This window comes from Sphingorhabdus rigui, from assembly GCF_014196595.1.
In the GTDB taxonomy this organism is placed as follows: Bacteria; Pseudomonadota; Alphaproteobacteria; order Sphingomonadales; family Sphingomonadaceae; genus Sphingorhabdus_B; species Sphingorhabdus_B rigui.
In genome coordinates, this window is the sequence record NZ_JACIEA010000004.1 from 1 (window position 1) to 57,671 (window position 57,671).

Annotated in this window: 42 protein-coding genes and 1 pseudogene (1 of these 43 running past the window's edge); 25 read left to right on the forward strand and 18 right to left on the reverse strand. The window is 54.3% G+C overall.

What is annotated here, in order from left to right:
- The 3 genes from GGR91_RS11080 to GGR91_RS11090 form a co-directional block, all read right to left on the reverse strand.
- Nucleotides 1-12,239 (reverse strand): filamentous hemagglutinin N-terminal domain-containing protein (locus GGR91_RS11080; RefSeq protein ID WP_183942288.1); only part of this gene is annotated, 12,239 nt, incomplete at its 3' end.
- Nucleotides 12,240-12,253: 14 nt separating this feature from the next.
- Nucleotides 12,254-13,852: a ShlB/FhaC/HecB family hemolysin secretion/activation protein gene (locus GGR91_RS11085; RefSeq protein WP_183942289.1), complete on the reverse strand. Its 1,599-nt coding sequence runs from the start codon at nucleotides 13,850-13,852 to the stop codon at nucleotides 12,254-12,256.
- Between the two features lie 50 nt (nucleotides 13,853-13,902).
- Entirely contained in the window at nucleotides 13,903-14,649 is a 747-nt protein-coding gene (locus GGR91_RS11090; RefSeq protein ID WP_183942290.1) for a SapC family protein, read from the reverse strand.
- Between the two features lie 640 nt (nucleotides 14,650-15,289).
- Between GGR91_RS11090 and GGR91_RS11095 the strand changes: the two genes are divergently transcribed.
- Both GGR91_RS11095 and GGR91_RS11100 read left to right on the forward strand, forming a co-directional pair.
- Nucleotides 15,290-16,084 carry a DUF5681 domain-containing protein gene (locus GGR91_RS11095; RefSeq protein ID WP_183942291.1) on the forward strand — a complete coding sequence of 265 codons (795 nt, stop codon included), beginning with the start codon at nucleotides 15,290-15,292 and terminating at the stop codon, nucleotides 16,082-16,084.
- 300 nt (nucleotides 16,085-16,384) lie between these two features.
- Nucleotides 16,385-17,278, forward strand: coding sequence for a tyrosine-type recombinase/integrase (locus GGR91_RS11100; protein ID WP_183942292.1), 894 nt, complete (start codon nucleotides 16,385-16,387; stop codon nucleotides 17,276-17,278).
- Between the two features lie 731 nt (nucleotides 17,279-18,009).
- Here GGR91_RS11100 and GGR91_RS11105 read toward each other — a convergent pair.
- Nucleotides 18,010-18,246 (reverse strand): transposase, encoded by a 237-nt coding sequence (locus tag GGR91_RS11105; RefSeq protein WP_183942293.1) that lies wholly within the window; start codon nucleotides 18,244-18,246, stop codon nucleotides 18,010-18,012.
- Between the two features lie 356 nt (nucleotides 18,247-18,602).
- Between GGR91_RS11105 and GGR91_RS11110 the strand changes: the two genes are divergently transcribed.
- The 12 genes from GGR91_RS11110 to GGR91_RS11165 all read left to right on the forward strand — a co-directional run bounded on the left by GGR91_RS11110 (nucleotide 18,603) and on the right by GGR91_RS11165 (nucleotide 31,399).
- On the forward strand, nucleotides 18,603-19,580 hold the full coding sequence (locus tag GGR91_RS11110; RefSeq protein ID WP_183942294.1) for a GDP-L-fucose synthase family protein: 978 nt from the start codon (nucleotides 18,603-18,605) through the stop codon (nucleotides 19,578-19,580).
- 3 nt (nucleotides 19,581-19,583) lie between these two features.
- Complete coding sequence (gene gmd / locus GGR91_RS11115) at nucleotides 19,584-20,714, forward strand: GDP-mannose 4,6-dehydratase (RefSeq protein ID WP_183942295.1); 1,131 nt, start codon at nucleotides 19,584-19,586, stop codon at nucleotides 20,712-20,714.
- Nucleotides 20,715-20,765: 51 nt separating this feature from the next.
- Nucleotides 20,766-21,746: a UDP-glucuronic acid decarboxylase family protein gene (locus tag GGR91_RS11120; RefSeq protein WP_183942296.1), complete on the forward strand. Its 981-nt coding sequence runs from the start codon at nucleotides 20,766-20,768 to the stop codon at nucleotides 21,744-21,746.
- Between the two features lie 54 nt (nucleotides 21,747-21,800).
- The gene (locus GGR91_RS11125; RefSeq protein WP_183942297.1) at nucleotides 21,801-23,099 is read left to right on the forward strand and encodes a lipopolysaccharide biosynthesis protein; all 1,299 of its coding nucleotides are present in this window, start codon (nucleotides 21,801-21,803) and stop codon (nucleotides 23,097-23,099) included.
- Nucleotides 23,100-23,126: 27 nt separating this feature from the next.
- On the forward strand, nucleotides 23,127-23,801 hold the full coding sequence (locus tag GGR91_RS11130) for a class I SAM-dependent methyltransferase (protein WP_183942298.1): 675 nt from the start codon (nucleotides 23,127-23,129) through the stop codon (nucleotides 23,799-23,801).
- A gap of 124 nt (nucleotides 23,802-23,925) precedes the next feature.
- Nucleotides 23,926-24,789 (forward strand): alpha-1,2-fucosyltransferase, encoded by an 864-nt coding sequence (locus tag GGR91_RS11135; RefSeq protein WP_183942299.1) that lies wholly within the window; start codon nucleotides 23,926-23,928, stop codon nucleotides 24,787-24,789.
- A 1-nt stretch (nucleotide 24,790) separates the two neighbouring features.
- Complete coding sequence (locus GGR91_RS11140; protein ID WP_183942300.1) at nucleotides 24,791-25,726, forward strand: glycosyltransferase family 2 protein; 936 nt, start codon at nucleotides 24,791-24,793, stop codon at nucleotides 25,724-25,726.
- The gene (locus GGR91_RS11145) at nucleotides 25,708-26,958 is read left to right on the forward strand and encodes a glycosyltransferase family 4 protein (RefSeq protein WP_183942301.1); all 1,251 of its coding nucleotides are present in this window, start codon (nucleotides 25,708-25,710) and stop codon (nucleotides 26,956-26,958) included. The genes GGR91_RS11140 and GGR91_RS11145 overlap by 19 nt, the downstream gene beginning before the upstream one ends.
- Nucleotides 26,951-28,216, forward strand: a complete 1,266-nt coding sequence (locus GGR91_RS11150) for a hypothetical protein (RefSeq protein WP_183942302.1) — start codon at nucleotides 26,951-26,953, stop codon at nucleotides 28,214-28,216. The genes GGR91_RS11145 and GGR91_RS11150 overlap by 8 nt, the downstream gene beginning before the upstream one ends.
- Nucleotides 28,217-28,242: 26 nt before the next feature.
- On the forward strand, nucleotides 28,243-29,025 hold the full coding sequence (locus GGR91_RS11155; RefSeq protein ID WP_183942303.1) for a glycosyltransferase: 783 nt from the start codon (nucleotides 28,243-28,245) through the stop codon (nucleotides 29,023-29,025).
- 74 nt (nucleotides 29,026-29,099) lie between these two features.
- Nucleotides 29,100-30,065 carry a glycosyltransferase gene (locus GGR91_RS11160; protein ID WP_183942304.1) on the forward strand — a complete coding sequence of 322 codons (966 nt, stop codon included), beginning with the start codon at nucleotides 29,100-29,102 and terminating at the stop codon, nucleotides 30,063-30,065.
- Complete coding sequence (locus GGR91_RS11165; RefSeq protein WP_183942305.1) at nucleotides 30,062-31,399, forward strand: hypothetical protein; 1,338 nt, start codon at nucleotides 30,062-30,064, stop codon at nucleotides 31,397-31,399. Before GGR91_RS11160 ends, GGR91_RS11165 begins: the two co-directional genes overlap by 4 nt.
- Before the next feature lie 132 nt (nucleotides 31,400-31,531).
- Here the strand turns inward: GGR91_RS11165 and GGR91_RS11675 are convergent.
- The 8 genes and pseudogenes from GGR91_RS11675 to GGR91_RS11205 all read right to left on the reverse strand — a co-directional run.
- Nucleotides 31,532-32,406: pseudogene (locus GGR91_RS11675) on the reverse strand (IS3 family transposase); the annotation flags it as partial.
- Nucleotides 32,407-32,491: 85 nt separating this feature from the next.
- Complete coding sequence (locus tag GGR91_RS11175; protein WP_183942306.1) at nucleotides 32,492-33,811, reverse strand: UDP-glucose dehydrogenase family protein; 1,320 nt, start codon at nucleotides 33,809-33,811, stop codon at nucleotides 32,492-32,494.
- Complete coding sequence (locus GGR91_RS11180) at nucleotides 33,811-34,848, reverse strand: glycosyltransferase family 4 protein (RefSeq protein ID WP_183942307.1); 1,038 nt, start codon at nucleotides 34,846-34,848, stop codon at nucleotides 33,811-33,813. Before GGR91_RS11180 ends, GGR91_RS11175 begins: the two co-directional genes overlap by 1 nt.
- Nucleotides 34,849-34,987: 139 nt before the next feature.
- Entirely contained in the window at nucleotides 34,988-36,202 is a 1,215-nt protein-coding gene (locus GGR91_RS11185) for a hypothetical protein (protein WP_183942308.1), read from the reverse strand.
- Nucleotides 36,203-38,407, reverse strand: a complete 2,205-nt coding sequence (locus GGR91_RS11190) for a GumC family protein (RefSeq protein WP_246337193.1) — start codon at nucleotides 38,405-38,407, stop codon at nucleotides 36,203-36,205. It lies immediately after the preceding gene.
- A gap of 20 nt (nucleotides 38,408-38,427) precedes the next feature.
- Nucleotides 38,428-39,150 (reverse strand): polysaccharide biosynthesis/export family protein, encoded by a 723-nt coding sequence (locus GGR91_RS11195; protein ID WP_183942309.1) that lies wholly within the window; start codon nucleotides 39,148-39,150, stop codon nucleotides 38,428-38,430.
- Nucleotides 39,151-39,158: 8 nt separating this feature from the next.
- Nucleotides 39,159-40,514, reverse strand: a complete 1,356-nt coding sequence (locus GGR91_RS11200; RefSeq protein WP_183942310.1) for an O-antigen ligase family protein — start codon at nucleotides 40,512-40,514, stop codon at nucleotides 39,159-39,161.
- A 105-nt stretch (nucleotides 40,515-40,619) separates the two neighbouring features.
- A complete protein-coding gene (locus GGR91_RS11205) occupies nucleotides 40,620-40,850 on the reverse strand; it encodes a hypothetical protein (RefSeq protein ID WP_183942311.1) in 231 nt (76 codons plus the stop codon).
- A gap of 242 nt (nucleotides 40,851-41,092) precedes the next feature.
- On the opposite strand from GGR91_RS11205, the gene GGR91_RS11210 reads away from it, so the two are divergent.
- The 6 genes from GGR91_RS11210 to GGR91_RS11235 all read left to right on the forward strand — a co-directional run bounded on the left by GGR91_RS11210 (nucleotide 41,093) and on the right by GGR91_RS11235 (nucleotide 46,667).
- Nucleotides 41,093-41,302 (forward strand): hypothetical protein, encoded by a 210-nt coding sequence (locus GGR91_RS11210; protein ID WP_183942312.1) that lies wholly within the window; start codon nucleotides 41,093-41,095, stop codon nucleotides 41,300-41,302.
- Nucleotides 41,303-41,305: 3 nt separating this feature from the next.
- Nucleotides 41,306-42,271, forward strand: coding sequence for a M48 family metallopeptidase (locus tag GGR91_RS11215; protein ID WP_183942313.1), 966 nt, complete (start codon nucleotides 41,306-41,308; stop codon nucleotides 42,269-42,271).
- Between the two features lie 129 nt (nucleotides 42,272-42,400).
- Nucleotides 42,401-43,282, forward strand: a complete 882-nt coding sequence (galU, locus tag GGR91_RS11220) for a UTP--glucose-1-phosphate uridylyltransferase GalU (RefSeq protein ID WP_183942314.1) — start codon at nucleotides 42,401-42,403, stop codon at nucleotides 43,280-43,282.
- A 4-nt stretch (nucleotides 43,283-43,286) separates the two neighbouring features.
- Nucleotides 43,287-44,309 carry a UDP-glucose 4-epimerase GalE gene (gene galE, locus GGR91_RS11225; RefSeq protein WP_183942315.1) on the forward strand — a complete coding sequence of 341 codons (1,023 nt, stop codon included), beginning with the start codon at nucleotides 43,287-43,289 and terminating at the stop codon, nucleotides 44,307-44,309.
- A gap of 117 nt (nucleotides 44,310-44,426) precedes the next feature.
- The gene (locus GGR91_RS11230; protein ID WP_183942316.1) at nucleotides 44,427-45,794 is read left to right on the forward strand and encodes a cytochrome P450; all 1,368 of its coding nucleotides are present in this window, start codon (nucleotides 44,427-44,429) and stop codon (nucleotides 45,792-45,794) included.
- 75 nt (nucleotides 45,795-45,869) lie between these two features.
- Entirely contained in the window at nucleotides 45,870-46,667 is a 798-nt protein-coding gene (locus GGR91_RS11235) for a hypothetical protein (RefSeq protein ID WP_183942317.1), read from the forward strand.
- A gap of 19 nt (nucleotides 46,668-46,686) precedes the next feature.
- On the opposite strand, the gene GGR91_RS11240 is transcribed toward GGR91_RS11235, so the two are convergent.
- From GGR91_RS11240 to GGR91_RS11250, 3 genes are all read right to left on the reverse strand, one after another.
- Nucleotides 46,687-48,519 (reverse strand): DUF885 domain-containing protein, encoded by a 1,833-nt coding sequence (locus GGR91_RS11240; RefSeq protein WP_183942318.1) that lies wholly within the window; start codon nucleotides 48,517-48,519, stop codon nucleotides 46,687-46,689.
- A 119-nt stretch (nucleotides 48,520-48,638) separates the two neighbouring features.
- Entirely contained in the window at nucleotides 48,639-51,344 is a 2,706-nt protein-coding gene (gene ppc, locus GGR91_RS11245; RefSeq protein ID WP_246337194.1) for a phosphoenolpyruvate carboxylase, read from the reverse strand.
- A gap of 47 nt (nucleotides 51,345-51,391) precedes the next feature.
- Nucleotides 51,392-51,898: a hypothetical protein gene (locus GGR91_RS11250; RefSeq protein WP_183942319.1), complete on the reverse strand. Its 507-nt coding sequence runs from the start codon at nucleotides 51,896-51,898 to the stop codon at nucleotides 51,392-51,394.
- A 206-nt stretch (nucleotides 51,899-52,104) separates the two neighbouring features.
- Here GGR91_RS11250 and rplU point away from each other — a divergent pair, with 206 nt between their 5' ends.
- The 5 genes from rplU (at nucleotide 52,105) to GGR91_RS11275 (ending at nucleotide 55,814) form a co-directional block, all read left to right on the forward strand.
- A complete protein-coding gene (rplU, locus tag GGR91_RS11255; protein ID WP_183942320.1) occupies nucleotides 52,105-52,500 on the forward strand; it encodes a 50S ribosomal protein L21 in 396 nt (131 codons plus the stop codon).
- Nucleotides 52,501-52,531: 31 nt separating this feature from the next.
- Nucleotides 52,532-52,801: a 50S ribosomal protein L27 gene (gene rpmA / locus GGR91_RS11260; protein ID WP_183942321.1), complete on the forward strand. Its 270-nt coding sequence runs from the start codon at nucleotides 52,532-52,534 to the stop codon at nucleotides 52,799-52,801.
- Between the two features lie 197 nt (nucleotides 52,802-52,998).
- A complete protein-coding gene (locus tag GGR91_RS11265; protein ID WP_246337195.1) occupies nucleotides 52,999-53,592 on the forward strand; it encodes a GNAT family N-acetyltransferase in 594 nt (197 codons plus the stop codon).
- Between the two features lie 268 nt (nucleotides 53,593-53,860).
- Nucleotides 53,861-54,895 (forward strand): mannose-1-phosphate guanylyltransferase/mannose-6-phosphate isomerase, encoded by a 1,035-nt coding sequence (locus GGR91_RS11270; protein WP_183942322.1) that lies wholly within the window; start codon nucleotides 53,861-53,863, stop codon nucleotides 54,893-54,895.
- A gap of 286 nt (nucleotides 54,896-55,181) precedes the next feature.
- Nucleotides 55,182-55,814: a TetR/AcrR family transcriptional regulator gene (locus tag GGR91_RS11275; protein ID WP_246337196.1), complete on the forward strand. Its 633-nt coding sequence runs from the start codon at nucleotides 55,182-55,184 to the stop codon at nucleotides 55,812-55,814.
- Between the two features lie 7 nt (nucleotides 55,815-55,821).
- Here the strand turns inward: GGR91_RS11275 and GGR91_RS11280 are convergent, their stop codons facing one another.
- The 3 genes from GGR91_RS11280 to panC all read right to left on the reverse strand — a co-directional run.
- Nucleotides 55,822-56,805: an SDR family NAD(P)-dependent oxidoreductase gene (locus GGR91_RS11280; protein ID WP_183942323.1), complete on the reverse strand. Its 984-nt coding sequence runs from the start codon at nucleotides 56,803-56,805 to the stop codon at nucleotides 55,822-55,824.
- Between the two features lie 172 nt (nucleotides 56,806-56,977).
- The gene (locus tag GGR91_RS11285; protein ID WP_183942324.1) at nucleotides 56,978-57,277 is read right to left on the reverse strand and encodes an SEL1-like repeat protein; all 300 of its coding nucleotides are present in this window, start codon (nucleotides 57,275-57,277) and stop codon (nucleotides 56,978-56,980) included.
- 111 nt (nucleotides 57,278-57,388) lie between these two features.
- On the reverse strand, nucleotides 57,389-57,671 hold the 3' portion of the coding sequence (gene panC, locus GGR91_RS11290; protein WP_183942325.1) for a pantoate--beta-alanine ligase. It continues 557 nt past the right edge of the window; the window shows 283 of its 840 coding nt (coding positions 558-840); its start codon lies beyond the right edge, outside the window — the gene reads right to left on this strand; its stop codon occupies nucleotides 57,389-57,391.

Below are 57,671 nucleotides of genomic sequence, written 5' to 3' on the forward strand. Positions count from 1 at the left end.
GTTACCGCATCTGCATAGCTCTGCGCGCCACTGGTGGTTACAGCGCCGCCGTTCAAAAGCGCCGTTCCGCCGCCATTGACCGTCAACGAAGCAAGGGGCGTTGTACTGCCGATTGCACCCGTAAATGTCGTCACGCCACTGCCCGTCACCGTCAACGCGCCAGCCGTCACGCCGCCGTCGATTGTCTGACCAAAGGAAATGTCCGTACCGGTGAGTGTGCTGGAGGCACCCACGGTCACGACATCTGCATAGCTCTGCGCGCCACTGGTGGTTACAGCGCTGCCGTTCAAAAGCGCCGTTCCGCCGCCATTGACTGTCAGCGAAGCAAGCGCAACCGTCCCGCCCACAATGCCGCTAAAGGTGGTCACACCGCTGCCCGTTACGGTCAGCGCACGCTTCGTCAATTCCGCATCGCTGTCGATCTTCTGACCGAAGGAAATATTCGTACCGATGAGAGTTGCATCGGCATTCAGGACCAGCGAGCCGTTGTAGCCTTGCACACCAGTGGTATCGATATCACCGCCGACGAAGACAGTGCCGCTGTTGCTCGCCGATAGAGAGCTAGCCTTAACGCTCGAGCCGAAGGTCGTAGCGCCGGTGCTGACAAGGGTCAGCGCCGCGAGGCGCGTAGTTCCGCCAACCGCGCCCGTCAGCGTCACGTTGCCGCTGCCGGTGCTAATCGTTAGGTTTTTAGTGCCATTCATCGTGCCCGAGAACAGCACTGTGCCGTTGTCGGTAGTGGAGAGAGCTGTGGCGTTGCCGAGCGTCGCATTGCCGGTATATGTCTGCCCGCCGCGGGTAGTGATCACGCCAGTATTGATGAGCGTGTCGCCAGTCACGGTCAGCGCCTGCAGACCCGTGATATTGTCGAGTGTATCGCTTGCGTTACCCAACACAGCATTGCCCGTGATCGTCAGGGCGAAATTGCCGCCGCCGCTGACGGTGCCGCCTGTGCTAATCTGTGTGCCTGTGAGATTGATATTCGCTCCGACGTTCAGCGCAGTGTTATACACTTGCGTTGTCGCGGTAGTGACATTTGCTAATAGCGTGGCCGAACCGGCAGGCAGGGTCAATGCGGCGTTGATTGCAAACGAGCCTACCTGGATGGTGTCGGTAGCGCTCGCTAAACCAGTCGTGTTAATGCCGAGCGCACTGAGCGTGGCCAGCGAACCAACCTTGGTACTGAAGGTGACGTTTCCGGTTCCAGAACCAAGCGTCAGGTTGGCTGGTGTGGCGCTTCCATCGCCATCAAGCAGACCGGAAAAATTGATATTGCCGTTGGCCGAACCCATTGCAACATTGCCAGTAACAACCACAGCTGTAGCAAAGTTGATGTTGCTGGCCGTAGTCGTAATGTCCCCAGCGATACGGCTGGATCCAGTCCCGGTCTGGCTTAAACCACCAGCCGCAGTCACATCGCCGGCGGCAGCAGTCGTAAACGTACCGGCATTGGCCACCGCCATCGCACCGGCACTTGAAAGCGCACCATTAATCGTCAGCGCGTTGCCGGTAAACGAAAATGCTCCGCCAAGGGTGGTCGTCCCCGAGAACAGCGACGTTCCGGTGCCCGCCGATTGCGTAAAGCCTGCCGCAGCCATGTTTCCGGAGAAGGTGACATTGTTGGCCGAAGACACGACCACGCTATTCAGCGCGGCCGTCGTGCCCACGTTGCCGACAAAGCTGATGCTGCCAGTACCGGCCGTCAAGCTGAGGTTCCGCGCGGCACTATCGCTGTTCACTGTGCCGCTGAACGAGATTGAGCCGTTGCCAACACCGGTCGTAATCGTCCGGTCTGAATTTGTCAGCACGACGGGTCCGGTGAAGCTTACATCACCGCCCGAAATCGCACTCGTGCCCTGATCAACGCCAGCGTTAATGTTGCCTGCCATGCGGATGAGCGCGCCTTGAAGCGAGACATTCCCAGCCGCAGCGCCTGCTCCCTTGCTGGTCAGCGCACCCGAAGTAAGGGTGCCGCCAGCGACCAAAGAGATTGAATTGCCCGTGGCGCTGCTCGCTGTTGTATCGCCAGCAGAGGTTACGGCACCCGTCGTCAAGGCGCCCGTCGTCTGGATAGAGATCGCACCGCCTGCCTTATAGGCACCAGACGCGTAAGTGACATCGCCCGCCGTCGAAATATCAGCTAATGAAGAATCAAGGCTGGCGAGATTGACCGCGGTCAGGCCGCCACCGCGCGTCGTAATGTTTTCCAGGACAGTTGCTGCCCCAGTTGCCAAAAGCGTGATGTTACCACCGCTCGTCGCAAGCCCAGTCCAACCCAGACTTGCTGCCGTACCGCCATTTATGGCGAAGGCGTTTGAACTTGCAAACTTAAACTCCTCGCCAGTACCCGAAACGCGGCCTGACAAGCGGCTAATGTTATTGCCTGTATCAAGCAAAGTTACAGCGAGCCCTGCATCAACTAGTAGGCCACCTGCATTAATGGCGTTAGTTCCAGAGCCATTGGCTTGGAGCACTTGGCCCGCCGCAGCGATCAGCTTGACCGTCCCGTCAATGCCCGCAGCTCCCGAGCCGTCTGCCGCACCCGCACGCGCACCGATCGCGCCGGAAACTGTCAGCGAGCTGCCGGATGCCGTGAGCGTAATGTTGCCGGCATTGCCACCTTGCCCGTCGCTGCTCGCAGCGGCGCTAGCGCCTGTCGTGATGATATTGCCCACGACGAGGTTACCAGCGCTTCCAGTGCCAGTGGTGGTGAGCGTTACAACGCCGGATGTCACTACGTTGGACGCACTTCGAGTATCAATGGTCGTGCTACTAGCATCAATGCTTGGCGAGGTGATCGTAATGGCCGCACCACCCGTGGTGATGCCGGTCGGGTTTACCGACCCGATTGTGAGGGCCGTGTTGGTCGTCAGTACGACCGCCCCCGTTGCCGACGAGGCGAAGGTAGAGATTTGGTTCAGCGGGGCACTCTGCGCGTTGGCCAGGTTCAGCGTGAACCTGCCTGCGCCGGTGAGGCCAAGCTTTGAGACTATGATGGCGCCGGTCTGCGTGACGGCATCGCCAGCCGACAGGATGGCGGACGCACCCGTCTGCAAGGAGCCAACAACAAAGCCGTTTGTGTCACTAACCCGAACAGACCCGCCCGCACCGGTTGTGGTGTTTTCAGTAGCTGTGCTGCCCGCCGACGCGGTATCGGTTGCGTTACGCACCGACACATTGAGCGTGCCTATATCATTGCTACCGTTCGTCAGGATAACGCCGGCACCGGCATTGGAAAGCGTCTTGATCGTCAGATTGGTTGCTTCGACCAAACCACTGCCCAAGACATTTGTGGCGTCGGTATCAATCACGCCACCTGACGTCAGCATCACAGTGCCTGTCGACTGGATCTGGCTGACAGACATCCCGTTGGTGTCATAATAGCTGATCGCACCGCTGCCGGCCGCTGTATCAGCCGCGTTGCGCGACGCGAGCTTCACATAGGCCACATTGTTCGACACGTTCGCGAGCGAAATGGCGCCGTTGTTGCGCGTCTTAACGCTGAGGGCGTCGACGGCTATAGAGGATCCGAGTCCAACCTGTTGGACCTGACCAACCGCGCTGACCGTCAGAACGCCGGAGCTCGTCATGTTGGAAAGGTCAACCGTGCCGCCAGATGTGACGTTGATCGCACCGGTGCCAGCCTGATAATAGAAGTACTGCCCCATCACCAGACCGCCGGCCCCACTTGCTGTGACATTGATGCTGCCAGCAGAGCCAGTCCGCAGGTTGAGGATGTCATTGAGTGAACCGGTGGAGTGCGTAACCGTCGCGCCAGAAATAGTCATGTTGCCGCTTGTGGAAAGCACGCTCTTCGACAGGATTACTTCTTTGTCGGCAGAAACAGTGACCGCACCAGAGCCGGTGGTGATCGTCTGGTTGACCTGAACCGTCCCGTTAGAGCCAGTGACAAAATTGCCGATCAGCGTGACGTTGCCCGTTGTCGTCGTCAGCAGTCCCGGCGTCGTCAGGTTGCCGTCCCTGGATTGGAAGTAAATATTACCAGAGGTCGTGGTCAAGTTTTCCGGCGTCAGCACAAGTTGCGTGCCTGCAATCGCTGTGATTGACGTGGTGACCGCGAGCTTCCCGGTCAACGAGTTCAGGCTCAGGCCGTTGATGTCACCGATCGATGCGGCTGCGCCAGACGCCGTGAGCGTCACCTGCCCTGTAAAATCATTGAGCATGCTCGATAGGTCGATGCTGCCCGCTCCGGCTGTGATTTGCGCGGTAGTGGCATAGACTTTGGAGGCAGAAGTCTGGCTTACGCCGACGCCCTTCAGAACGAGGTCGACCCCTGCGGCGTTCAACGTGGTTGCTACCAGACGCAGTGCGCCATCGGTCGTTTCGATCTGCGAACCGGCACCGGCCGTTACATTACCTGTAAAGGTAAGGCCGGCAGCCGCACCGCCCGCGCCACCACTGTCCGTAATGGTCAGCGCGCCTGTGGTGATGAACGCACCCAGATTGTCAATGCGGGTGTTGTTGGCCGTGACACTGCCTGCGTTGCCATAAATCGTGGCCGCAGAGATAATGCCTGTGGTCGCGCTCTGCGTTACCGCGCCAGAAAGCGCGCCGCCGCTAACGCCCAACGACACACCGCCAGCGGTAGCGCTGACAATGTTGAGCGTTGCGTTGGCCGCGCTACGCACGACAATTGCAGACGCTGAATCGCTGTCCGTCGTAATCGTGCCGCCAAGCGTGATGGCATTGGTTCCGCCGCCGCCGCTGACAGTGATTGTTCCGCCCATGGAAGCAACGCCGCTGCCATCGGCATTGATGCTTGATCCGGAGGATTGGCTAATCGTTTCCCCGGCGAGAGAGATGTCGCCGCTTGCCGTTATGTTGTTCGCGCCGATGACAAGGGTGCCCACAGCGCCCGTGCTCTTTGCGGTTGCGATGCGAATACCGCCCGAGCTCGTCTGCGCACCCGCAATGGTGAGGCCCCCCGTCGTGTCATTGATGTCGAGGTCATATTGCGTGCCCTCTACATTGGTGACGTTGGACAGGTTCAGGGTGTCTATCTTGTTCAAGTTCGCCAGCACCACCGACCCGCCGATAGCATTGGTCGCCGTCCCGATATTGAGCGATGCCGCCTGAATGACCGAATTCTGTGCCTGAGTGACATTGCCTGTGATCGCAAAGCTGTTATCGCCGAGGATCAAGCCACCCGCCGTCGTCACATTCGGCAGCATCAGCGAGGTCGTCCCGCGCACCGTGATCGCGGTCGATGTTGTGTTGGCCGTTGCCAACGTACCAGATAGGGTGATCGCGCTAGCCGCTATGCCGTCATTACCCGTCAGCAAGATGGTGCCGCCATTGGTACCATTGCTAGGCGTGGTCCCGTTGAGGGAGCCAGTTGCACTAATGGTGCCGCCATTCTGCGTGATGCCACGACCGGACAGGACAATGTTGCTGCCCGCCGTCGCAAGCTCACCCGCCGAAACCCCGAAACCAGCAAGGTTAAGCGCACCATTGACCGCCGTCAGCGTGATGGCGCCGTCAGACGTCTTTATGTCACCCGACAGCAGAAGGCCGGCCACATTGCGGAAGGTAAAGGTTGCAGGCGTGGCTGCGATGCCGGCCGCGACGTAAAATGGGCCAATTGAGGCGACGTTATTGTTATTGTTGAAAGTAACCGACGCACGCGCCGCTGGGGCCGTTGCAGAACCACCCGCGGAACCGCCGGCGCTTTGTCCTGAAACAGCGCCCGTTGACGTCAGTACCGATGCGCCGGACTGGGTTATGGCCTTACTTGAATGGAACTGAATGCCGCCCGTGCCGGACGTAACATTGCCGCTCAGCGTAATGTCATATGTGCTGCTTGCAGCGACAAGGTTTACGCCTTTACCAGCGGTGATCACCACACCACCTTGCGCGCCGGAAGCAGTGATAACACCGGCCGCGTTATTGGAGAAGGCGCCCCCCGCATTCAACGTGATCGTTCCAGCCGTCGCGGTCGACGTGATCGCCCCATTGATGTTCATCGCCTGGCCAGCTTGGTTTGTCGTATTGACGTAATACAGGCCGCTGGTCAGCGAGATATTACCGGCCGAAGTCATCGCGCCTGTCAGCGTCAGCGTGCCATATGCCGTCCCAGTAATGGTACTGCCTGCGGTGATGGCTGCACCCAGGTTCATGGTGCGATAGTTTTGCGCCGTCGTCGACTGGTTCTTGCCACTTTCCAGCGTCACAGTCCCGGCTGCAGTGACCGTGCCGAGGCCTGAGTTATCAAGATAGCCCCAGCTCTGAAGGAGGGCATTGCCTCCCGCGGAAATGGATCCCTGAATGCTAAGCGTGCGGCCAGTGTCCCCTTCCGCCGCCTGTAAAGTGATGTCTTTGGAGGCCGCGGAGGTCGTCACACTGCCGGTGTTAGCGACTGTGAGGCTCGAGTTACCCTTTATGAAGACAGAACCGGTTGTTGAGGTCACAGCGCCGGAAACGGTTACGAGGCTAGAGCGACCCTGCGTGTATAACTGCAAATCACCAACGGACTTCAAATCGTTAATGACGCTGAAATTGTTGCTGGTGTTACTCAGCGTCATCGCGCCGCCAACCTCACCGGTCAACTTATAGGCATCGATATAGTTGGTCTGCGTAAGATTTCCGCTGATCGTCTCTTTAGCCCAACCAGCAACGACGGTGGTCGCACCGCCTGCCGTATATGCAACGCCAGTTACAGTTGCAAAATATTTGCTCCCGCTTGCGCTGCCGGCATTTGTTCCGGTGACGGTTTCGGTCTGCGTGCGTCCAAGCACGTCTGTACCCGTTATTGTAAAGGTTCGGCCGCTGTCATCCCCGGTGCTAGAGATCGCAACGCGGCCTGTATTCGTTGACGCAGCAGAGCCACCGACAATCGTCAATGCACCAGGCGCAGCAGCGGCTGTGGTCTGACTGGCCGCAACGGCACCCGATACCTCTAAAGTGCCGAATTGCAGGCCGCTATTTCCAGAAGAGGACGCGCGCGACACACCCAGCTGCACGTTGCTGGCACTCTGATAAACAATCTGCGCACCACCGGCAGCACTCGTATCCGCCTGCATCCAACCACCAGAAGCAAGCGTGATGGCGCCGCCATTGGCTTGCAGCACGACATCGCTAACCTGCGAGCGCGTTTCACCGCCACCGGTGTTCGTGATGCTCGAGCCAATTAGTGTAACTTTCGCACCCGTCGTCGATTGGCCATTGAGGTTCAGCGCCCCATTGGTCCAATAAACCACCTGCTTCGAGTTATTCGACCAGGCGTTATTACTGCTAGTCAACGTCAACCCATTGGCCGCGCTGTCTTTATCAAAAACGTAAAACGAGTTATAGGCAAGGAAATTACCAATTTCCTTTATTTCATTTCCGGCATTAGAAAGATTAAAAGCTGGAGCGATACCCGAATTATTGTTTAAAACACCTTGAATGTAGGAAACATCAATTGCAGTATTAGCGGCCTGTGTAACCGTTCCTGCAATACGGCGACTTGAATAACTTTGGTTGTCTCCAAATAGTATCCCGCCACGCGTGGCGGCTGATGTTCCGGTAACTACATTACCCAATATCAAGTTGTTAACGCCGCGGAAGTACAACGCATCCGAAGTCCGGCGTGCGACGATATTACCTAGCAACGTAACGTCATAGACCGCCGGGTTAGTGTTTATGCCGTTAACATAGTCAAAGCCGGAGATAATCACTTGGTCTGCGGACGAAATTGTCGAGTTGGCGCCCTGTGTAAGACCTGAACCCTGCAACTCTATCGATCCGGTGGTAGACGTTATGTTGTAGTCGCCAAGGATAAGCGCGCCACCGCCTGTTTTCAGTGACACAGACGTCGCTGTTACGTTACCCGAGAGGGCCATGCCAGCGGTGCGTCCCTTTGCACCAATAGTGAGTGAACTGCCGACAGCAAAGTTACTCAACAGGTCGATGGTGTTCGCCGTGGAGCTAATTGTGATAGCATTGGTAGATGCCGCGCTGAGCGTGACGATGTTGAAGGCACCTGCGGTGCCACTGTTGCTGGTAACTTGGGCCAAAGAATCGCCAATTGCGTCATTCACGGATAAGCCTACGGAGACATTGCCCGACGTGGTGCCTGTCGCGACGACGCTGTCGATCGTCTTGAACAAATTGGTCGTTTCAACAGTGCCCGGCAAACCCCCGGATATCGTTTCCTGAACGGTCGTACCATTCGCCAAAGTCCCGCTGACAACGAAACTGTTACCTGTTTCATCTGCCGCGCTAGTGAAAGTCAACTTCTGAGCCGTGCGCAAGCGCATGCCGGATTGCATCAACCGCAGCGCACTATTTGCCAAGGCGCCCTGGCTTGGCGCAACAACTCCAACCCCAGCCACAGCACCCACCTGGAATGTACCTCCTGAGGTGACGCTCCTGATATTGACTGTATTGGCGTCGTTGATCCAGATTGCTGGCGTGCCACCGCTGTCGGTATCCGTCGAAGTCGTGACACCGCGCATGTCTATATTATTGCCGCCGCCATAAAAGCGTATCTTGCCTGAACCAGCATCTATGAATGAATCGTTATAGCTAGTTTGGTTAATCCCACCGAGGCCAGTTAGTGTGATCGCTCCGCCTGTGGACGAAATTGAGTTACCTCTATCTATTACTAATTGCCCGCCCGAATAGATGGTAACCGCACCTGCAGAAGTTGTTATGTCTGCAGCCCCATTTAAGGTCATCGCCGCATTCGTCGATCTTAGAAGAACCGGGGCACCCGAAAGGCTAAGTGTGACGGCTCCTCCTATTGATAATGCTCCGCCGCTCGCAGACGACGTCGCCAATTGGAGCCCGCCAGCGCCATAGTAAAATTGGGTGCCGGCCAGATTTATCGTACCCGTGCCGCCCAGCGAGACCACGCTCTTGGCTGAAATGTTGCCTGCGAAACTCAGGTTGCTGAGGCTGGAGAGAGAAATGTCACCAAGTGCAGTCGTACTACCCGACGTGCCGCCGCCAATTGTGCTAACAACCGTGACAGCGCCACCCGTTCCGCTTACTGTGTTAAACGTGAGGTTGTTATACTCGCCCGCCGTGCTGAAGAGCGTCGAGTTCAGGTAAATCTGTCCGGTGCCGCGCGTAAATGTAACGGGTGCACGCATTTCCGTGGCAATCGTTGTGAAAACGCCGTTATTCAGCGTGAATTCGCCGTTGCCGCCGCTGGTGTCGATAACGACTGCGGTATTATCCGCCTGCGTCGTTACATTCCCGATGTTAAGCTTGGATGACGTGGCAATGCGCACGCCCGTTGTCCGGCCGCTGATATTAGTGCTGCCATCTGTCTTGAGGCTAGCAAAAATATCAGTCGTGACCGCAGAAGTCACATCCAGCGAATAGAGCGCGGCAGTCTGGCCAACCGCGCCGCCAAGGCGCACGCTACCCGCACCCGCGCGAAGCGTCAGCGCCTTCAGCGCCGCGCTGGATTCGGAATCCACCGTCCCAAGCAAGAAAATATAACCAGTGGTGGCGCCGGTATCGATTGTGACGTGTTCACTCAAGGTGACCTTGCCGCTTGCCGTGATGTTGCCACCCAGGCCCTGCGCCGCGACGCTGGTACCATTAAACTCACCACCAATAGCCGTCAGGTTGCCGCGTAAAATCGTCCGGTTAACGCCAGTCGTGGTCAAGGTAATCGAGGCAGAGTTACCGCCGTTGTCGAGCCCGGTGCCGCCAGCGCCAGGCGTGTCATCGCGCTGCGGTTGCCCGCCCGATGTCGTAATGGCACCGACCGAGACGTTGCCACCCGAGGAGCTAATGGAAACAGTAGCCGCGTTACTACCATCGGCCACGTCGTTCGCAGCGCCAGTCGTCGTAACGTTGTTCAGCGTAACGCCGAGGGCACCGGCGACAGTGACCGACCCCGAAGTCGTACCTGTGTTCGCAATGGCCGTGGTCGTAATATTCGCGCCAGCGGCCGCAGTAACGGCTCCGGTGGTTGATGTAATGCTGACATTACCGCCCTGTGTGGCAATCGACGTGGCAATAGTCACGGAAGTTGCCGAAATCGACACCAGTCCGCTGGCCTGGCCGGCGTCGCCACCCTGACCCGTGATTGCCTGCGCACTCACACCCAAAGTGATGGCGTTCGCCGCGCTGGTCAGCGTGATGGAGCCGCCGCCCGTAACCGTATTGAATACGGTGTCGCGGGTGATGTTATTGATCCGGATAAAGCCGGGTTTGTCGGCTGAAAGCGTTACGTTTCCGGCGACCGAAAAGGCGCCCGTCAAATCAATGTTGCCGTCAGAGCCGAGGGGGGTGGTAATCGACACCGCACCTAGCGACGTAAATGCCGACGTGCTGGTGACGCTGCCCGCCACTTCGATAGTGGCGCCACCCGTACCGGCGCTAATCGCCTTTAATTCGGTATTGCCAGTGCCCTTTAGGTTGATCGATCCGGTGCCCCCAGAAGTCGCGGTGACCCCTGCAGAAAATATATTGGATGCATTTGATGCCACGACGTTGCTGGCTGTGGCGGATGTAGTCAGCGTCGCGAGTGTCTTGGATTCAACATAGCCACTGAGCGCAATACCACTCACTGCACTAACCGTAAGTCCCTTGGAAAGTAGACGAATGTTGTTGGCTGCGTTGAGTGATACCGTACCCGAAGCAGTCGCGCTGGAGCCGTCTGCCGTTCGGCCGGCTTCAAGCGTTAGGCCACCGGACAGGGCGAGGATATTGGCATTGATGGTAACGTTGTTTGCGGCCCGCAGCGTCAGGTCATTGGAGGTAACCCAACTGATATCGCTGGCAACGGTGATATTGCCAGCTTCTGCATCGGCGGATGACCCCGTGGTCACCACAACATTGCTAGCGTCAAGAAGGTTACGGATGGTCGATACGGTGAGGATGGATCCCGACGCCGAGGCGTTTGTACCGGTTACGCCCGTGTCCGAACCAGCCGCCTGGATCGTAAGATTATTTGGATCAAGCAGCAGCGTACCTGTCTTGCCAGCGGCTGCACGCAGATCAACGGACCCTGTGAAATCAAGCAATTGCTTGCCCGACACTTCGACGGAACCGCCGTCGCCGCTGTTCGCGCCGCCGCGCGCAGAAATGTTGCCCGCAAACTGGGTATTTTTATCCGACCATATAACGACATTACCGCCGTTCCCGGCGGTCAGAGCGTCAGCCTTGATCGAGGCGCCCGCATCCACCGTGGTGGTGCGGGCATTTAGAAGATCGGGCGACGCCCCTTGGAAGCCACCGCCAATGTCCACCACACCGCCGCCGGTGCTGCCCGACGCATCGACCAATGCGTCGCTGCCCACGAACACATCGCCGCCAGTTATCGCGATTTGGCCGCCAGCGCCCGAGAGATTTTGAGATGAAATTGCGCCAGTTGCTTCAACACGGCCGGTTGCACCGCCCGCAATCGCAATCGATCCGCTTTCAATCTTTCCACCGGCAACAATCCGGCTCGTTACGCCGTCACCGGCGTCAACAATAGCCTGCGCCTGCTGCACATTGGACGCGATGGCGCCATCCATAAGCCGCCGCTCGGACGACAGCGTCATGATGACACGTCCATCCGGCGCCGCAATCAAGCCGCGGTTTTCGATCAGTTGATCGACAAGGGCCGGATTAACTTGAACCGAGATAAGGTTGTTGCCCGCAACGTCCAGCGTAACGCCTTGCCCGCCAGCGAAAGCGACCGTGCCCATCTGGGCAAAAATAATGCCTTCATTGCGTACAGTAGGCGCGAGCAAAGCCGCATAACCGTTTACAACAATTTCGCCCTGATTGACGACCGCGCCCTTAATGCCGTTGCTCTTGAAGTCGTAGCGGCCAGCCTGAAAATCTTCGTCTGAGAGCGTTAATGTGCTTGCAACAAGACCGGCGGCATTGATCCGGCTACCGACGCCAAAAACAATCCCGCGCGGGTTCAGGAGGAAAATTTGGCCGTTCGACGTCAGCGAACCAAAAATCTTACTGGCGTCATCGCTCGCCACGCGGTTGAGCGTGACGGATCCGCTGTCTGGTAACACAAAATTGACGCTCGAACCCGAGCCGATGTCAAATGTATTCCAGTTAATGACCGCCTTATTGGTCGACTGGTTGATAACCATCTTCGAGGCCGACTGCGAAATGGTGGCATCACCCGCGGTGACGGATCCACCTGTTGGCAGGTCTTCAGCATTGGCTGGACAGCCCAAAACCAGAGTGATCGCGCTGCCCGCGAGGAACAGTTTCCTCAGTCTTGTTGGCACAGCCTGACCTGGGTTAAGCGTGATGGATCGTTGCAACATATTCATTCCAGACATCAAAAGCTCAGCCGCGCGCTGATCCATGTTTTCATATTATTATCAAATGCATCCGGCGCGCGGATTGGCCGCCCGACGGATGCGTCAATCGTTAGCCCTGGCAGGGGGCGCCAAGACGCGCCCACACCCACACCAAGCAGTCGAGTGGGGCGGTTGGCCGCCGCGCCATAGACTTTACCGAAATCATAAAAGGTGGACGCAGTCAGCGTCGGCGCGAAACTGTGCTCAAATGCAATGCGGCCGTTTACACCAGACCGACCGGACACATCCTCATCGTTGCTAAACGCTGCAACGCCACTTGTTCCGTTAATCATCAGCAACTGCGACGGATCTAGCTTTGCCGTGGCCACCTGCCCACTGACGCGCCATATAATCGCGTCTTTTTTGGTTAAGTTTTGACGACGGTTTAAGTAACCCGATACTCGGAGATGGCCCCCTTGCCCGGCTGTACGCCCTGACAGAACGTTAATGCCCAACGCCGACGTGCCCCCAGCCAAAACCTTATCTGCAGACGTGACGTCGATGGCCGCTGAAACAAAAACCAAGGACCTCTTGGTCGTCAAAGTCACCACACGATCCGAAAAGGACCGATAGCCACCCTCGATGCTGAACATCACGGCAGCATCAAACTGGAGCACTACGGGGTAACGCAAACCGAAGATCGCAGCCGCGCTGCTGCCCTTGATGTCGATGGGTGTATTCAAAAGATTATACCGCAGCCCGGACAGCGCGAGGTTCGCCGAAAGCCCATCACTTCCGATTGGCAAGCTATATCCCGCGCGGCCATAGAGAACGCCGCGCGAAGCCAAGGCCGTCATCGAGAGCTCGTCGCCGAACATTGCGATTGGGTGGGCGCTCGCACTTAGCATTATGCGTTCCTGGCCGGAACGCGCGGAGCCGGACCCGTCAACCACCACGCCAAATGACTGCGCAGGATCAAGTACGGGCACAACCACAACCGACGACGTACCGTCGGACGCGCCAGCACGAAGTACCGCTTGGTAATCAGTACCGGGAAGCTGATTGAGTAAAAGCGTCCCACGTTCGATACGGCGCAGATTGAGATTATCGCCAGACTTTAAGCCTGCGCCGACAAACTGCTGTATCCGCCCCTGCTCTTGGCCGCTAACTGATCCGTCAATTTCAATTTTATCGAGACGACTTTCCACGATTTGAATGCGGACAATGCCGCCAACGACATCTTGCTCTGGAACAACGGCCCGCGCGACATAACTCTGATCTTGGTAAAATTTGGCTATTAAATCAGCGGCATATTGGAGCTCTGCTAAAGTCAGCCCCTGCCCAACAAAACTTTGCAAAACGGGCGCGAGAGTATCTGCCGGAAACACCTTATTACCATCGAATGAAAATCCGGACACAACGATTGTCGGACCCTCTGCCTTAGCAGGCTCTACCACCGTGACTTCTGGGCGCACCTTCACCGACTGCTGAGGAATTGCCTGTGGCTCTGTCTGCCTCAGTATCTGCGCACCAACATTATCGGGCTGCAACTGTGCATGGGCCTCGGAAACACCAGCCAAGACAATCCAAAGACCGACCGCTGCCACAGTGAACTTTTTCAAATCTCTGAGCATCATGGGTCCCTTGGCACAAATGTCTTGTAGAGCTGGTGGATACGGCACGCGGGTCAAACCGGCTTAGTTTGCAACGTGAAAATGTCGGACACGACGCCCAGTGAGACTTGGTGCATGTGGATGAGACGCAGCGCGCCGCTCTGATTAAGTGCCGCAAGCGTTTTGGCGGGAAGCGCGTTTAGCTTTTCATCTGTCACCATCTTAAAGCCACGATAAACAGACGGCTGCTGGTCACCTTCGCGCTGGATTGTGAACTCACCTTCAGTCAGCAGGTCATGCTTTACCAGCAGGTCCACAAATGCGGTGGTCTGCAACGCGGCAACTTCGAACTGCTCGCAGAAGTTCAAAATGGACTTGCAGCGCTCGGAAGGCTCGGCACCGTCGAACAACGGTTCGCCATCATCGAACGCGCCTACGAGGTCGGACGTGGGGTCCACGCACAGGGATAGCGTGTCTTCACCTGGCTCAAGGCGTGCTAACAGGAACGGGTACCGCCGCGCATATGCGGGGATGTACATTTCCGCGTTAAACGCGCCATCGTCGGCCACATATACGTTCGCGCCCTCGTTCAGTCCCATGAGCGCCAACGGCACAGGCACGTCTGCAGATGAAAAAATGATCGGAAAGGAACGCTGCGCCTTTGCGAACTCTTCTGTCGTCAGCGGCACCGCGTGCTGGTTCGCCATCCATGACGCCTTGTCCGTTGTCCGGGTACGCCACGTTTGGTGCACACCAGAATTCAGGGGCGTCAACTCCCTGTAAAACAAAGGAAGTGTCTGGTTATCTTGCGTGGCAGTCATGTGAAAAATCCCGAGAATGTTACTTGGATAAAAATTTGATCAGCGAGCAGAAGTTTAATGCATTAAAAAACATGCATAAAAATACTGGCATATAACATGCCAAAACAGCCAGAGCGCCGCTTTGTCAAACATTTTTGGGGATAAGACACAATTGATAACAAACGGCATTTGCCGCCAAAATTCCAGCTGCGCCGCCTTTCGAATATCTTCTGAGGAAATGGCAGAATTGATGATATTTGATCGATTGGCCGCAGGAAAAATGCATTTGCGAGTGGCAAATACATTGCGTGTGGATGTCCGGCGTTATCGGGAGTTTAGGGCCCCTGCATTTCCCTGTTTTTGGGCCAATAACAGGGAATTTTTTATAAAGTGGGGTGTTTGACGCCGTTGGCGCGCCCGTAAGCTACTGCTTTATCATATATTTTATCCGCAATTCCCTGTTCCGCGACTTCAGGGAATTTAGTCGTGCGTTTCAGGGAATGCTTATCGCGCCATACAATTCTTGCGGCGAACTGTTGTGGGGGTGATCACATTCTGCTATAACATCTGCAGTCTGCGAGACTTGCGCGGCCGCCTTCGGGCGGGATTGTTCGAAAGCCCCTGACCCTCCAATCAAACCAGTGTTTAGGAAGGCCTCGCCATGTCCAAATCGTCACGCCAGAAATCTATCAATCCCAATTATGAGGTCGGCTACGGTCGGCCGCCAGTCGCTACCCAATTTCCACCCAAGACGTCAGGCAACCCACGCGGCCGTCCGCCAAAGGCGAAGGCGAAGGGGCAGCCAAAACCCGACACCACCAGCGGGCTCAGTGCCGTCCAGAGGGCCGTGCTCCATGTCGGAGACGCTCTGGTTGAGGTCCGGCGTGGCGGGCGCACAGTCAAGATGACACAGCATGAGGCTGTCGTGGAGGGGCTCGCGGTAGCGGCGCGACAGGGCCATGTCCGCGCGGCGCAAATCTTCATCCAAATGTACAGTGAAGCGGAGGCGGAGGATCGGCGGCAGAGCATTAATGTGAACGAAAGCTGGGAACTAGCGCTTCAGATCGCGGCAAGTCTTCGCGCGGCAAAGCGTGATGGGCCGGACCGTAAAGAGTTAACGCCGCCCATGGCGAACATCGAAGGCGCTGCAGCGGAGTGGGCGGATGCGATGCGCCCGAGTGAGGCGCCTCAGACACCTAGTATTCAACCGAATGGGCATCGCAACACTCCTCCCGATAGCGAGTGCGTGGGCGCGGCCTTGCTAAAACCTCTGCCCACGCCGCCTTCAGATGCGCCGGCCTACGCCGAGGCATCCAGTCTCCCGACACCGGCGGCGCGGGTTCAGCCCATTGTGCGCGAAGCGCCCGCGACCAAAGCTGTTGCGCGCCGCTATGGTGACCCACTCATCCCCGATCGCCGGCCAATTAAGGCGGGCGGGTGGGCGCTCAGTGGCTAGCGGGGGGGGGGGGGCGCACCCTAATGCCTGGACCGTCATCGGGGGTGCCGATAAACTCGATGCCGGCGGCCTCGAGGGCGGACTGAATTTTTGTTAATGTCGAGGCGTTAGCCGAAGGCACCCCATTCTCTTGCTCGATGGATACAATGGTCCTGCGCGCGACACCTGATTGAATGGCCAAGTTCTCCGCCGACCAACCCACGGCATGCCTTGCGGCTCGAATTTGACTACTGACAAGCACTTGACACTGCTCCAATATTGCGCATAATGAGCACTTATATGCACATTGAGCGAACATATATGCCTGACTGGCGCAGAGAATTCAAGCGCCTTGAAGGTGCCTACGCGCCGGCAACATTGCGCGCCTACTACACGGACGTGCAAAAATTTACCGACTACTGCGATGTGGAGGGGCTTCAACCATTCCCCGCCAATGCACATACGGTGTGCAATTTTATTGCCGCGCAGGGCGAGGGCCTGCGCCCCGGCTCTGTCCGACGGTGCCTGTGCGCGATACGTAAGATCCACCTTCTCCTTCGCCTGCCCGACCCGACAGCCGACGAAGATGTCAACTTGGCCATGCGCAGGCTGCGGCGGACAAAGCTTGGGCGCCCGCGTCAGGCCAAGGGGATGACGCGCGCGCATCTCGAGCAATGCCTCGCCGTCCAGCCCGACAGTCCGTGGGGATTACGAAATCGCGCGCTGCTGTCGCTCGGCTACGACCTACTCACCCGCCGGTCGGAGCTCGTTGCACTGATGACGGATGACATTGAATTTAGAAATGATGGCACGCTGCGAGCCATGATCCGCCGCGGCAAGACTGACCCCTTCGGCATGGGGCGCATTGGCTTCACATCACGCCGCTCGGCGCAAATGGTGCGTGAGTGGCTTGCCTGGCGCGGCGGCGACATCGCGCCGCTGTTCTGCGGAATTTACCGGGGCAAAGCAATCAACCGGTCGCTGGAGACGACAAAGGTGAAGCTCATTGTCAAGGAAGCGGTAACGGCAGCCGGCCTGCCCCCAGAGGAAGTGGCAGAGTTCTCCAGCCACTCACTCAGGGTCGGCGCGGCGCAGGAGTTACTGCGCGCAGGGTTCGACACGGCCGCCATCATGCGCGCCGGCGGCTGGAGGTCGACTAACGTGCTGGCGCGGTATCTGGAGTTTGCTGAACACAATGTGTGGGAGACGCGATAGCCGCGACCGCAGCGGCTAATGTTGGACATCTATCAAACTGTGCCGGGATTAGCGTATCGCTTGGGCGGTGCGCCAATGAACCAGAGGCAGACCAAGACGGTGAAGCCAATTATTGCAGGCGTACGTACGGGATAGTCCGAAAAGCTAGGTACCGTTAAAATCGCGATGACGACACTTGCCGTGCAGCCAAACGCAACCGCCGTGCGGGCGCCGTCCAACCAAAACGAAAAATGAAAGCTGCGTTATAGGTAATAGCATACGCCGCTCAGTATCAGAAGGATGCCGGGAGCGCCATATATCAGTCCAGTCTCCAACCAGTCATTTCGCAGTTAGCTCAAGTGTTGACAGTCAATTAGAGTAATCGGCGCGAGGAAAATCCATCGTCCCAAAAACAAGGCAGGCGTCGACGACAGCCTAGACTGGGATAAGAGGCATTCCTGTTTTCAATCAGCACGGGGTTGATCGCTCGATACATACCGCAGTACGCAACCAATCCGGCCTTTTACCGCACCAAGCAAGCCAGAGCGCGAGCCAGTAACCAGAATGAGCGGAACCAGTGGTCGGCCCTTGCCCTCACACACGGCGTAACGCTTGGATTTCAAGCCGCCCTTGGGCGCCGGATACATCGAGGAAGAGCCCCCCCTTTTTAAGAGGCTTGTTGCCGTTCGGTGGGCCTTGAGGTGGATAGCATCGATCATGATCTGTTCTGGCTCCCCAACTTTGTCCGCCAGCTATACAAAGATGCGGTTGAACACGCCCAGACGGCTCCACCGGATGAAGCGGTTGTATATGGTTTTATGCGCCCCGTTCGCCTTGGGCCCATCAGGCCACATCAATCCATGCTTGATGAGGTAGATGATCGCCGAGACAATCCACCGATCATCGACCCTGGGAATTCCATATGACAACGGAGAATAGAGCCCAATCTTGCGCATCTGCGCTTCGGCCAACCAAATCAGCTCTCCCATGGACATGCTTCCTTCGCATCACCGTTGGAACCGAAGACGGGCAGAGCACAATCAACATCGCAAGCATTATACAAGCATTTTAATAGTCCTGAGACTAAGTGTGCCAAACAAGTAAAGCGCGCCGCCGGACAAAAAAACATGGCGTTATTTTTACGCCTCGGTTACTCGCGTCAGCGAAATGCCTACAGGCCCAGAAGATCAATCCTATAATGCCAATTGAGGACAACTAAGATGAAGCCTCCCCCCGCACTCGGAACTGCAAACTCAGGCGTAGAAGCACAGAAAGGCAGTATGGACCGCTACTTGGCGCCTATAATTTTACTGCAGTACTGGCAGCTTGCGAAAGTACTGTAATAATGAAGGATAAAAAGATTTTTGTAGCTGGTCATGGTGGGATGGTCGGTTCTTCGATATATCGATCTCTACTTGCAGCCGGTTACCGTGAAGCTGATATCGTGACGAGAACCCGGCGCGAGCTTGACCTATGTGATCAACACAAGGTTCAATCGTTTTTTGAGCGCGAGCGGCCCGATCAAGTGTATCTCGCTGCGGCAAAAGTTGGCGGGATATACGCAAATAATCATTATCCCGGTGATTTTATTTTTGAAAATTTAATGATACAAACCAACGTCATAGGTGCGGCTTTCAAGTTCGACGTGCCACAGCTTTTATTTCTGGGATCCAGTTGCATTTATCCAAAGTTGGCCCCTCAACCCATGCTTGAATCAGCGTTATTGTCCGGTGCGCTGGAGGCGACCAACGAACCTTATGCAGTTGCGAAAATTGCCGGCATAAAATTATGCGAAAGTCTAACTCGGCAATACGGTCAATCACATGGGATCGATTACCGGAGTCTAATGCCTACAAATCTTTACGGGCCTGGTGATAACTACCATGCCGAGAATTCCCATGTCATACCCGGTCTAATACGGCGGTTTCATGAAGCAAAAGAGGCTAGATTGCCTTCGGTATCAGTCTGGGGCACCGGCAAGGCTAAGCGAGAGTTTTTACATGTTGACGACTTGGCATCAGCAGCCCTCCACGTTATGGAATTACCTCGCGATACATTTTATGAAAAAGTCACGCATCAGTGTAGCCACCTTAATGTTGGATTTGATGAAGATATAAGTATAGCTGACCTTGCGGCAGAAATAAAAAATGTAACTGGTTTTGCAGGGAGCATTGAGTTCGACGATAGTATGCCGGACGGCGCGCCACGAAAACTGATGGAAAGCAGTTTAATACGGTCGATGGGCTGGCAGCCTAAAATTGGGTTGCACGCTGGCCTTCAAGATGCTTATGCAGACTTCTTAAAAAACGACTATAGAGCTTAAATAATGGAAAAAAACATCAAAAAAGTAGCGCTTATTACAGGTATTACTGGACAAGATGGCTCATACTTAGCAGAGTTTTTATTACAAAAGGGATATATAGTTCACGGCATAAAGCGCCGCAGTAGCTCTTTCAATACAGAACGAATAGATCATATTTATCAAGACCCTCATTTGGATCATCGGAACTTCGTTCTCCACTATGGTGACTTAACGGATACTAGTAATCTTATACGGATTGTCCAGCAGACCCAACCAGATGAGATTTACAATTTAGGCGCGCAGAGCCACGTTGCAGTCAGTTTTGATAGTCCAGAATATACTGCGGATGTAGACGCTCTGGGCACGCTGCGTCTGCTTGAGGCGATCAGAATCTTGGGTTTGGAAAAGAAAACACGTTTCTATCAAGCGTCCACCTCTGAGCTGTATGGGATGGTTCACGAAACGCCTCAACGAGAAGTAACGCCGTTTTACCCCCGCAGCCCCTACGCTGTTGCGAAACTCTACGCGTATTGGATCGTAGTCAATTATCGAGAAGCTTACGGGCTCTACGCATGCAATGGCATCCTCTTCAATCACGAGAGCCCTCGCAGAGGCGAAACTTTTGTGACCCGCAAAATCACTCGGGCGCTTTCAAACATCGCGCAAGGACTTGAAGATTGCCTGCATCTGGGTAACATGGATGCATTGCGAGACTGGGGCCATGCAAAAGATTATGTTCGCATGCAGTGGCTGATGTTGCAGCAGGAACAACCCGACGATTTCGTTATCGCCACAGGCGAACAATTCAGTGTTCGGCAATTCGTCGAGTGGACTGCGGCCGACTTGGGGATTACTCTTCGTTTTGAAGGTAGCGGGATTAATGAAACCGCAATTGTAGTCTCAGTCACGGGAGACAGTGCGCCCGCAGTGCGCCCAGGCGCGGTTATCGCGCGCGTTGACCCCCGCTATTTCCGGCCAACAGAAGTCGAAACATTACTTGGCGACCCAACCAAAGCGAACGCAAACCTGGGTTGGGAACCAGAAATTTCTGCGCGTGAAATGTGTACAGAAATGGTGAGGTCCGACTTGGCTATAGCCAAACGAAGTTCTTTGCTGCGAAGTCACGGCTTTGATGTTTCCGTGCCGCAGGAATGAATTAGGTATATAACTAATATTATAAAATCTGAATCCGATGGGAAGTAATTCATGAGAGACTACAGTGAAAGCAAGCGAGTTCTTGTTACGGGCGGCGCAGGTTTTTTGGGATCACACCTCATTGACAGACTGATAGAACGCGGAAATGAAGTGGTTTGTGTCGACAATTTGTTCACTGGAAGCAAAAGCAATATTGCGCATCTCATCGGTCATCCGCAATTTGAATTTCTACGGCATGATATTACGTTTCCATTGTACGTAGAAGTTGATGAAATTTTCAATCTCGCCTGTCCTGCGAGTCCAATTCACTACCAGCACGATCCTGTACAGACGACGAAGACAAGCGTGCACGGAGCGATCAATATGCTTGGATTGGCAAAACGATTGGGCGCCCCCATATTTCAAGCTAGCACAAGCGAGGTATATGGAGACCCGTCTGTTCATCCTCAGCAAGAAAGCTACTGGGGCAACGTCAATCCAATCGGGCCAAGAAGTTGTTATGATGAAGGTAAGCGCTGTGCGGAAACATTATTCTTCGACTATCATAGGCAATACCAGATCGACATAAGGGTCGCTCGAATTTTTAACACCTATGGCCCACGCATGCACCCCAACGATGGTCGTGTTGTGAGCAACTTCATTGTCCAGGCGCTAAAGGGTGAAGACATAACATTATACGGAGACGGACTTCAAACTCGTAGTTTTTGTTATGTTGACGATTTGATTGACGGATTTTTGCGTTTTATGGCTTTAGCCCCAAAGGCGGAACAAACACTTTCGTTTCCCGGACCAATCAATCTGGGAAATCCGGTTGAATTCACCATGGTTCAACTGGCAGAGCAGGTGCTGGAACTGACGGGTTCGAAATCGAAAATGATATTTCAACCTCTACCGGCTGATGACCCCAAACAACGACAACCAGACATTACTCTAGCCAAGACTTTGCTGGACTGGGAGCCATCAATGGCATTGGGCGAAGGTCTTAAAAAAACAATAGATTATTTCGAGACAAAACTTCAGACTTTTAGGTAACTTTTGGTGATCGCGAGACCGAATTTATTATTTTCTCGGCTGAACAGCAGTAGAATGGTGCGTAACGCGACATCAAGCATGTTTGCGTTGGTGTGGCTCAACTTGCTCTCTATTTTAGCAATCCCACTCTATATCAAAATTTTGGGAGTGTCCGAACGGGGAATCGTTGCGGCATGCGTCAGCTTGCAGATAATCGCAAATTTCGTTGATGCTGGTTTCAGTCAGATTGTACCTCGGTGGGTAGCAACGGCAGCGGGAAACATTAAACTTTTAAGAAGCTACTTAATTCTTTTCAGACGTATTTTTTTCGTATTAGCTTTATTCATATTTATACTTCTTCAATCAAGTGCCAGTTATCTCGCTCACGATTGGTTTGTCACCTCATTAGCTGAAGCAGAAGCTCTTGAATTAGCTATACGAATATTTGCTTTTCAACTTTTTTTTCAGTTTATAAATAGCTTATATATCGGATTTTGGTTCGGAATGGCTCAGCAGGTGGCGGTTAATGCGCGCACCTGCCTTTTCGGCACCATAAAACACGTCGTTGCAATAAGTGTTCTATTTTTCATTCAATCGGCCCCTTGGCTTTATACCCTCATATTCGCCGCAGTGGCATTTTTGGAATTAGCGGCGAATTTTCAGATTTTGGAGCGAGTTTTACGAGACGATGCTGGCAGCCATGCCGAGACCGCGGTTTTCAATGAAAAATTGAAATTAAACCATTTTTTAAAAGAAGTATTGATACTTTCCGTTAGTATTATTATTGGGCTATCTGCAAGCCAGTTAGATAGGATAGTTTTAAGCGCGACACTTTCTGTAAAAGAACTTGGTATCTACGCAGTTATGTTTTCGGTCGCGGCAGCTGTCTTGCAATTACAATCTCCTTGGATGAAAGCTAATTTTCCTAATCTCGTAAAAAACGTAAAAGAAAATACCTTCCCTACAGCAAGCCAGTTCCTAATAATAATATCTGGTTGCTTGGTATTTGGCTTATTGCCGTGTTTCATAGTATACACTTATTGCGATCTTATACTAGATATTTGGCTAAATAATAACGATCTTCGCGACGCTGGTAAACCAGTACTAAAGATATTAATGATATCTATTGGCTTAAACTCTATTTATTCCGTATTATATCAAATAATTATTGCTTCAAGCAAAGATAAAATTGTCTTGGCGATAAATATTTTTTCCACAGGCACGACACTTGTATTCATAATTTTTGCTGATGAAAATTTAGGTGTTTTATTAGGTGGCTATATTTGGCTAGTTTTGACAACTTCGCAGTTAATTTGTGGCCTTATTTGGTTGTTAATGCAGTTTAATTCTAGATATCGACAATCAAGAAATTAGATTTTCAGAAAAAGAGGTTATAGGGCCATGTTTTTTCCGTCGTTGATCAAATCAATTCGTAAAAACGATAGAGTTTTGGAAGTGGGTCCTGGCATGACCCCTCACCCCCGATCAGACACGCTGCTCGAATATGAGTTTTCACAAGCTGAGCTAGTTAGGCAGCGAGGTGGCGCCGATGCAAGCAATGCCCTTAAGGACCCTCGTTTAGTTTTCTACAATGGAGAATCCTTTCCTTTTGATGACAATACATTTGATTACGTTATTGCGTCCCATGTCATAGAACACGTGCCGAACCCGGAAAAATTCATCCGCGAAGTTTTTAGGGTTGGTGGCGGTCGTGGCTACATCGAATTTCCGCTTCCCTCGTATGAGTTAATGTTTGATTTTGACGTCCACTTAAATTTTGTTTGGTATGATGAGGTTCAAAACTCACTAAATTATGTAAGCAAGAATGACACTGGTATCGAAATGTTTTCGACCATCACCGCTATGAATCGTGACAGTTTGAGAAGCGGATGGGATGACATTGTTAGAAATAATCTTAAGAATTATGCTCAGGGGATCGAATTTCACGAGCCATTTGCTGTGAATCGGCAAAGCAATTTTTCGGGCCTAGATCTAAAATGGACTGCTAGCGGGGTTAGTTTTGAACGGCGCGCAGTTAGATACGTCGAGAGAGTTTTTCGTAGGTTTAAACAATGATTGTTATTGCTCTTATTCCGGATGATTGGGCGGCTAAAGGGCTCTCCAGAAACGCCGTTCCGATGGCGGCTGATACGCAGCGTTACGGCTATTGCTGCTTTCATACCATAAGGAGGGTGGCAGCTTGATCGCTTTTCACGCCCAAGGCGGTCTGGGGAACCAGCTATTCCAGTATGCAGCAGCACGGCGCCTGGCGTTGCTGCACCGGGCCGAACTAGTTGTTGACCCCTATTGGTTTGACAATTGTCGACCCAATGAAACGCCAAGGCCAATGGAATTACAAAAATTTGCGGTCGACATGCGAATGGCATCCCTTGCGGAGCAGCAGCAGTGGCGTTTTTACCGGAGCCGCTTCGGACACTTGGTTCAGCCATTTTTGCCATTAAAGCTATTCCGCGAAAATGGATATGGGGTTAATCTGTCGGTTATGGGTGCCCCTATTAACAGTTATTTGTATGGCTTTTGGCAGAGCGAGGACTATTTTCGAGATATCCGACCACAGCTTCTGACAGAACTTGTCCCCTCAATCAGTCCATCCGACGCCGATCTTGAGGTTTTAGAGCTGATCAGCCAGTCCAACGCAGTATCGGTGCACGTCCGGCGCGGTGACTATGTTTCGCTCCAATCCGCGTCAACTTACCACGGAACATGCTCCCTAGATTATTACCAAAAAGCGCTGGAGCATGTCGTGGGCCGAATAGCAGACCCCGTTTTTTTCGTATTTTCCGACGATCCTGACTGGACATCTGAAAATCTTCGTTTTCCTCACACTACGCATTACGTACGTCACAATAACGCCGATTCAGCGTTTCAAGATCTTCGGCTTATGTCGAAATGTAAATATCATATTATTGCTAATAGTAGCTTCAGCTGGTGGGGTGCTTGGCTATCGGACCAAAGCGACAACCTAGTTGTTGCGCCCGACAACTGGTTCGCCGGCGGGAGACCTACCCCCGACCTACTACCCGCTGACTGGATACGAATATAGAATGGTAAACGATCCAACGGATATGAATGAGCGCCGGCTTTTGCCTTCTGTAGATGTTATCATCCCGGTGTTTAACCGCTCAGCGGAGCTTGCTCGTGCTCTCAACTCGTTAGCATGCCAATCGGATCCGTGTTTCGGTGTTATCGTATGTGACGATGGCTCAAGCGAAGATATTTCTGCGGTCACGCAGCAATTTAGTGACCGTCTTAACCTAGAGCTAATACGCATCGAAAATTCGGGAGGGCCTGCCCGTCCCCGCAATCAGGGGGTCGCGAGATCTCAAGCGATTTGGGTCAGCTTTCTCGACTCCGACGACTGGTGGTTCCCGGATCGCATGGCACTTATCCGCGAAGCACTGCGAAGCGAATACGACTTGGTGTATCATCAACTGCAAGAAGTACGGCCTGAACACAATACTCTGAATCGAAAGAGCAAAAGTGGAATAATCGGCAGCGCTCTGCACGGTTCGGATCCGCTACTCCAAATGGTGCGATCGGGTAATCCTATTCCGACGTCGGCTTGCATTGTTCGGCGTAAATCATTGATTGATATCGGGGGCTTTGACGAAAGCAGTGATCTAGCCTCGGTTGAGGATTTTGATGCGTGGCTTCGGATATGCATGGCCGGCGCGAGGCTTAAGTTTATACCAACTCGGCTAGGAGCCTACTGGATCGGTGACGATCAGATCAGTACATTTAATGAAAAACAAATGAAAAAGCAGGAAAATCTTTTTAAGAAACAACTTGAGCTGTTGCCGCAGCGTTACAAAAATACAGCTGAAAGTAATTTCAACTATCTTCTCGGCAGCTACGCTGCTGCAATTCGTCTGCCAAACGCGCGTCAGTATTTTGCGGGGGTCTCGCTTTGGCTGGAGCCGACCAGGTGGTTTAAGGCGCAAGCCAAAATATTGCGCACCATATGGCAGGCGAGGACCTAGTGCATCAGCCGCAAAACATATTGTTATGCTGCGAACAATATCCGCCTAGCATTGGTGGCGTTCAAGAGGTGATGCGTCAAATAGCAGAGCGACTGGCGGCTATGGGGCATCAGGTCACGGTCGCAACAAGCCAACATCCTGATCGGGCCTTTGACGTAATACGGAATGGTGTCCGAGTTGTTAGCTTCGATATAAGCGGAAACGCGGTGAAGGGGATGACTGGAGACATAGGAAAGTATCAGAAGTTTTTACGCGAGTCAGATTTTGATGCCATTTTGATAAAGGCTGCGCAGCAATGGTCTTTTGATGCTTGCGTAAACGTCCTTAATGATTTGCGTGCCCGAAAAACTTTTATACCCTGCGGTTTCTCCGCATTGCACGATCCCAAATATACTGAATATTATGCAGAGATGCCGAATTGGCTGAAAAAGTTCGATGCTTTGATATTTTATTCAAACACATACCACGATATTCAATTCGCTAGGCAGCATGGCTTGGACCAATTGCATGTGGTGCCCAATGGCGTAGATGAGCGCGAATTTTTCAGTGACAATGTGCCTGCAGCAGGCGCTGGATTAGGTCTGCCAAATGACACCATGTTGCTGTTAACCGTGGGTACGTTAATTATTCCAAAGGGGCATTGGGAGGTCATTAAGGCCTACCGGCGCGCAATAATTGACAGGCCAAGCTGTTTGGTAATCAACGGAAACCGGCCCAGGGAATTTTTACTTCGAAAGATCGTTCGGTCTATACGCGACGCAGCAAGAGGCTATCTCCCACTGTCAATTACTATTAAATTTTTCAATATGATGGCTACGATAGGAGCTCAGCAGAAGTCGATAAAACTGGTGGACCTAGAACGCGGACAGCTAGTGTCGTTGTATAGAGAAGCCGATCTGTTTGTTTTTGGATCGCATGTAGAATATTCTCCGTTGGTTTTGTTCGAGTCAGCCGCTGCAGGCACCCCGTTTATTTCTAACGACGTTGGCAACGCCAAGGAAATTGCCGATTGGACCGGATTAGGAACCGTAGTGTGTGGAGAAACACGCGTTGAAATGGACGTGGTCGCAGTCGATGATACTCTGCTGGCACGGCAGCTTGAGAACGCATGCAATTCACTGACCAAGATACCAATGGATGAAATGTTCCAGCGCTTTACTGACAGCGGTTTGACGTGGGCACAGATAGCTACAAAGTATTGGGTTATAATGAAAGGCTCGTCAGTTGCATAAGCCCTACCAAAACTTCGACGGGTTACATGACCGCCATCCGACAGAAGCTACAATTAATCGGACGTTTAGCAAACTTTTTATTGTGCATGGATTGTTTACCGCAATCACTCTGTGGGTAGCACTTCAACAGGCAGCTAATTTCGAACAAGCTTTGGCTAGAGGGATGTTTATACCTGATGTAGTCAATATGACCAAAACGTTCGATAACCTGTGGAGATTATATGGGATATCTCCATATGACCCGACTTTTCCAGGTGTAAGTTTTATTTATGGATGGACTTGGCTATTTGATCCGTCACTTTCATGGTTTGTTAATAATTTATTAATGCTATTATCTGGATTTATATTTTTAAAATATTTATCCCCTAGAATGGAGATAAGTAGCTGGTCAGTATTTTTTGTGTACCTCAATCCATATGTAGTTTTAGCTTCTGTTGGTCCTAATAAAGAAATACCTCTTACACTTATTTCTCTAATTTGGATTTCAATATTGATTAGCCCTCATAAACTAAAATGGCCATTGGCATTTTTGTTGTCATTTTTTGCCTATTTTGTGCGTGACGGATTTGGTTTCATTCTTCTCATGACAACAGTTTTTTGTCTAATTTGGGGTAATGCGAGCCGCAGAGTTCCTATTTCGATGCTTGCATTTGGAGCATTCGTCTCCACTACTTTTGGAATTTTAGTAGATTACTCTGATACATTGGCCCGAAATCTTGCGGTGACAGAAAGCGGTTTTGATCAGGGGACCGCAATTGGGTCGCTTGCCGCAGGGTTGAGCCTCAATCCTTCAAGCACAGTCGGTGGATTTGTATTATATTTTATTCGGATAATTTACAATGCTTTAGTTCTGGGCATTTTCCCTAATTTCATTACAAATTATGGATACTGGAATATTTTGGGTTTTTCATACTGGATTTCAGGTATTTTTATAATAATTTCAATTTTTTCTTCTTCAATTTTATTTGTTTGGAATAAAATTGATCTGCGTTACGGCGGGCCAATTTTTCTGTTTTTTTTAACATGCTTATTTTCAGTTTCAGTATCACAATTTGTTCAGCCCAGATACTTAATGCCAGCAATACCACTTGGTTTGTGCGCTACATTGTGTTTGCCGGCTCGAATGCGAAGGCGGCTCTTTGCAGCTACGCTTGTACTTATCATATCGGTGATAATGCTCTATGGACTTGCCGGACGGACACAGGGCGCAGAAGCTATAGAGCAAATCGAAAAGCCCGCTTTTGTCTGGTTTGATTAACTTGACCACGATTAGGGTAGAATCTAATGGAAGAAAGAGCACGCATTTTTACTATTATATTCTGCGTCAACAGCACCTCCGTATTTTTACACGCTGCAATTGAGAGTATTCTGTCTCAAACTCACTCATCATTTTTATTTCTTATATCAGCCAACGCCTGTTCCGATGACTTGATAGTTGAGTTAGAAAAATATGCGCAACATGATAAAAGGGTTCGCATCATCCGCTCGGAAGTTCCCCAGCTTTCCTATAACCTTAATTTACTCATGGATCACGCCCGAACGGAATGGGTTATTCGCATGGATGCCGATGATATTAGCGAACTCCACCGCCTTGAGCGCGTCTCGCAGTATATTTCTGATAATCCAGAAGTAGATGTTTGGGGCTCTTGGGCTACTATTATTGACGATAACGGAGCAGAAACAGGTGCATTTACTCCGCACACATCGACGAAAGCAATTATGCGGGCGTTTCCCTATAGCAACCAAATATGCCATCCGACGGTTGCTTTTCGGCGGTCGTTTTGGAGGCAAATGCGCGGGTACCTCGGGGGGATGGTTTCTGAAGACTATGACCTGTGGCTAAGAGCATTAAATGCAGGAGTAGAAGTTAGGAATATTCCTGAGCCACTGTTGCGCTATCGTGTACACGGTAGTCAGGCAAGTGGGACGAGACGTGGCTATGCCGAAGTTGTGGGTCATTGGGTCCGCGAATTCTTGATTAGGCCAAACTTGTTTAATTTTACCGGCTTAATAGTTTCTGGCGCAAAAGCAGTAACAAAGTCGATAACACTTAAGCATAAAAATTGACTGGCTCGAAAATGCCCTCATACGCTCTATTTTCCCGGGATGCTCGTACCCACAGATTGTTCAGGGGAAGCTGGTTGACTGCGATTGATACAATCGGCGGCACGGCAGTTTCGGAATGTCGCGGCTTTGGTTGGTCTGCGCTGATCCGCTACATTTATCGGTTTTACTGTCGACGCAACTGTCACCGCTTAATATTCGGTACCTCTGAAGTCCTATTAACCATAGGTTTGGGCAGATCGAATGATGTGTTGATTTTCACTGGTCTCGGACGCTTGTTGCAAGCAGGAGGTGCTGTTTCCAAGCTAGTGCGTATAGCTTTGCGGCTATGTTATCGCGGCCAGAGTATAATCTCGTTAAACTCCGACGACCAACGCTATCTTTCTGAATTATTTTCAACTCAAGCGCACCTGATCAATGGGGAGGGCTATCAGTTTTCGGGGCACATTTTGTCAGCAAGGCCCAGAAGGCCCTTGCGTATCGCTTACGTAGGGCGCTTGTTGAAATCAAAAGCAGTAGATCAATTAATAAGTGCGGTTGCGGGCCTTAATGGTTGCCGGTTAACGCTGATTGGAGATATCGATTTTGGAAATAGTGACGGCATCGATTCGACATGGCTTGGCGAGCAAATTATAAGCTCAGGAGGGCGCATAGAACATGTGGGTTTTATTCAAGATGTACGGTCAGTGTTACACGATATCGACGTAGTAGTGTCCATGTCCATCCGAGAGGGTTTGCCGTTTGCGGTGTTGGATGCCATGGACACCGGCTGCTTAGCAGTTCTTAGCCCGGTGCCAGGCCATTTAGCTTTTGAGGGCATGGATGGTATTATTTTTACTGAAACAGCAATGCTATCGTCTGTATTGCAAACCATCATCGACTCACCTGAGAAATATTTTCGATTTAACCCCAACTTTCGCAAAGACGCATGCCGGGAGAGGTTTGGATATTCTCATATTGCCACATCGATAGAGACTATTTTGAGGCAATTGGTAATGTGCGAAGATTTGAAAAATTTTGACGCCTATGAGCAGCAAACATGACCAGAAAACTATTACTTATTGAACTAAACGAGCTCAATTTCGACGTAGTGAAAAAATACGTTCGTGCACAGCCGGATCTGTTTCCAACATTTCAGCGAATATTTTCATGGCAGAGCCGGCAAACTAGCTCGGAGAATGAGTACAACCATTTAGAACCGTGGATTCAATGGGTTTCAGCTCATACTGGTAAAACTTACAAGGAGCATGGCGTTTTTAGACTGGGAGATATCGTAAAGAGTGACCATCTTCAAATCTTTGAACACGTAGAATCTGCTGGATATACCGTCGGCGCAATTTCACCGATGAATACGAAAAATAACTTAGTTAATCCAAGATATTTCATTCCCGACCCCTGGACAGAAACGCCTGCCGATAAATCATGGTGGCATTCCAAAATTTCAGGTGCCATTTCGCAGGCCGTCAACGATAACGCGTCGGCGCGCCTCGGCTTTGCCACATTGGTAATTCTACTATTTGCACTTATGAAGTTTGCAAGATTAAGTAACTATATAAATTATATAGGTTTTTTTGTAAAATCAGTCTCAAAATCTTGGTATAAGTCATTATTTTTAGATCTGTTCTTGTCGGATCTAAATTTGCATTTGATGAAGAAACATAATCCTGACTTTGCGGTTGTTTTTTTCAATGCAGGCGCGCACATTCAGCACCACTATTTCCATAACTCGCCACATGCAAATTCAGACGGGTTTTCTAACCCAGGATGGTATTGCCACAGCACGCACGACCCCGTGAAGGATATGGTTGCAGCATACGAAAGCATATTGTCTGACGCTCTCAAAAACACTGATCGTGAAATTATTATTGCCACAGGCCTAACTCAACGGCCGTATAAGCAGAGTAAATTCTATTATCGCTTAAACGATCACGATCATTTTTTGAGACTTTTGGGGCAGCCGTTCGTTAGTGTCACGCCCCTAATGACACGTGATTTTGTTGTGCATGTTGGTTATGATCCCAAAGCCGTAGACCGTATGGCCGATTCATTATCACAGATAATGGTAGATGATGGAACGCCATTATTTAATGAAGTGGAAAAAAGAGCAGATAGCCTGTTCGTTTCACTAACCTATCCAAAAGAAATAATCCAAGACACCTATATAATATTAAATAAGGAAAAGATTTTTTTATATGACATGGTTTCTTTTGTTGCCGTAAAAAATGGCATGCACGATAGCTTAGGATTTTCATACTTTACTGAAGAAATCGCCAAATTTGCACCTGCAGATAGAGCGCATGTGTCTAATCTTTACAATTGCGTCTCTACGTACTTCGAGATACAGGATAGGATGGTTAAAAAAGGCAGTTTGCAATAGTTGAACGCTTATGACGTGACCCCCAACTATCATCCAGTTACGATTAGAGCCTCAGCGCTGTTGAGCTTGACCCCAACTTTGGTCCAGTCTTTATGAGAAAGACCGGTTCTTTTTGCATCAGGGCAGGCATGAATCACATTTAGCCTGTGCGTCGGCCAAGCTCAAGAACCAGTTTGCATTCAGGCATTCTGCCCGGACACGGCCATGATAGCTCTCAACGAACGCATTGTCCGTGGACTTGCCAGGGCGGCTGAAGTCCAGCGCGACACCATGCTGATAGGCCCACAGATCAAGGTCCTTCGATATGAACTCGGGATGAACTCGGGACCATTATTCTGATCCGCTGTGGGCGGCCATATTGCCCTGCAATACGCTCAAGCGCATTGACAACATCACTCCCCTTGTAACTGTGCCGGACATCCAGTGCAGGCGATAGCCGAGGAAGTTATCAACAATGGATAAAACTCTGACCTTGCGGCCATCGAACAGCTGATCGGACAGAAAGTCCATTGACCAGCATTCATTGGGTGCAGTTGGCTGTACGCGGTCCTCGCGCAGTTTCGCTTTCACTTTCCGCTTCGGCGTCTTGTTGCGAAGTTGCAGGCCCAACTCCCGGTATATCCGACGCGCTCGCTTGTGATTTATTTGCCAACCCTCCCGCTGCAGCAACACGTGGATACGCCGATAGCCATAGCGTACCCGCGTTGCCGCCAACTCATTTATCTGCATTTGGAGACTGGCCTGATCGGGACGGCGAGACTTATAACGAATGGTTGCCCTGCTTGAAGGGAACGCATCAAAGGCCTGCCGCACACTGACCCCGTAACTGGACTGCAAATAGCCAACCAGTTCACGGGCCCGATCAGGCTTTACAGCTTTCGTTTGATGACATCCTGCAGCATCTCCTTGTCCAGACTGAGGTTCGCCACCAATCGCTTGAGACGAACATTCTCTTCCTGCTTCAATATGAACGCTATTTGCTGTTCGCTGAACCTACTCTTCTTCATGCCAAAATTTCCTGGCTGAAAAATGCCAAACCTAACCGAGATTTTTCTCACAAAATGGACCAATTTGAAGGGATCCGGTCAATGATCAACCCAGCTTGGTATCATTTCGCCCAACGCTGACATAATTGAACCCTGCGGCCTGCGCTTCTTCCGGACGATAGATGTTGCGCAGGTCGACCAGAACGTCGCCCGCCATCGCGGCATGGAGCTTTTTGAGATCCAACGCGCGATAGGCGTCCCACTCCGTGATTAGCGCCACGGCATGCGCGTCTTGCGCTGCGCTGTACGCGCTGTCGGCCATTACCACGTCGGGCAAGATCTTTGCGGCTTCTTCCATGCCTTCGGGATCATGGGCGTGCACGATGGCACCGGCATCCAATAGCGTCTGGACAATCGCAATCGACGGGGCATCGCGCATATCGTCGGTATTGGGTTTGAACGTCAGGCCAAGCAAACCGATTTTCATGCCGCGCACATCACCGCCCAAGGCATTGATGATCTTGCGGCCCATGGCGCGCTTTCGAAGGTCGTTGGCCTGAACGACCGCTTCCACCACACGAACAGGTGTTTCATTGTCCTGTGCGGTCTTGAGCAACGCCAGCGTGTCTTTTGGAAAGCAGCTGCCGCCATAGCCCGGCCCCGCATGCAGGAACTTTGGCCCAATGCGGTTATCCAAGCCAATGCCGCGCGAGACGTCTTGCACATCAGCACCCAGTTTCTCGCACAAATCCGCCATTTCGTTGATGAAAGTGATCTTCGTCGCGAGAAATGCGTTTGCAGCATATTTGATCAGCTCCGACGAACGGCGGCTGGTGAACAGCAATGGCGATTCATTCAGGAACAAGGGACGGTAAATCGCACGCATGACATCGCGGGCCCATTCGACATCGCTGCCCACAACAATGCGGTCGGGGCGTTTGAAGTCGCCAATGGCTGCGCCTTCGCGCAGGAATTCCGGGTTTGAAACAACGGCAAATTCAAGGTCAGGGCTGGTTTGCCGAATGATGCGCTCAACCTCGTCGCCGGTGCCCACAGGAACCGTGGACTTCGTCACAACAACCGTGCCGGGATCAATTGCACGCGCCAGCTCTTCGGCTGCGGCATAGACATAGCTCAAGTCCGCATGGCCATCGCCGCGGCGTGACGGTGTGCCAACGGCGATGAAGATCGCACCGCACCCTTTGACCGATTGCATGACATCGGTTGAAAAGCTCAAACGCCCGGCATCGACATTGGTCTTAACCAAAGCATCAAGGCCCGGTTCGTAAATCGGCATGATATTGGCGTTCAGGCGCGATATCTTGCCCTCATCCTTGTCGACGCAGACAACTTCATGCCCGAAATCTGCAAAACATGCGCCAGATACAAGGCCAACATAGCCCGAACCGATCATTGCGATTTTCATTACGATACCCTTTTGGAGGCCGTGTCCGATGAGATTTCTCGATTCATTTTATGTCCAGCTACAATGGTAAACAAGTAAAGAACAAAACCAAGAAGCAACACAACTAATGGATCTGCCAACTGAAGCCTTGAAAATATAATTGGGAAAGCAACAAGAGCGTAATAAATTTTTCGTCCATACGTCCAACCAATTGAGCGATCTAGGTAGTTGTGAAGGTGGTTGTGATCGGCAGAAAATGGATGTCGACCGTGAAATATGCGAAGGACAAATAACCGAGCCATATCTAGCACCGGGATCATAAACATGGTGACCACGTCAATCGTATGAAGGCCTATATTCGATTGGTGAATCCATATTGTCGCGAGCCCTACAAAGGCGCCAATACCATATGTACCCGCGTCACCGAGGAAAAGCCTGCCGCCCAAATTGGCGCCGAGAGCGATAAACAGGCCAATGGCCAAAGACACAATAGCCAGCGTTAAGGGATGCCATCCGTAAGATAAGAGTGCCAGTAACCATATAATCGCAACCCCAGCGACAAGACCATTTCGTCCGTCAGCCATGTTAACCGCATTCTGAAAGGCCAGCAGGCAAAAAACTGAGAAGGGTATCGCGAGCAAGCCTAATTCAATCTTGAGTCCAACACCCTGAAGGTCGAGGGCAGAGACAACAAACTCTGGCCTAATCGAAATGGCCGCGCCAAAAATGCCTGAGCAAATAATCAGTCTAACTAGTGCAGGAATGTGACGCCGGTCGTCAAAAAACCCCACTATCAGAGAAGCAAGGGTCGCAAATGCGAGCGCTAAGTAAGGCGCAGCGTGCGTAGATGATATGCCCTCTTGGAACAACTGCAGCAGGAGGATGGCTATGACCGGCGGAAGTGCCACAAGGCCGCCGACAAGCGGCGTCGGTGCCGCGTGGCACTTATGCTCCTGGGATCCTGGATGATCAACGACACCCAGGCGCAGTGCAATATTTTTACAAAAAACAACAATAAGTGCGGAGTATAAGAGCCCCAGGCCGAGCGCTACATACATTATCATTCCGTCACTCAACATATGAGACTACCACTAAATTGAAAAATACTACGATATACCATAAAAATATCTGCTTTCTTATAGAAAGCATTTCACATATTTATAAAGGAAGAGCTCTATATTAAATTCGATCCAAAATTCAATTCGTTTTTGTTAGCGTTAATTCTGTGATCTTTAACGGTGAACTCAACTGCCCTTCGGATCCAAGGGCACTCAACTCAACTCGCACTAGGTTACAGTTTTCTGGTACCTCGACCGACAGTTGCACTAACTTTGAGTTTGCAGTGGCGGGCACGAAGCGATCTACGATAAGCTGAGGTCCATTCTGGGCTGCGCAGTAAACACTCCAGCGAAGTGACGCGGGCGGAGAGCCTGGCTCATAAATCGATCTATGCCCCAACACATATGTCGAAGATGAAATGACGGCTACGTTCCGCGACGCTATCAAGCCCCGCGCTGTGGGCGCCACCGTCACATCGATTGTGCCGTCACCAGAGACGCTGGCCGAAATATCGTCTGACTGGCCTAGGGTCCAAGACAGCGGCTGCCACTTCGGATCGAGATTAACGCCGCCAGGAGCGAAAGCACGAAATGCGCCTACGTCAACATTCAGCGCGACAAGAGAGAATAATTTCCACGCATCGCCCGCCACACCTGATTGGAGCATACGGTAGATGATGCGCGCATTACTGACGGCATATTCATCGCCGCTAAGCCTTGACGCTATAGGCGCCACTAGGTCGCGATATTGGTCAACTTCAACCCGCTGTGACGCCATATCCAAAAAAGGCGCGCTCCACCTCGTCGCTGGGGTTAAATAGGGTCGTATCGCAGCCCTGACTTCGGGATAGGCAACTGCCGATACAAGTACGGGCAGAAAGGTCGCCTGCATTGCGGGGTGTACAGACAGAAGGGCATTATAGTGACTGACCGCGCCCTTCACGTCATCTGCCCCGCTTTTCTGTTCGATCATCCACAACTGGCTAAGCGCATCGCGGCGGGAAACAGTGTCGGCAGAAGCCATGAGGGCATTTGCCAATCCGGATTGACCAATAGAAGCCGCCCGAAGCCCATAGAAAGACAGGAGGCTGGCATTTAATGGGCGGTTGACTAGAGATGCCCGCGCCGCACCAGCGTCTTGGCTTGAAATTATAAACTGCGGGTTTGTTTTCAGTTCCGAGGCAAAGGCATTTACGGCGGCTAGGCCGTCCGACGGATCCGCTGAATAGGCAGCTTTTGGGTCAGCTTCCCGCAAATAGGATTTTACGGCATTCTGGCCGGAATAGGCTCCGCAAACCAACAGCAGGGCGGCGCCTGCAAGGCGGCTCGCGCTCAGCAGAAGCCCCGACCCCATTTAGCCGCGCGCCTCATCTTCTTCACCGTAACGCTGGCCGTAGCCGTAGCCGTAGCCGTAGCCGTAGCCGTAGCCGTAGCCCTTCGCGTCGCCGCCAACCTTTGTTAAGACGATGCCAAAGATGTGCCCATTCACCTGGCGAATGCGCTGGATAGATGCCTTGACGCCGCGAACGGCGGCGCCTCCAGCCTGCACGACATAGACTACGCCCTCAACTGACTTAGAAATAAGCGGCGCATCCGTCATGCCCAAAACCGGCGGGCTGTCAATTAAGATGTGGTCGAATTGACCGAGGCCTTCTTTCACAAATTGAGAGAGCCGGTCGCCACTCAAAAGCTCCGCCGCGCTTGGCGGGACAGGACCGGCTGCAATGATGCTCACATTTTTGAGGCTTGTCTCTTGCACAATGTGGGACCAGTCATTCTCGCCCGCCAGATAGTTGCTGAAGCCCACCTCGTTCGACCCCTCAACCATCGCGTGGATTGACGGCGAGCGTAAGTCGGCGTCGACCAAGAGCACACGCTTCCCAGTCCGGCCAATGATCTGTGCGAGCGCCAAGGACGTCGACGACTTTCCTTCCGCCGGCCGCGTACTCACAACCGCAAAGGACCTGGGTAGGCCGTGGTTGGTCGCAAATGCGAGACTTGAGCGGATAGAGAAATAGGCGTCGAAGATGTGTGACTTGGGGTCTCGCAATTCCTCGTACAGATTTCCGTCCGCGACGGCAGGCGTCATCCCGAGGAGTGGGACGCCCAGAAGCGGCTCCACCTGCGATGGCTCACGGATGCCCTCGTCGATTTGCTCAAGGGCAAAGACGGTCGCGGCAGCCAGGCCGATGCCGAGGAGCAAAGCAATCGCTAAATTGATTGGCATCTTAGGCGACGATGGTCTGTCGGGAACAATTGCCGGTTCAACAATTGCAATGTTATTTACGCCGACTGATCCCGCGACACCAATTTCCTTGTAGCGCTGCAAAAGGGCGTCATAGAGCTGGCGGTTCGTGTCCGCCTCTCGCTGGTATATGTTATACTGAATATTGGCCCTGTTTTGCCGGTCCATGTCGCCCTTCAGCTGGTCGACCTTTGCCTTGAGTTCGCTTTCGCGCTTCTGGGCCTCTCGATACTCACGCGTGCGTGCCGCACTTATGCGCGAAGTCTCGCGCGCAATCGCGGCGTCGATGGAGCGAATTTGCTCAGCATATTGCTTGACGGCAGGGAACTCCGGCTCAAACTGGACACTAAGCTTTGCATACTCGGCCGCGGCGGATGCACGCTGTTGGCGCAAGCCGGCAAGCGTCGCGCTTGAAGTCGCCTCTGCAGTCGTGTCGCCGCCACCGCCAGCCCTTGCCTGCGCTTCGATACGTGCGGCAGTTGCCGCGTTGAGCGCTTGCGACAATTGCTCGAGGCTTGCGCCAACAAGCGTGCGGTTACCGAGTGTCCGGCCGTCGCCATCGCGTATTTGATCTAGGTTAACGATATCCGCATTTGAGCCATAGAGGATGACGGCACGCTCACTCTGGCCAACCTTGTCCTGAAGAGAGGTCAGCCGCTCCTCCAAAAATTTACGGGCGTCCGCAGTCGACGCAAACTGGCGATCCATGCTGAGCGCAATAAAGGACGAGGCCCACTTATTCGCAATGGCTGCAGAAAGTTCTGGGCTTCTGCTGGTATAGGACGCGTCGACGAGTTTAGATCCACGAATAGGCGAAATAGCAATATTCTGCAGTAGCAACCCGACCACAAGGCGCTTGTGTCCGCCTCTCAATTGGGCCTCAGACTTGCCCGGCACCTTCTTCGTAATGATATCAGCGTCGAGACCGTGCGCCTCAAGAAAGGCGCCACTCTTGTATAGGCCAAGCTCGGAGGCGACCCGCTCAGCGAGGGGCCGTGTCTTAAGCAGGGCGTATTGCGTCGCATAAAACTCCACATCCTGCGACGAAGTCTGGGCATCCAAGCCCTCAACTTTGGTGACCTGCTTTTGCTGGCGGTCAATCTGGACCTGCACCTTGGCCGTGTAGAGTGGCGCCATGAGGAGCGTTGCGACAACGCCAATCACCAATGTGCCCGCAATGATACCCGTCACCAGCCAGCGCCAGCGCAGCGCCGTGTGCCAATATTGCAGCAGGATCGGCGGAAGCAGCCCTCGCGAATTTTGAGCAGCCTGCTGCTCAATCATGTTGGCGGACGCATTTACGACTTCATTCATGTAGGAGCCCAATTTAAATCTTAATTATTGCTGTTGAGTAGGTAGATTACCGGCGCCAGCAGTGGAGACGCAGCCAAGAAATCTTTCCAGATTTTGCGGCCCTGGGAATCTCCAACCATTACAACGTCACTCGCGTAAATTTCAGGGTCGGGGTAATTCCCCTTTTGAATTGCCTTGACATTGTAGAGGGCGGCATAGTCTTTCCCGCCAACGGTCCGGAAGACCGCGACTGATCCCCGAGACGAAATGTCAGTCCAGCCCTCGGCCGACGCAATTGCCGTCATGAGCGTCATCTTGCCGACAATGGGATACACGCCAGGCTTCTTCACCTCTCCGCCAATGGTGACCGTCTGGCTCACAATTTCCTTGAGATTCACTGTGACTTGGGGGTTCTTAATGAATCGGCCGCGGAACAAATCTTGCAGGGCGACGCTCACCTCTCCAGGCGTCTTACCAGCGACTTCGACCGTGCCAACAAGGGGGAAGGTTATGCGGCCGCTGGCGTCAACTTGGACTTCCTTGTCGCTCAATTCCGCGCTGCCGAACACGTCGATAGTCAGCTTGTCAAATGGCCCCACACGATAGGGGCGCTCAGAGGCCTGCAAGTCAGCCAAGCTGGGCGCCGGCAATTCATCGGCACTGACCATTTGAAGGCCCGCACGCGGCTCATCATCCGCCGCCGAGGCGTGGACGGAAAGTACAAGGAGAGCGAGGCCAATACCGAGAGACTTTAAGATCTGCATGCCGAACCTTATTGATGATCAGACTTGTGAAACAAACTTTTGGATGCCGAGGCCCAAATGGCCGCCAAGACAAATACAGCCGACAAAATCGGAGTACGCACCGGATAGTCAGATATACTTGCAATTGCGAGAAGAATTATCACTAAAATACCCAGGCGTTTAAATAAAGCAGCGTCGCCCGAGGCGCGCACGCCCCGCCAGACCGCCCCGGCAAGAAAGGCTAATGCCAAGAGCAGTAGCGCAGCGCCAGGGATGCCGGCTGTGAACAAAATTTCCAAAACCTCATTATGCGCGTGATTAGAAAAAGTGGGCCGCAGCAAGTTATCCGGCTCCAAAACCTTATACGCCTCAACATAACTCCCCACGCCCGTCCCCCATGGGAGATAGTGTGACAACATGTCTACGATGCTCTGCCAGACGGGCCAGCGCAAATCTTCCGTCTGATCTTCGAGGCGCATAAATGCGACGTCGCGCGACGCCCAAATCGTAGCGCACACCAGTGCCCCGACACTCGCAAGTGCCACAGAGTAGCGCACCCAAGGCCTAATCGCGACCCGCTTTAGGGGGAGGAGCCCAAATGCAAATACGAGGACGAGTGCGACGCCGGCCACCAGCAGGCCCGTCCGCGACCCGGTGACCAGCACGAGCGGCACAACCACTAGGCACATAGAGGCACCCGCAAACGCCTCGATCTTGCGCGGCAATCCCATCCCGACGCCGGCACTGATCGCGACCGCCGCCATCGGAAAAATGAGTGCCAGAAGCGCAGCCTGATGGTTTCGGTTCACAAACAGGCCCGCGACGTCTTGCGACGCCTGGCGTGAATAGAGGGCAATGTCTGCGTCCGTCGCCTGCAATAGCCCGACGGCGGCACTCGTGAATGAGAGCAGCAGGACGACGCCTAAGGCGCGCCTCTGCCGCAGGCCATCAAACTGGGAGGCCAAGACCAGCACCGCAAATGGAACCGACAGCGACAGTAATGCATTCATCGTCTCGTCCGGCGACATCGACAGGGGTCGAGAAATTTGGCCGAGGCCGACGGCCTTGTCGATGTCCACAATGACCTGCCGCCCAGGCAAGTTACTCCACACGTCGTAGGGAAGCGGTACCAAGTGTGCTGCCGTCAGCAATACGGTTAGACCAAATATCAGCCAGACCGCCCAAAACTGTCGAATATGTTGAAGCCGGAGAGACCAGAGGCCAATCGCCGTCACGACGAAGGCGAGTGGACGCAGGAGGATGAGATGCGGCTCGTCGGACCAGCTACTGCCGCCCGCGAAGAAGACGGCCAGCATGAAGCCCGAAAAAAATATAAAGGGAATGTCTAGGGAGCGCCGCGCCCGCGCGGCTTTTGTATCAGACAACTGCATCGCCTAACGTTAGAACGCCTACCCAGCGGGGACAATCAAAAAGATGATAAAAAAAGGGGCGATAAACGCCCCTTTTTCCTCTCAGCGGTTAGGCTGAAATTACTTGCTGTCGCCGCCAGAGGCGATAACGATACCACCCACAACCGCAGCAGCAGCGAGGACAGCAACGAGCGTACCCGACGCAGCCTTAGTCTTGCCTGGCTTTGCAGCAGCACGAACTGGCTGAACTGCAGCCGACTTAACCGAAAGCGAACCAGCAGCAGTGGCAGCCGAAGCAACCGAAGGGGCCATCAGAGCAACTACGGCAAGCGCAGAAATGATCTTCTTCATAAAAAAACTCCAATTGGGAGATGTGTGCTTTTACCCATCACCTTTCCCCTTTATAGAAGTGATTCGACACGAATGTCAACGGCTTTGGGCATTTTTACTTTCTTATAGCGGTAAATATGCGACCTCTTTGCTCTATTTTAGAGGGGCTTTGAAATCAGCTCAAACCAAACTAACGAGTTTTTTTAACTATGGATTTTTATGCATCGCGGCACAGCCACCATCTAACGAATTGGAAGTAAGAGTTGGACTTTGAAGACGACAAGCATGGATTTTTGCGGATCCTGGACAGCCTGTACGGCCGAATGTTCCGCTGCCCGCGCGGCAAGCACAAGCGCAGCAGCAGCCACATCCGTAAGACTGGCGACCAATATACGTCGCGCTGCCGCAGCTGCCGCAAGCCAATGGTGCGCATCTCCAAGCGCAACTGGGCCCTCGACGACCGACGCGCCTAGGATATGCGACTTTGGGCGCTAGGCATCCTCGTCGCACTCTCGACGCCCGCCGATAGCATAAACGGCTACGCCAAAATTAGTGACAACATGCAGGCCAGCCTGCTGGCACTTCAGAGAGACGACAAGCGTGTGGCAGACATCGCCTGGCGCATCGCCTCACGCAATGCGGACAGCTGCCCCAAGCTTTGGGCGTCAATCGGCGTCAGCCTGCAACATGTCAGCCAATATGAGCCCGCCTATCGCACGGCAGCCCAGGCGGCATTCGGGTTAGACGACACATACCCGTCAATCCTCGCAGTCGCCGAGGGCTCGCCGGCGTTCGCCGCAGGCCTGAAGCCAAACGACACAGTGCGGGCGGTCAAGGGCGTAGACCTTGCCGACAAAAGTCGGGGTCAGAAAAGCGCCGCGAGCTATGACGCGGTGGCGGCCGCCATGGCGGCGCTGGAGGCCCTGCCCGAACGTAGTGCGGCTATACTGTCGGTCGAACGCGAAGGCCAGAGGCTCGAAGTCAGTGTGACGCCCCAAAATGTGTGCCGCTCCCGCGTGGAGCTGGCGCCCGGCAACGCAATCAACGCAAATGCAAATGGCCTCGTCGCACAGATTTCAGGGCGCCTCGTCGACTGGGTCGAAGGTGACGACGAACTCGCACTCGTCATTGCGCACGAGATGGCCCACAATCTCCTTGATCACCCCAAGAGGCTCAGTGAAAAATCTGCACTTTCGGGCCTCGCGACGAGCCTCGGCCTTTCGGGCAAGGCCCAGCGCCAAATGGAGCTGGACGCAGACCGAATGGGGATAATCATGGTGGCAAGCGCCGGCTACAATTACAAAATCGCCCCGGACTTTTGGGCACGGCTAAATTCCAACTCCCCACTCGCCTCATTTTTGGCGACGTCACACCCCACGACGCCAACGCGCCGCGAAAATGCGCGGACCGTTGTGGGCGAGTTAGACGCTAAAAGACCTTAACCGTTAAAAGATGAGTAAAATGTTTAGTCTAGAAAGAGGCGCAGCAATTCTTTAGCGGGCTAAGATAACTTACAAATAAGCCCAAACGGCTTAATCGTAGTTCAACTAAATATTTCCTGGAACCCAACCTTGCCACTTAAAACTCAAAAAATCAGAAAGGCGGTATTTCCGGTTGCCGGGCTTGGCACGCGTTTCCTGCCAGCGACCAAGGCCATACCCAAGGAAATGCTGCCCGTCGTGGATCGTCCGCTCATCCAATATGCAGTAGATGAGGCGCGCGAGGCGGGTATTGAACAGATGATATTCGTCACTGGGCGCGGCAAAAGCGCGATTGAGGATCATTTCGATATCGCGTTTGAGCTGGAACGCACGATGAGCGACCGGGGCAAGGATTTGTCGGTGCTTGAGCCGACACGGCTTGCGCCCGGTAATTGCGCCTATGTTCGCCAGCAAGAGCCGCTAGGTCTGGGCCATGCCATTTGGTGCGCACGCGACATTATTGGCGATGAACCTTTTGCTATATTATTGCCGGATGAATTCATGGTCGGTTCGCCCGGCTGCATGAAGCAGATGGTTGACGCCTATGAGAATGTGGGTGGCAACATCATTTCGGTGCTGGAGGTGCCGCAGGACAAAGTGTCGAGTTATGGCGTGATCGCCCCGGGCGCTTCGCATGGGAACATTACCGAAGTCAAAGGACTGGTTGAAAAGCCCAAGGCAGAAGACGCCCCCTCCAACCTAATCATTTCGGGCCGCTACATCCTCCAACCAGAGGTGATGCGCGTCTTGGAGCATCAGGGGAAAGGATTGGGCGGCGAAATTCAGCTGACCGATGCGATGGCGCAGATGATTGGTCGTCAGGCCTTCCACGCGGTCACATTCGAAGGTGACCGCTATGATTGCGGGGATAAAATTGGCTTCCTTGAGGCGTGCGTGTCGGTTGCACTCGCGCGGGAAGATATGGCAAGTGACGCTCGCGCCGTAATTGAGCGCGCCCTGCATCGGAGTTAGGCAATTGAAAGTTTTTGTGACTGGCGGCGCCGGCTATATCGGCACGCACACAGTGCTGGAGCTCCTACGCGACGGCCACGAAGTTTGCGTGAGCGACAATTATCGTAACAGCTCGCCCGTGGCGCTGGACCGGGTTCGCCGCCTCGCCAATGCCGACTTTAGGCAGTGTGAGATCGACATTCGAGACCAAGACACGCTGGCGCAGGCACTTGCCGACTTTCAGCCCGACGCCGTCATACATTTTGCTGGCCTGAAGGCGGTGGGCGAATCAAGTGAGATCCCAATCGACTATTACGACAATAACGTGGTGGGCTCGCTGCGCCTGCTCGCTGCCATGGATGAGGCGGGATGCACGAGAATTGTGTTCTCGTCGTCTGCCACGGTCTACGGCGAGCCGCAGTATCTTCCCTACGACGAACAGCACCCGCTGGCCCCCACCAACCCCTATGGCCGCACAAAGCTTATGGTCGAGGAGATCATCCGGGACTGGTGCCGCTCAAAACCTCAAAACTCTGCGGCATTGCTGCGGTACTTCAACCCTGTCGGCGCCCACGCCTCGGGCGATATCGGCGAGGATCCGCGCGGGACGCCCAATAACTTAATGCCCTTTGTCGCTCAAGTGGCAGTCGGACGCAGGTCTCACCTCAGCGTGTTTGGGAATGACTATGCGACGGCCGACGGGACTGGCGAGCGCGACTATATTCATGTTGTCGACCTCGCCCGCGCCCACCTCGCGGCAATTCACTACGCGTCGAGGCGTCAGGGCTGTGAGGCATTCAACATCGGCACCGGCTCGGCATATTCCGTCCTGCAAATCGTGGACGCCTTTGAGAGGGCGTCGGGCCGCACAGTCCCCTACCAAGTCTCAGTGCGACGCGCGGGCGACATAGCCACCAGTGTTGCGTGCGTCGATAAGGCGCGCGACACGCTTGGCTGGGCGTCGCGCCACACGCTTGACGACATCTGCCAGTCGAGTTGGAATTGGCAGTCTCGCAACCCCGAGGGCTATGGAGGAGACGCGGCGTAAATTCGACGCAATCCTTGGCTTCGCATCGGGGCAGTTGCGCGCAAACGTCCCCACTTGCGCCATACTGACATCCATGGCAGTAAACATTAATCGCGCAATTAAACAGGAATGAAGCCCATGGCCCTTGCCCATAGCGAAGCTGCGAACCCGCATTGGGTGCCGCGCAAAAAGATTGACGAGCTTGCGCATATTCCTGGCGAAAACGGCCTGCCTATTGTCGGCACGACATTCCGCGTGCTGCGCGATCCGCCGGCTTATGGCGCGCGCATGGTCAAAACCTATGGCAAGGTTTTCCGCACCAACGCCTTTGGCAATCCGACGATTTCCTTGGTTGGCGCCGAGGCGAATGAATTGATGCTGTTCGACCGGGAAAAGCTTTTCTCGTCTGAGCAGGGCTGGGGCCCAGTACTGAACTTGCTCTTCCCCCGCGGCCTGATGCTGATGGATTTTGACCACCACCGCATGGACCGCCGCGCGCTGGGCATCGCGTTTAAGCCAGGGCCAATGCGTGCCTACACCCAAGACATGAACCGCATTTTTGCCGAGCAGTTGAAGGATTGGCGCGGTGACATGCTCTTCTATCCGGCGATCAAGCAACTGACGCTTGATGTCGCGGCGAGCAGTTTCTTAGGCATTCCGCTGGGGCCAGAGGCGGACAAGATTAACAAGGCCTTTGTCGACATGGTGCAGGCCTCGGTCGCGCCAATCCGCGCGCCCATTCCCTTTACCGCGATGGGCAAAGGCGTCGCTGGCCGCAAATATCTCATCGACTATTTCGGCCCGCAAATTGCCGAGCGCCGCCGCAATGAAAACCGGCAGGATATGTTCAGCCAGTTTTGCCGGTCAAAGCGCGAAGACGGCGAATATATGTCGGACGGCGAATTGATCGACCACATGAACTTCCTGATGATGGCGGCACATGACACCATCACTTCGTCGGTTACGTCGATGATCTGGTATCTCGCCAAGCACCCGGAATGGCAGCAAAAACTGCGCGAGGAGTGCCTCGCCATCGCGCCCGCCGGTGCAGACATCGCTTTTGCCGATCTCGATAAGTTCGAGCTTACCGAATATACATTTAAAGAAGCGCTGCGGATGATTTCGCCGGTGCCGTCCATTCCGCGCCGCGCGCTCAAAGACTTCGAATTTATGGGCTATCACATTCCCAAGGGCACATCGGTCAGCATCAGCCCGTCTTATGTCCACATGATGCCCGAATATTGGGAGAACCCCGAAACCTTCGACCCGATGCGCTTTACGCCCGATAAGGTGAAGACGCGGCATAAATATGCGTGGGTGCCTTTTGGGGGCGGCGCGCATATGTGCCTGGGCCTGCATTTCGCCTATATGCAGATGAAGCTGTTCACGCATCACCTGCTAACCTCGGTTCGCGTCGAGATTGCTGACGGCTATGCGCCCGATTGGCAGGCGTGGCCAATCCCGAAGCCAAAGGATGGATTGAAGGTCCGCTTCGTTCCGCTGTAGTCTGCGATACGCCACGCACCGTTCAATTCACGCATTGCAAGCTCTGCCTGATGCCGTAAAGGTCGCCCTGCGCGCATGGCCTATTCAGAACAGACAGATTGGACCACTGAACCGCGGTGGGATTTGGTCCGGCGACGGGGCCTTGGTGTGGTCATCGCGCTCTTGCTCGAAGCGATCATCATTCTCGCGATACTCAGCCTCAGCATGCGGTCTGGTGGGCCAGCGGCGGGGACGCGCGTTCTAAATACATTTTCGCTGGAGGCTGAGGCGGACGCAGCATCATCGGCAGAAAAGAACGAAACCAAGACACCGGTGACCAAAGAGCAGCAACAGACCATCACGCCGCCACTCCCGATGCCATTATTATCGCCGGTAAATCCCGTGAAGGTCCCGCCGCCCAGCCCGGACTATATCAAATTGAGCAAGTCTGAATTTGACGCAATGGACCTGTCCAAATTTCCGGCCAGCGGCGGCAGCGGATCGGGCGAGGGTAAAGGAAACGGACAGGGGACCAAGGGCATGATGGGCCCGGGCCTCGGGCCCGGCGGCGCGCAGCTGTACCCCGTGGCGTGGCTACGCGAACCCTATGACAGCGAACTCGCGCCCTATCTCGCGGCTATCAAGCGGATCCCCCCCGGCGCATCGGCCGACATCGCCTGCCGCATGGCGGAGCGTAACCGCGTCGAAAACTGCCAGATTATCGCTGAAACACCGCGCGGCACCGGCCTCGCCAAAGCGATTCGCCTCGCCGCGTGGCAGTTCCTCGTCAAACCCCCGCGTATCGACAATAAACCGCAACTGGGCGTCTGGGTGCGGATCCATTTCGATTTCGGTGTGCGGGCAATTGACGAAGGGACAGCGCCGTCAGACTAGGCGCTGTCCTCTCGTTTTCTTACTTGCGCGAGGCAATCCAAGCATCGACTTGTTCTTCAAGTATATCCAACGGGACGGGGCCTGACTTCAGCACCGTGTCGTGGAAACCGCGTACGTCGAATTTCTTGCCAAGTGCCCTTTGCGCCTTGTCGCGCAGCTCGCTGATCTTCAGGCTACCGACCATATACGCCGTCGCCTGACCGGGGTAGATGATATAACGCTCGATGGCTTTCACGATACCGCCGGGGGCGTCTGCAGAGTTATCTTCGACATATTTGATCGCCTGCTCGCGCGTCCAGCGCTTGTGGTGCAGGCCGCTGTCGACGACGAGCCGGATGGCGCGGTGCAGTTCCAATTGCAGCCGGCCGAAATCGCGCGCCGGATCGGTGTAGAGCCCCATGTCCTTGGCGAGCTTTTCAGAATAGAGGCCCCAGCCCTCGGAATAAGCCGTCACCCCGCCAAATTGGCGGAAGGCTGGCACGTCTTTCAGCTCCGTCTGGATCGCCAGCTGCAAATGGTGGCCGGGGATACCCTCGTGGTAGAATAATGCTTCGACCTCGGTCAGCGGCATGTCGGCCATCTTATAGAGGTTGGCGTAATAGGTGCCGGGGCGCGAGCCATCGGGCGCAGGGCGCTGGTAAAACGCCTTACCTGCCGATTTCTCCCGGAATGCTTCCACGGGCTTCACAACCAACGGAGCCTTGGGCAGTGTCCCAAACCATTTGGGTAATAATGGTGTGACAGCGTCCTGCGCCTTTTGCGTTTCGGACAAATAGAGCGCACGGCCCTCTTCGGTTTCGGGCGCGTAGAATTTGGGCTCCGTGCGCATATATTTGAAGAAAGCCTGAAGGTCGCCCTTCACGCCCATCTTCTTTTGGACGACGCCCATTTCCTTGTGGATGCGCGCAACCTGCGCGAGACCCAATTCATGGATCTGGTCAGGCGTCATGTTGGTCGTGGTGTAGTTGGCCAGCCGCTCGGCATAATAGCCCGCGCCATCGGGGAAGCGCCAGACGCCGTCGTCGGTGCCGGCGACTTTCTCCTGCACCGTCATTTCAGCAATCAGCGCCTCATAGGCGGGCTTCACAGCTTTGGTGAGCGCCTGCGCCGCGTCTGCAATCAAGATATCCTTTTCGATCTGCGTGATCTTCAGCTTGCCGACCTTCGCCTTGAAATCGGCGAATAATGGCGCGTCAGGACCGCCGTCAAAGGGTGCCCCGGTGATGACGTTGCGCGAATCGGCAATGACATAGGGATAGACCCACTTGGGTGGCATGATGCCCTTTGCGGCGCGCGTTTTGGCTTGGCTTACAGCCTCCGTCATTGCGGGGCCAATGCCGTAGAGCCGGTTCACATAGGCGCGCGCGTCGGACTTGGTATCGATGCGGTGGATGTTGATGAGAAAGGCAGGGATCTGGCTCTGCGCGCCGTTCATCTGATCGAAGACATAGCCATAGTCGTTATATTTATACGCGCCCTCGCTGCGCGCTGCGCGCTTTTCAAACAGGCGGTACGAGAGCTTGTTTTCTAGTGACAGCTTGGCGGGATCAAAGCGCGCGCGCATTTCTTTCAATGCCGAACGTTCGGCTTCATAATTGCGGGCTTCGGCTGCGTCGGAACCGTCGTCCCATTTCCCATAGTCGCTGTCCTTGATGCCGCGATAGGATTTGCCGAGCGGCGATCGCGCAAGCTGCTGCGCATCATGTTCTTCGAAAAACGCCATGATCGCGGCGTTCTGGTCAACCTCGGCGGAGGCAACAGGTGCCGCGGCTGCAGTCTGCGCAATCGCCGGTGTGGCCATATAGACCAGCGCCACAGCAACGGCAGAGAGGGCGGTTTGGGTTATGCGCATCGAAACTCTCCTGATATTATTTATGGCAACGTCATATCAGGCAGATGCGGCAGGGGAAGCGGCGATTTTACAGCTTGTCGAACGGGCAGTGGTTTTGGTCGAAGCGATCTACCGGTTGCCTAACCGCTATTGCGCAACGCGGTCGCGATGGCGTTGATCGTCAGCTGAATGCCCTCGCCAATCCGTTCGTCGGCTTCACCCGCGCGGTGGCGTTTCATCAGTTCGATTTGGAGCAGGTTCAGCGGCTCAATATAGGGCAGGCGCAGGCGGATTGAATTGTTCAGTGCCGGGTTGGCTTCCAACAAGTGGTTCTGCCCGGTAGCATCCAGCAGGCTGTCGCGTGACGCGTGCCAGCCACCCTTGATGCGGCCAAACAGATCCTGCGCGAGCGCCTGATCCTCGACCAAGCCAGCATAATGCGCTGCGATGCCCATGTCGGACTTGGCCAAGACCATTTCCATATTGGCGAGGATGGTCTGGAAGTATGACCACTCACCGGCCATTGCACGCAACAGACCTTTGTCCGCAAAATCGGCCAATGCCTGCCCTGTGCCGTACCAGCCGGGCAGCATGACGCGCGCCTGCGCCCAGGAGAACACCCACGGGATGGCGCGTAAATCTTCAATCGCATCGGATGCCGTGCGGCTTGAGGGCCGCGATCCGATTTTGAGCGTCGCGATTTCGTTAATGGGCGTCATTTGGCGGAAAAATGTGCGGAAGCCTTCGGTGTCGTACACCAAGCCGCGATAATGGCGGAAGGCGCTGGCCGAGAGTTCAGCCATCGCTGCCTTGAAACGCGCGACATCCGCGCCCGCAATCGGGTCGCTCGACAGCGTGGCGAGCATCGCGGCGGACGCCATGGTTTCCAAACTGGTGACGGCATTGTCGACCGTGCCATATTTGGCGGCGATGACTTCGCCCTGTTCGGTAATGCGGATGCGGCCCTGCACGGTACCCTGCGGCTGCGCGAGGATTGCCCCAAAGGCTGAACCGCCGCCCCTGCCCACCGCGCCGCCGCGCCCATGGAACAGCTGCATCGCGACGCCCGCGTCGGCGAACACGTCCGCCAATGCGCTCGATGCCTCATATAGTTCCCACGTGGATGTCAGGTAACCGCCGTCTTTGTTCGAATCGGAATAGCCAATCATCACTTCCTGATGCCCGCGCGCCTTGGCCAGCGCCTGCATCATGGGAATTTGGAAAAAGGCGCGCATGGTTTCGGGCGCAGCCTGAAGGTCGGCGATGGTTTCAAACAAGGGCACGGACATGATGGTCGCGCTTGGTTTTCCATCGCCGTCGATGCGGTACAGCCCCGCCTGCTTCAGCATCACATAGACTTCGAGCATGTCGGACACGCTGGTCGTCTTGCTGATATTATAGGTCGTGATGGCCGCGTCACCGAAATCGGCCTGGGCCTTCGCGGCTGCACGTACGATCGCGAGTTCCTTCGCCGTCTCCGCGCTATAGTGCGTCCACTCGCCGGCCAGCGGGCGATTATGCGTTAATTCAGAAACGAGCAGTGCGACCCGCGCACTTTCATCCAGCGCAAGATAATCCGGCGTCACGCGGGCAACGCGAAACAGCTCGGCGACGACGCGTTCATGCACATCGCTATTCTGCCGCAAATCAAGCGTCGCCAGATGGAAGCCAAATATCTCCACCGAGCGGATGAGCCGCGCCAGTGCGCCCCCGCTCGACAGCGCGCCATCGCCGTCGCTGGCGAGGCCCGACGCGACAGTGACAAGGTCCCTGCGCAGTTCGTCAGGGCCGTCATAGGGCTGCCCTGAAAGGCTCGAGGGGCGCGGCGGTTGATCGCCAACCAATTTGACATGTGTCGCCGCCAGACGCGCGTATATGCCCGACAGCGCCCGCCTATAGGGCTCATCCGCGCGGCTTGGGGCAGTGTCGCCACTTTTCTCAGCCAATGCCAGCACCGGCTCGGGCGTGTCGCTCATCAGTGATGAGATCGAAATTTCCGCGCCCAGTTTATGGATCAGCTCAAGATAATGCCGAATGGCCGTACCGCCATTGCGCGCCGTGGCGTAACGCAGGGTGTCCGCATCGACGAAGGGATTGCCATCACGGTCGCCACCAATCCAGGTACCAAGGCGCACAAAACCCGGCGGACGACCGCCGAGCGCCTTTTCCCAGCCAGCGTAAAGCTTTGGCAGCGCGGTTAGAAAGACATCCTGCATCGTCGCACGGGCATTTTCGATCTCGTCGGCCACAAACAGCTTTTCGCGGCGCAGGGGCCGCGTTTGCCACAGAAGCGCAATCTGACGGTAGATGGCCGCGTCTAGGTCATCGCCATCTTCAGTCATCGTCTGCCCCTGATCACGCAACTCCATCAGCTTTGCGATCCGGTTTTTGTGGTCAATGATGCTCTTGCGCCGCACTTCGGTGGGATGTGCGGTCAGCACGGGCACGATCAGGCTGTGGCCAAGCATCTCGCGGATGTCGGTTAGGGCGACGCCTTCCGCCATAAGCCGCGCGCAAGCTTCGGCAACCGTCGCGCCGTCCTCATGCGCAAGGCCTTGCCGATCCTCCGCCAGATTGGCCAGAAGCGAAAACAGCATGAACCCGCGGACGAAGTTCAGGGTGTCATCAAGGCTTAGCGCCCCAAGGCCGCTGTCGCTCGCCTCGGCACCTTCAACTTTGCGAAAACGATCAACGCTCGTCGAGCGTATATATTCGGTCTGCCGGAATAATTTTTCTCCGCCATAGGCGCGAATGACGTCCCCCAGCATCTTGCCGAGGAACCGGATATCCGGATTTTGCGAAATGGTGTGTGTGTGCTGACCGTCCATTGCCCAAGTTGTGCACATGGGCCGCGCATAGGCAAGCAAATGCGCCTACGCTGGGCAGGGAATAGCTATTCCCCGATCAGGCGGGAAAGTCGGCGGATTTCATCATTTTGCGCGGCGACATCATCTAGCACCGGTTTTTGCGCATCGGTCAGCAGCGCGACCAGCCCCGAATCACCCGCATTGGCATCCGCAATCAAACCATCGAACGCGCGAACTGCCGCGACCGAATCATCACGTATTTTATCGAGCCGCGACAATACAACATGCGCATTGACCCAGCCTTCGCTGCCGGGGGCGCTTCCCGCCGCACGTGCGGCCACGGCGCGGACAGCGTCAAGGCGTCCGAGATAGGCGGCGTGCGCGATCTTGTGCCGCGCAAGCAACGCATCGACCTGCGCCTTGAGCTCCACGGGCAGGGAAACCGGCGCTGCTGGCGGTGTCACGGCCGCGTCTATGGCACCAACATTCTCGTACGAGCGCCGCTCAAGCGAGGGAAACTGCCCCTCTATACTGCCGCATGATGCGAGCAGAATGAGGGGGGTCAGACGAAGCATTGGCTTGATAATCGACATGTGCGGTGTCTAAACCTGCGGCTACGCCCATGCAAGGGCCGCGCAATCACGCTTACTTGCGGGCAAAAGGCGTTGACAGGATGAAATCCTTGGACTAGCTGCGCCCCTTCTTGCGTGACCTCCCAAGATTCGTCTTTTGGAGTAACGCGTTTGAGCAACCGCGCTTCAAAAGGGCGCTAAGCTGTAGAAACGGATGAGTTATAACCATGTTCGCAATCGTGCGCACAGGCGGCAAGCAGTATCGCGTAGCCGCCGGAGACAAAATCGCAGTTGAAAAACTGTCTGGTGAAGCGGGTGACAAGATCTCGCTTGGTGACGTTCTGTTGGCCGGTGACGGCGACACAGTGCAGGACGTAAACGGCCTGACCGTTTCTGCCGAAATCATTGCGCAAGAGCGCGGCGAAAAGGTGATCGTTTTCAAAAAGCGTCGTCGCCACAATTATCGTCGTAAGCAGGGCCATCGTCAGTCTTTGACACTGCTGCGCATCCTCGCCGTCGGCAAGGAAGAGAAGAAGGCCGCTGCGCCGAAGGCCGAAAAGGCTGAAGCCGCGCCAAAGAAAGCCGCTGCGCCTAAAAAGGCTGCAGCTTCAAAGGAAGCTTGAGCGGCAACGCTCTGACTTAGGAGTTTAGACCATGGCACATAAAAAAGCAGGTGGTTCGTCACGCAACGGTCGCGATTCAGCAGGCCGCCGCCTTGGCGTTAAGAAATTCGGTGGCGAAAGCGTCATCGGTGGCAACATTATCATCCGTCAGCGCGGCACCAAGGTATATCCTGGCGCAGGCGTTGGCCTTGGCAAAGACCACACCCTGTTCGCGCTCGTCGCGGGCCGTGTGCGTTTCCACGCCGGCAAACTTGGCCGCAAATATGTGTCGGTCGACATGGCAGCCGCGGCGGCCGAATAAACAGGACAATCGATACCGGGTTGTCCAGACGGATGACCCGGAAATCACAGCAGGTGGTTTCCACCTTTGAACAGGGAGACGGGTCATCCGATCTCCCTTTCTTTTTGTCTCATTCTCCCTGTTCTCAGCCTCCTGCGGAGGAACTGTAACATGGCTGTCGCTTTGTCATGCAAGGGGCGGCACAGAACCGGAGAGAAATGATGTTCGCGAGAACCGAAAGATTGTTATTGCGGCCCAGCTGGCCCGAAGATGCGGGCGATCTTCATCAGGCCATCGCCGATGAGGGCATTGTCCGCAATCTCGCGCGCGCGCCGTGGCCTTACACGGCGGAGGATGCTGTGCGTTCCGCAACGCAAGAGCATGACGCGCAATTCCCTCTCTTTTTGATGATGCTGCGTACCAATGGCGCGCCGCGCCTAATCGGCGCGTGTGGCATTGGTAACTTAAATAATGACGCCGAACTGGGCTACTGGATCGGCAGGCCATATTGGGGATTGGGCTTCGCCACCGAAGCCAGCCGTGCCGTCGTTGAGATAGCCAAAACCATCGGCCACAGGAAATTGGTCGCGAGCCACTTCACGGACAACCCCGCGTCGGGCAATGTCTTGCGCAAGCTTGGCTTTCAAAGCACCGGCAAGACCGCGGTACGCCACAGCAATGGCCGTGGCATTGCCACAACATGCGCGCTGTACGAACGGTCGCTCGATGCGACGACCAGTGACGACGCGGATATGCGATGCACGCGCCCACTCGGTATGCGCGAATATATGGATAGCCTGCAGGCGGCGTGAGCGGAATTTAGACTTAGTCTCGATAACCGACAAGGTTCGCCTTCGCGTATCACAGAAGTTCTAACTTCGGCCGTTTTAGTTGTTGTGCTTTGGTTTGGGGAAGCTTGTGCCCGCATAGCCGGGCTATAATAATAGCTCGCACATAAGTGGATCATCATTCCATATCGCGCGTGCAATTGACCGAATAGAAATGGGTTTTGTATTTGACCGATCGCATAACTTCGGCGACATCGTGGCGATGTGTAGATTCACTGAAGAAAGATAGCGTGTGACCATAACTCCTGTGATTTTATCGGGTGGCGGTGGAACACGGCTGTGGCCAATGTCCACACCGCAAATGCCTAAACAATTTCTGGCATTGACGGGTTCGCGCACAATGTTCCAACTGACCGTCTTGCGCGTGATGGACAGGCAGCATTTTGCGGCTCCCCTGATCGTAGCTAATGCCGCGCATGCTGAGATCGTTAGCGAGCAGCTGGCTGAAATCGGCGTTACCGACGCCATCATTTTACTTGAACCGTGCGCGCGAAACACTGCCCCCGCAATTGCGTTGGCGGCTCTCGCAGGAGATGCACCCGACAACGTCATGCTGGTGATGCCCAGCGACCATGTCATTAAGGACGAGGCTGCGTTTCACGCGGCGACGGACGCCCTTTTACCCAAAGTACAAGACGGATGGATGGCGACGTACGGTATCAATCCTACGGGTCCGGAGACAGGATATGGCTATATCCAAATGGGACCCCAGATTGAAGGTGGCGTCCATGAAGTGAAACGCTTTGTCGAAAAGCCGGACGCCGCCAGCGCCGCGGCTATGATCGACAGCGGCGACCATGTTTGGAATGGCGGCATATTTCTGTTTCGTGCCGACACCTATTTGGGTGCCATCGCAGAATATGCGCCGGAGATGGGTTCGGCCGCGCGCCTCGCGATGTCCAAAGCCGAGCGAAGCGGTAATCAATTACGCCCCGACCATGAAAGCTTTGCCGCCTGTCCGGCGGACAGCATCGATTATGCGATTATGGAAAAGGCGCCCAAGGTCGCGGTCGCGCCAGTGGGTATGGGCTGGTCGGACGTCGGTAGCTGGGATGCATTGTATGAAATCGGCAACAAAGATGCAGACGGAAATGTATCATCGGGTGCCGTCCGCATGGACGCCAGCCGTGGGAACCTCGTCCACGCCAACGGCATTCGCGTTTCGGTGCACGGCGTCGACGATTTGCTCGTCATCGCAAATGGCAGTGAGATAATGATCCTGCCACGCGGGACGAGCCAGAAAGTTCGGGATTTCGCAAAGGACTGACGGCATTAGCCTGCTCTGCTTCGCACAGTCGTCGTGCCTTAATGGCTGCCTGGAACCCTGCGCGCTCGGCGCTGATGGTTGCGAGGTGTGCGGAGGGTTGTGCGCGGAGGCGAAATATATGGGACGCCTAAAATTATAGTTCATGCAGGAAGTTAACGCGCTGGAAGGCATCGCCCGCCCGTTGCCCGAAAATGCACCCGCGATGGCGCCGCCAACGCATTCAATGCTATTGGACAAGCATCACAATTGGCCTAACGTCCTTAATCAAACTGACACACAGGCATCTATGACCACGCACGCTTCAAAAATTGTACAACTGAATGATCCCGGCATGCCGCGCCGGTTAAGCCCCGAGGCCAGCCGCTCGGCGGCGCTTGAGGCCGCGCGCGACCTGTTGCTTGAATCTGGTCCGCAGGCCGTTACGCTTAAGGCAGTCGCGGGACGCATTGGCCGCACGCACGCCAATTTGCTGCATCATTTCGGCTCAGCCTCTGGGCTGCAGCGCGAACTTGCTGCCTATATGGGTGACAAAATCTGCAGCAAAATCGGCGCAGCGGTGGTGCAAATGCGTGGCGGAGCGGTGACACCGCACGAGCTGGCTGACTTGATTTTTGACCAGTTCGATCGCGAGGGTGCGGGCGCGCTTGCGTCGTGGATGCTGCTGTCGGGCAATGAAGATGCGCTCGACCCGATTATCGAGGCGATCCATAGACTGGTCGATGAAATCGGCGAGGATGGACAGGACGACACCTCGCTGCATGAACTCACGCTTGAGATGGTGCTGATGGCGTTGGGCGACGCATTGTTGGGCGGGCCAATGTCGGCCTCGCTTGGCCTACCGCGCGAGACGGGGCGGCAAATTGCCGGCCGCAAATTGGCGGCTTCTTTCGACGAGTGGCAGTCCCAGATTAAAAGCTAATCCGCCGCTACGGCGCGACGCGGTAATATTCGCGGTACCACGCGGCAAATTTTTCCAGACCCTCGGCCAGCATCACCTTGGGCTTATAGCCCGTCAATGCGTGCAGCTTTGACACGTCGGCATAGGTCGCCGTGACATCGCCCGGCTGCATGGGGCGCATCACTTTAACGGCCTCATGCCCAATGGCTTTCTCAAGTGTTTCGATCATTTCCATCAGGCCAACCGGATGGCTGTCGCCAATGTTGAGCACGCGGTGTTCGCCGCGCGCAGGCGGATTATCGAGCGCGCCAATGATCCCGTCGACAATGTCATCAATATAGGTGAAATCGCGTGCCATCTTCCCGTCGCCATAGACTTCAATAGCCTCACCTTTGAGGATTTTCTGCGTGAAGCTGAAATAGGCCATGTCGGGGCGCCCCCACGGGCCGTAGACCGTAAAGAACCGCAGGCCCGTTTGCGGGAAGCCGTATAATTTGGCGTAGGACTGGCTCATCAACTCACACGCGCGTTTGGTCGCGGCATATAGTGACACGGGATCGTTGGCGGGCTCATCTTCCTTGAAGCCCTCTCCGCCCATCGGCTTGTCGCCGTAGACTGAACTTGAAGAGGCATAGACCAGATGCTCGAAACCCTCCGCATGGCGGCACGCTTCCATTACCGAGAGGTGGCCCGCAAGATTTGAACGTTCATAGGCGAAGGGGTTTTCAATACTGTACCGCACGCCCGCCTGCGCCGCCAAATGGACCACGCGCACGATATTGTTGTCGCGCACAAGCGCGGCCATTTGTGCGGCGTCGGCAATGTCGATACGTTCAAATGCGAAGCTGTTGATGCCGGCAAAGGTCGCGAGGCGCGCCTCTTTCAGTGCGGGGTCGTAATAGTCATTGACGATGTCGACGCCAATGACATGCTCACCACGCGCCAGCAATCGATGCGCCACGGCGTGGCCAATGAAACCGGCTGCGCCTGTTACGAGTATCGGTGCCGGCATTTCACAAAACGTCCTTATGCATCAAAGCAAATGAGCGGGCGTGGAAAGCACCTGGCTTGTCGCCCCATGCCGAACGCCTTAACACCGAACGGTGCTGACGCAACATTGGTGATGTCAATGTGGTCGCTTAGAAAAAATTACCTTGAAGAATGGTTCTTGTCGGCAACGCAAGTCAGGCGGCGCGGCGCTGATCCGTTGCCTGCAGCCATGCACGCGCCTGGCGCTGTGCCTCTGCGATTTCGCGCGCGGTCATCTCGTCGGAGATATCAGCACGGCACATTGTTGCCTCTTCGCTGCCATTCAGGGCCGCGAGATTGAACCATTTGTGCGCCTCAATCAGGTCGACTTCGACACCGCCGCTTCCGCTAGAATAGGCCATGCCCAAGTCAAGTAATGCGTCCGCGTCGCCGCGTGCAGCATCGGCCAAGCGGCTTCCCATCAGGAAATTCGCGCTTTTGAAACTGTTCGCCATGATTACTGCCCCCAGTTCTATTGTGTGGGGCCAATCTCACCGAACATGGATAACAAATGGTTAACGCAAAACGTGAAAACTGCATTCGGACTGGCGGATAAAGCGTGCGCGCTACATCGCCAGATTATCAATAAGGCGGGTCTTGCCGATCTTTGCGGCCGCGAGCAGCCTCGCGTCGCGGCCGTCAAAGGCGTGCAGTTCCTCAAGCGTCACCGCGTCGGCGAGCGCGAAATAGTCCACCGCATCAAAGCCACCCGCCAATATTTTTGCGGTCGCGGCGGCAAGCGTGTCGGCGACAGCTTTGCCGCCGCGAATATCGCGCGCGACGTCTTCCAATGCCCTTGGCAAGGCCAATGCCGCCGCCCTTTGTTCGGGCGTCAGATATGCGTTGCGC

What these genes read in the sequence shown, in the direction of transcription:
- GGR91_RS11085 (WP_183942289.1), bottom strand. Translation starts at nt 13,852, where the DNA reads ATGATGCTCAGAGATTTGAAAAAGTTCACTGTGGCAGCGGTCGGTCTT.
- GGR91_RS11285 (WP_183942324.1), bottom strand. Translation starts at nt 57,277, where the DNA reads ATGGCGAACAGTTTCAAAAGCGCGAATTTCCTGATGGGAAGCCGCTTG.
- GGR91_RS11235 (WP_183942317.1), top strand. Translation starts at nt 45,870, where the DNA reads ATGGCCTATTCAGAACAGACAGATTGGACCACTGAACCGCGGTGGGAT.
- gmd (WP_183942295.1), top strand. Translation starts at nt 19,584, where the DNA reads ATGGAAAAAAACATCAAAAAAGTAGCGCTTATTACAGGTATTACTGGA.
- rplU (WP_183942320.1), top strand. Translation starts at nt 52,105, where the DNA reads ATGTTCGCAATCGTGCGCACAGGCGGCAAGCAGTATCGCGTAGCCGCC.
- GGR91_RS11100 (WP_183942292.1), top strand. Translation starts at nt 16,385, where the DNA reads ATGCCTGACTGGCGCAGAGAATTCAAGCGCCTTGAAGGTGCCTACGCG.
- GGR91_RS11190 (WP_246337193.1), bottom strand. Translation starts at nt 38,407, where the DNA reads ATGAATGAAGTCGTAAATGCGTCCGCCAACATGATTGAGCAGCAGGCT.
- GGR91_RS11250 (WP_183942319.1), bottom strand. Translation starts at nt 51,898, where the DNA reads ATGTCGATTATCAAGCCAATGCTTCGTCTGACCCCCCTCATTCTGCTC.
- GGR91_RS11165 (WP_183942305.1), top strand. Translation starts at nt 30,062, where the DNA reads ATGACCAGAAAACTATTACTTATTGAACTAAACGAGCTCAATTTCGAC.
- GGR91_RS11265 (WP_246337195.1), top strand. Translation starts at nt 52,999, where the DNA reads ATGATGTTCGCGAGAACCGAAAGATTGTTATTGCGGCCCAGCTGGCCC.
- GGR91_RS11125 (WP_183942297.1), top strand. Translation starts at nt 21,801, where the DNA reads ATGGTGCGTAACGCGACATCAAGCATGTTTGCGTTGGTGTGGCTCAAC.
- GGR91_RS11275 (WP_246337196.1), top strand. Translation starts at nt 55,182, where the DNA reads ATGACCACGCACGCTTCAAAAATTGTACAACTGAATGATCCCGGCATG.
- GGR91_RS11280 (WP_183942323.1), bottom strand. Translation starts at nt 56,805, where the DNA reads ATGCCGGCACCGATACTCGTAACAGGCGCAGCCGGTTTCATTGGCCAC.
- ppc (WP_246337194.1), bottom strand. Translation starts at nt 51,344, where the DNA reads ATGTGCACAACTTGGGCAATGGACGGTCAGCACACACACACCATTTCG.
- GGR91_RS11175 (WP_183942306.1), bottom strand. Translation starts at nt 33,811, where the DNA reads ATGAAAATCGCAATGATCGGTTCGGGCTATGTTGGCCTTGTATCTGGC.
- GGR91_RS11090 (WP_183942290.1), bottom strand. Translation starts at nt 14,649, where the DNA reads ATGACTGCCACGCAAGATAACCAGACACTTCCTTTGTTTTACAGGGAG.
- GGR91_RS11180 (WP_183942307.1), bottom strand. Translation starts at nt 34,848, where the DNA reads ATGTATGTAGCGCTCGGCCTGGGGCTCTTATACTCCGCACTTATTGTT.
- GGR91_RS11095 (WP_183942291.1), top strand. Translation starts at nt 15,290, where the DNA reads ATGTCCAAATCGTCACGCCAGAAATCTATCAATCCCAATTATGAGGTC.
- GGR91_RS11145 (WP_183942301.1), top strand. Translation starts at nt 25,708, where the DNA reads ATGGCAGGCGAGGACCTAGTGCATCAGCCGCAAAACATATTGTTATGC.
- GGR91_RS11140 (WP_183942300.1), top strand. Translation starts at nt 24,791, where the DNA reads ATGGTAAACGATCCAACGGATATGAATGAGCGCCGGCTTTTGCCTTCT.
- GGR91_RS11110 (WP_183942294.1), top strand. Translation starts at nt 18,603, where the DNA reads ATGAAGGATAAAAAGATTTTTGTAGCTGGTCATGGTGGGATGGTCGGT.
- GGR91_RS11205 (WP_183942311.1), bottom strand. Translation starts at nt 40,850, where the DNA reads ATGAAGAAGATCATTTCTGCGCTTGCCGTAGTTGCTCTGATGGCCCCT.
- GGR91_RS11240 (WP_183942318.1), bottom strand. Translation starts at nt 48,519, where the DNA reads ATGCGCATAACCCAAACCGCCCTCTCTGCCGTTGCTGTGGCGCTGGTC.
- GGR91_RS11105 (WP_183942293.1), bottom strand. Translation starts at nt 18,246, where the DNA reads ATGGGAGAGCTGATTTGGTTGGCCGAAGCGCAGATGCGCAAGATTGGG.
- rpmA (WP_183942321.1), top strand. Translation starts at nt 52,532, where the DNA reads ATGGCACATAAAAAAGCAGGTGGTTCGTCACGCAACGGTCGCGATTCA.
- GGR91_RS11130 (WP_183942298.1), top strand. Translation starts at nt 23,127, where the DNA reads ATGTTTTTTCCGTCGTTGATCAAATCAATTCGTAAAAACGATAGAGTT.
- GGR91_RS11215 (WP_183942313.1), top strand. Translation starts at nt 41,306, where the DNA reads ATGCGACTTTGGGCGCTAGGCATCCTCGTCGCACTCTCGACGCCCGCC.
- GGR91_RS11195 (WP_183942309.1), bottom strand. Translation starts at nt 39,150, where the DNA reads ATGCAGATCTTAAAGTCTCTCGGTATTGGCCTCGCTCTCCTTGTACTT.
- GGR91_RS11155 (WP_183942303.1), top strand. Translation starts at nt 28,243, where the DNA reads ATGGAAGAAAGAGCACGCATTTTTACTATTATATTCTGCGTCAACAGC.
- GGR91_RS11185 (WP_183942308.1), bottom strand. Translation starts at nt 36,202, where the DNA reads ATGGGGTCGGGGCTTCTGCTGAGCGCGAGCCGCCTTGCAGGCGCCGCC.
- GGR91_RS11120 (WP_183942296.1), top strand. Translation starts at nt 20,766, where the DNA reads ATGAGAGACTACAGTGAAAGCAAGCGAGTTCTTGTTACGGGCGGCGCA.
- GGR91_RS11230 (WP_183942316.1), top strand. Translation starts at nt 44,427, where the DNA reads ATGGCCCTTGCCCATAGCGAAGCTGCGAACCCGCATTGGGTGCCGCGC.